The following is a 57,671-nucleotide window of genomic DNA, read 5'->3' as shown; positions in this document are numbered from 1 at the left end:
TCAGGGATCGGGGATCAGGAAATAATTTAGTTCCTAGTTCCTAGTTCCTAGTTCCTGGTCCTCAATCCTTAATACCTAGTTTCGAGTCCCTTTTCCCTTTCTTCAATCCCCAATCCCCAATCCCCTTTTCCCCAATCCCCAATCCCCAATCCCCAATCCCCAATCCCCAATCCCCTTTTCCCCAATCCCCTTTTCCCCAATCCCCAATCCCCTTTTCCCCAATCCCCAATCCCCGATCCCCGATCCCTTATCCCCGATTCCTACTATGCAAATCCGTCGCCGTCCACCAAACCCAAGTGTTGCAGTGTCTAGCTTAAGATATCAGGTTGCTACTCATGATGCTGAACCAATGAATATCTTAGAAAAAATTGTTTGGCAAAAAGAAGAAGAAGTAGACCAAATGCGCGAAAAGCAACCCCTAAAGGAGTTGCAAAAGCAAGCTTTAACTGCACCCCCAACTCGCGATTTTGTGGCAGCACTGCGAAATGGTAAAACTAAACCAGCTTTGATTGCTGAAGTCAAAAAAGCTTCTCCCAGCAAAGGTGTAATCAGAGAAGATTTTGACCCAGTGGCGATCGCTTTGCAATATCAACAAGCTGGTGCTAGTTGCATTTCAGTGTTAACGGATGAAAAGTTTTTTCAAGGTAGCTTTGATAATTTAGCTAAAATTCGCGTTGCTGTCGATTTACCTTTATTATGTAAAGAATTTATTATTTATCCCTATCAAATGTATCTAGCCCGTATTCTTGGAGCAGATGCAGTTTTGCTCATTGCAGCTATCCTCAGCGATCAAGATTTACAATACTTTGTCAAGATTGCCAATGCTCTCAATATGACAGCATTAATTGAAGTCCATACTCTTACAGAACTTGACCGTGTATTGACTCTAGATGGTGTTTCTTTGATAGGAATTAATAACCGCAACCTCGAAGATTTTTCTGTTGATTTACAAACCACTTGTCAAGTTTTATTAGCAAGAGGTAAAGACTTACAGGAACGGAACATTCTTGTTGTAAGTGAGTCAGGATTACATACCCCAGATGATCTAAATGTAGTAGAACAAGCAGGAGCTTCTGCCGTACTCATTGGTGAATCATTAGTCAAACAACCAGATCCAAAATTAGCGATCGCTAATCTGTTCACCAAAGCTTAATTATCTTAGTAAAAACAGGATTCAAGCAAATCTTTGTCGTCTATGTAACAATTCGCTGATTAACACACAGTCTTGGATTTGAAATCAAAAGGTACAATTAAAAATAAACTTCATGGAGCAAATTCCTCTACCTTCACCCATCCATTATGAACTCATACTGCAACTACTAGAAAGACAAACAATGTTAGCAGTGAGTAATAATCCAGAACTGCGAAATCAAGTGAATCAGCTAATCATTACTCTCCGCAAAGCTGCTGTTCAACAAAAACATTTAGAAGAAATTTGTCAGTGTTCATCTATGAATGTTGATCACCGTTGGTCACTTAATCATCTGAATACTGAGCAAATATCTTCACCCGATTGACTCGAAAATTTCTTGGCGTCTTAGTGTCTTGGTGTTGAAAAAATTATCTTTTTACCACCAAGACGCTAAGAAGACAAGGGTGAATATTAACTTCAGAAGCATCTAAGTTTGGCATCACAGAAGAATAAGAATGATCAAACCCAGCAAATTTTGTATGCTCAAATGCGTCCGGACGACCAATCGAATCAGCACCAATTTGTTGGGGTTTGAGGTAATCAGAGAATTGATTAGGACTACTATGAGCTTGGTCAGTCAAAATTTGACGTAAGTCGCTTCCATATTGATTGGGAGCAAAATCAGTAGTGATATCTTCTTTATTTTGTGTATTGTTATCCATCAAGCGATCGCCTACAACACCAGCAGCCAACTTATCTTCTCCTGGATCACCGATGAGGCTATCATTAGTATTTACTTGAAGTGTTGGTTCAGAAGATGTAGAAAACTCGGAAGATGGAGGGTTTGGTATCTTGCTAATAGGATTAAGATCACCACTACCAAATTCCTGACTCCAATAATTGTTATGGAAACCAGTGCCGATTTCAGTATATTTGGGATTGAGAATATTTTCCCGGTGTCCAGGACTGTTCATCCAATCTTGAACCACCTGTTCAGGAGTTGTTTGACCTGCGCCTATGTTCTCTCCCATGGTTTTCGCTTCATAACCAATATCCTCAGCTCGCTCCCATGGTAAAGAACCATCTGCTCCTGTATGACTTAAAACACGACGTTCTGACATCTGTTTAGCATATTCGTCAGCAACATAGTTGAGTTCAGCATTCTCTTTCAAAGCAGGAAGATTATTCTTCGCTCGTTCTTGGTTAGTTAGTTCAACAACCTGTTGTTCAAATGTCGTGTTGTTTGAAGCCATTTATGACTGTCCTCGGTGTTTTCAAAATAGATTTTTTGTATTGACCCCACTTATGATGCGACTTGGTGTCTTGGTGTCTTTGTGGTGAAAAATAAATCTGTATTTAACCACTAAGACACAAAGACACAAAGAAAACTATGCTTTGAAGGAGATCCCTACGAACTGAGAACAAAGTTACTGGGTTTTAAGCTTGATGCATCAACGTTTGGCAACATGATGAAATTCTCGAAACCGCCGGATTGTTGATTTCCATCCATGTCTAGGCGAACGGCTGTATCAGCACCAACTTGTTTGAATTCCAGGTAGTCAGAAAATTGATTTGGGCTTGTGTAAGCTGAATCAGACATAATTTGACGCAAGTCGATCGCATCTTGATTAGTGTCAAAATCGGTAATGGTATTACCTTGATTTTGCAAATCTTCATAGATAAAGCGATCGCCTCCAGCATCACCAAGAAGGATATCGATACCATCACCATTGTCAAGGCGATCGTGCCTATATCCTTTGACTTCTGCCTTACTCTTAATAAAGTCTTGTTCTGCCTCCCATTTCGGAGAAGTAGATTGATTGACGTGTTCTAAGGCACCCCAAGCACCCCATTTAGTCGGTGTGGTGATGTCATTGTAAATCACTAATTCACTACCGTTAGTTAGCTGATCCCAACCTTGGAGATATTCTCTATACAACTCACCCATGCGTGGATCACGGTTAGCCTTGATGAATAAATCCGTGATCGCATCATTATTTTCTGATCCGCTAAGACCTGTAAGATGCTGTCCGCCTTCATAGCCAACTAAATCAAGACCATATTTCTTAGCCTGTTCTGACTGTTGGCTGATGTTGTCTAGTTGTTTAGGTAGTTCTGTGTTGTGCAAGTAGTCAAAGACTTTGTTCAAACCTCCATCTGATTCTTTTGTCCAGCCTTCTACTTCTGCTTCTGCGGTTGTCCAATCTTGTTTACCAGGAGTCACAAATATTCCCAGGTAAGGGGCAATGGCGATCGCATCCACTGTAGAATTTGGATCATACGCCTTCACCTTCTGCATCAGTTGATCAGTCAACTGTAAATTACCATTCTGAGCGCCGAGTACCGTGACTACTCGATTGCTATCTTGACCAAAAGCTTTATCCCAGATATCACCCATCTCTTCTGTACGGCGACTGTGCCAGTCTGTCCAGTCACCACCCAGCTTTTTCCCTTGGTCTTGCGCCCATTGATGTTGACCAAAAACCCCATTCCACACTTCGTTGGAATATTCTACATAAGCCTTCAGGTTTGGGTTGAGTTTTTCTTTGACAACTTTGGCAAAGTTGGCAATGTACTCATCCGATGCTTGGTGAGGCATATTGAACCAAGGATTAGCCCCGGTTCGATTAGCCAAATCAACCATCACTTCTACAGGCACACCCTTATTAGAGTAAATGTAATTAGAAGTATCAACTGTCGGTCGATTTTTCCAATCACTCTGTTGAGAGTTGTTAGTACCCATCCAATCCATAAACCGGAGGGTAGAAAAATTGTCAATTTTATTGACAAAGGTAGGATTAAATACCTGAGTCTTGTAGTTTTTTTCCTCGGTTTCCGGTACAAGATGAATGTTGCGAAGATAATTTCCCGTACCTTTAGGATCTGTTTGGGTAAGCCATATAGACATACCCTTGCTAGAAGGTGTGAGATCAATCACATCACGACCAGGTTTAGAAGCAGCTGTATCTAGTTTGGCATCTGCCCCATACTCTAACTTGCCTTCACCGTCGTACAAAACAACGTATTTACCACTAGGGTAGTTTTCTTTGACTCCTGGCGTGGGAGAGATCAGATTGACCAGAGTTTGAACGCTATCATAATTACTCTCTCCTGATTTTGGTAAGGATTTTAACCAGCCATTTTCATCTAGATTCAGTTGAATTCCTTGTGGCTTTTCACCTGTTTTGAAATTTTGAGGCATCCAGTTACTAGCCGTTTTGAAGTGATCCAAGAATGGTAATTGGCTAGACCAGTAAGAAACTCCACTTAGATTTGTGCCGAGATTATTCGCCATGACTATCCTTTAATGAACGCCAAATGGTAGATTCCCTGGAATATGTAGTGACTGGGTTTAGGGGTATGAGGGTGTCAGGGTGTAGGGGGAGAAGCTTACTACCTAAACCTCCTTGTACAGCAGATTGCCAACCTAGTTATTTCCCCTACACCCCTACACCCTTACACCCAGCCAAGCGTAAAGGTTTTAGCTTAGTGAACGTGTCATTACTAAGACTGGAACTCATAAGCACCAATATCAGTACCTTGACCTTGACCACGTTGTTTAGCGTCGTAATCCAGCTTTGCGTAATCACCAATTTCTGCGGAACCAGTATCAATTGCTGGCGAATTTGATGTGAGTTGGAAATTCTTGCCATTTAAATCAGCAAATCCAATCGAATCAGCCTGAGTGTTGTTCTCAGCTTTCAAATTATTCACTCCATTGCCGGTTTCATAGCCTTTTGCAAACTTATTCGTGAATAAGTTGTGGTCTAAGGTCACATTGTCAGCATCTTCAACGAACCCATTACGATAACTACTATTAGCGAAGATATTGTTGCGAACTAGAATGTCACGAGGTCGATAACCGCCATAGTTATCAGAGCCATCTATCAAGAAACCTTGAACATTGCCATCAACTGTATTGTTGACGATTTGAACATCACTAACATTACTGCTGACACCAATTCCTTGACCACTATTTACCCCGTCTTTACCATTGCCAAAAACAATGTTGTTGTAGACACGGATACCAGACACATCCCCTTGATTGGGAACTTCATCTGTAATCACAAGTCCACCAGCAGTGTTATTGGCAACAACATTGTTGTAAACATCAATGTTGAACATATCAGCACGGTTGCCTTCAATATAGAGACCAGGACCACCACTGTAACCATCAGGTGTTCCGCTAACTAAGGCTTGATCAGTAACAGTATTGTTGTGAACAGAACCATTGCGGGAACCAGTTTTGATATCAATACCTTCGCGGTTGCCTTCTTTAACAGTGTTATTAGCCACCTCGAAACCATCAACGCCCCAGATACTTAATGATTCCTGTGTTCCAGTGTTGAGGTCAAAACCATCGTTGATATTGCCTTCTTTAGAAGCGTTACCCTTCCAAATCCAACTAGCTCGTTCAACAGTGTTGTTGAGTACCTTGATATTTTTACTAGTTACCTCGGCTTCCCCACCGTTATAGTAGGTATCAGGCATGACGATGATACCGGAGGCACCAGTTTCGTAGGTGTGGTTGTTCTGCACAGTCATGTTATAGGCATCACGCAAAGCAATTCCCGCCCAGGATGTGTTCTCAATCCGGAAGCCATCAATTACCCAGTTACCTTTTCCAGCTGACTGAATCACTCCTTCCCGGAAAAAGCCATTATTGGGGTCGGGGTCACGCAGAGTCACATCACCATTAGCTTTAAGCGTGATGTCACCCAACTGACCATCACCAGATTTCCCAAGGGTGATAAGTTCTGTGTAGGTTCCGGGTTGAACTAGAATCGTGTCACCTGCCTTGACAGGAGAAGTCTCATTCACCGCATGGTTTACAGTTTTCCAAGGTTTTTCAACTGTGCCTGGATTATCATCACTGCCATCGGGTGCAACGTAGTAGATATTTTGAGAACCATTGGATTGACTTGAGTCTTTAGTCGCTGCTAGAACAGTCGGTTCTTGGGTAGATTTGCTAAAGTCAATACTCGTACCTAGAACATCTGAAGTTTTAGTTTCTGATTGAGTATCAGAACTAGGCTGTATTAAAGATTGATCAGCAGAATTGCTGAAATCCTTGCTCCCATTGTCTTTGATTCCAGTTAGAACGTCTCTATTGTCACCACTGAGTGTTTGATTGCCATTGTTGCTTAGGAATTGTCTGTCTTCTGTCTGAGAAAATAGGCTGTTTCCTTTGCCAGCATCTAACCAGTTATCTTTCGTGCCTAAGCCTTGATCCTGCCAAACACTGACTCCTGAGTTGGGTAAGGATTTTACCCAGCCATTTTCATCTAGATTGAGTTGAATTCCTTGCGGCTTTTCCCCTGTTTGGGAATTTTGAGGTATCAAGTCACTAGCCGTTTTGAAGTGATCCAAAAATGGTAATTGGCTAGACGAGTCATAAACCCCACTTAGGTTTGTGCCTTGAGTATTCCCCATGATAATCCTTTAATTCACGCCAAATTAACGCCAAATGGTAGATTCCCTGATATACCTACGGGAAAAAGATCAACAGAGTTGAAATAAGAATTATTTGCAACTACTGTTGCTTTTAGTACGCAGAAGCTAGTAACTCATTTGTTTTGTGATTAGTCATTTGTATTTACGCACGTGTATTTAGAACAAGTGACTAATGCAATTTTTGAAGCAATTCTTGAAGCAGAAAAGATATATACGCCTAAAATCAGTTTCCGTGCAGGATAGTTGAACTCACGAGATTGTTGCGACTACGACAAAAAGTGGTGACTACGAAACCGTTCACTCATTCACACTCATTCAGAATAAAAGCTACAGTAGCTTTTTTCACGCTTTTGTTGTGACAGTTGAAAGACTGTCACAAGGTACTAACAATAAACTTTATACAGGTATTTTTAATATACTTCTATATATTGAAATTTGACATAATTGAGTCATTTTTAGTAGATTGCTATATTTTGCTTTTGATATATTCGTTAATCTGTGCAGCGAAAATGGCTTTGTCAAGTATTTTTGTTGACCCAAAAAAATTTTTTGAGAAAGTTTTTACTGTAAAAAAAATCATAAGTCTTTGTCAAAAAAGTCGCAAAACAGTATATGATGTAATGTTTTGGTGAAGTGAAGCAATAGTGTGGATAAAAAATTGACAAAGTCTTATAAAAAAAATTCCTGATGCAACTTAAAACCTGATGTATATCCAATAGAGACAGGGTCTATCTATTTGTAGATTGACTTTTGTGTCCTCTCACCTCAGTGAGATGTTTAAATAAATTTTCAAACATTAGATAAACCGATCGCACAAGCTAGGAATTATGACGATACAAACCTTGCAAGTGGGTAACGAAGTACTTCAGGCAGATCAGTTAATGTCTTTGCTACATCGTTATCAATTGTTGCCGCAGGTATTACGCGCCAAAGTTATAGATGAGGCGATCGCTTGTTTCAGTTGCACAGAATTAGAGAAGCAAGCAGCAATTAACAGCTTTTATCAGCGTTACCAACTCACCTCATCAAAGTTAAAACAAGCATGGTTGCAAAAGCACCAGCTAACAGAAGCAGCTATGCAAGAATTGGCTATTCGCCCGGTGTTGATCAAAAAATTTCAGCTTGCAATGTGGGGCAATAAATTAGAGTCTTACTTTATGCAACGCAAAGGAAATTTAGATCAAGTCGTATATTCTCTAATTCGTACCCAAGACGAAGGACTAGCCCAGGAATTGTATTTTCGGATTTGTGAAGGAGAACAACCTTTTGCTAGCGCCGCCGAGAAATATTCCCAAGGTCCAGAAGCACAAACAGCAGGGATATTAGGGCCAGTTCCGTTGTCTCAACCCCATCCAGTCATTCAACAAATCTTATCTGTGAGTAAACCTGGCCAACTTTGGAAACCACGGGCCATAGCCGAGTGGTTTGTCATCATTCGCCTAGAAAAATTACTACCTGCACAATTAGATGACGCTATGCAGCAGCAGTTATTGGATGAACTATTTGAAAACTGGATACAAAAACAAGTGCAAACGCGTCTACAATCCTCCAACCAGAATGTAGACGTTGTGGCAGCATAAACTACTGACACTATCTCAGTTTTAGGGGCAACCCAGATAGCCGACTTTGTGGAAATTTGGGACAGTAAGTGAGGTTGTGAGCAAAGGAGACAAGAAAAATTACACTTTTTCTCCCCCAACCCCACCGACGTCTAAAAGTTGGTGGATAAGCCACAAGGTTTTGTGGGAGTTTCTAGGAGAAATTCAGATGAAGCCAGCTATTACCCAAACCGACATCATAAAATTCTTAGCCGACACCCCCCCTTTCACTAAACTACCACTTGCCACCTTAGAAACAATTGCAGCGAAATGCCAACTGTTGCAATATCGCACTGGACAGTGGATTTTGGTTAAAGAAAGAATGCCAGCGCAAGTAATCGTAATTTATCAAGGACAAGCGCGGCTATTGGGCTACGACCAGCGTAGGGCTGCTCAAATTAGTTTGACAGTCGTAGAGCCAGGAGAGTTCCTGGGTTGGCTAGGATTAATACGTGGGGTAAGTTGCGAAGCAGCGATCGCCTCTAGCGAAGTCATAGCCATTACTCTAGACGCACCAATATTTCTAGAGTTAATGGCTACACAACCAGAGTTTAAACAAGCAGTGCGATCGCGTCCTCAGATCATAGAAGTGTTTGAACTCCTGAGTTTAGAACTCCAACGACAAGCAGATGCAACCACCGATTTAAAAGACTTAGTGCGTCAGGTTTGGCAACAAACAACGGTGGTGAATGCACCACCAGGTAAACTAAATTTGCAGGAATTGAATGATGACTACCTTTGGTTAATCAGCGCTGGGATGTTCGACGGAATAAGCATTGGTAGTCGGTTACAGTTAGATCACAACCAGCAAAAAATTTGGCACAGTGAAACCGAAATCCGCTTAATCGGTATTCCCTGGAAATCTCATACAGAGAAATCTCGCAATCACAATACTTCCACTCTAGCAATCTCCCCTGCCCCAGAATACCCACCTAATCCTGCTGTCGAATATATAGCGCCACCAGACACCATATTCGTATCAGGACAAGGTACTGTCGATGCTCCCTTGGCATGTTTCCAAATGCTACATCGCATTTTAGGGGGTTCTTTTCGCCGTGACTTAATTCGCAAAGTCTTAACAAATCAACTTAAATCTCATAAGCAAATATCACTGCAAGTAGCAGGCGCTGTTGTCGAAATGATGGGTTTGCAAGCCCAGTTAGTCAAAGTCCCTGTTAACGTTATCAACCGTTTAAGTGCGCCAGCAGTAATTTACTGGCAAGAAAACTTGGCCTTACTCTACAAAATCACAGAACATGAAATTGTGGTCGCTGCCCCAGAAAAAGGCATTTCTCACTATTCAGTAGCGGAATTTGGTAAAATCTGGGGGCAATCAGGACAAGTCCTGGCGATCGAAAAACCAGAAGAAGAACGTCCAGAAAAATTTAGTCTGCGTTGGTTTTTGCCTTATATCTACAAATATCGCTTGGTATTGATTGAGGTTCTGGTTGCTTCGTTTTTTGTGCAAGTATTTGGTTTGGCAAACCCGATTATTACCCAAATCATCATTGATAATGTATTGATGCAAAAAAGCCTCGATACTCTCGATATTTTGGGGATTTTCTTGCTGGTAATCGCAGTATTTGAGGCAATCTTAACGAGTCTGCGTACTTATTTATTTGCTGATACTACCAACCGCATTGATATCCGCCTGGGTTCAGAAGTTATTGAACATCTGTTGCGATTACCCTTGAGTTACTTTGAGCGTCGTCGCGTCGGAGAATTGGCAGGACGAATTAATGAATTAGAAAATATTCGTTCTTTTTTGACAGGAACAGCATTAACCGTAGTCCTAGATGCGGTGTTTTCTGTGATTTATATCGCCGTCATGCTGTTTTATAGTTGGGTGCTGACACTGGTTGCTTTGGCTTGTGTGCCATTGTTTGCCATGCTTACAACTTTTGTGGTTCCCATTGTGCAGCGACAATTACGGAAAAAAGCCGAACGCTATGCTGATACTCAATCTTATTTAGTTGAGGTACTCACCGGGATTCAAACAGTCAAAGCTCAGAATATAGAATTAAAATCTCGGTGGCAATGGCGCGATCGCTATACCCGCTACATCAGCGCTGGATTCAAAACTGTACAAACTTCCAGCACCGCCAACTCCATCAGTGGATTTTTAAATCAATTCTCTAGTTTTGTGTTGTTGTGGGCAGGCGCTCATTTAGTGATTTCTAATCAACTCACCCTTGGTCAATTAATTGCCTTTCGGATCATTGCTGGTTATGTTACCAGTCCTCTGTTACGTCTGATTCAACTTTCACAGAACTTTCAAGAAGTAGCATTGTCTATTGAACGTCTTGCTGATGTCTTAGACACTCCCCCAGAAGTATTACCAAGCGATCGCCAAAATATCCAATTACCAGAAATTGAAGGCGCAGTCAAATACACAGGCGTTTCCTTTGGTTTCAATCCTGACGATGCTTTGCAACTGCTTAATATCAATCTTGATATTGCCCCTGGTACTTTTGTCGGCATTGTTGGACAAAGTGGTTCCGGCAAAAGTACAATGACAAAATTATTACCCAGACTCTACGAACCTTTAACAGGGCAAATCCAAATAGATGGTTATGACATTAGAAAAGTAGAGTTAAATTCCCTGCGTCGTCAAATTGGAATGGTATTACAGGATACCCTGTTGTTTGAAGGGACAATTCAAGATAATATTGCCCTAATTCGCCCAGAAGCAACTACCGAAGAAATTATTGCTGCTGCCAAAGCTGCTGCTGCTCACGATTTCATCATGGCACTACCCAACGGCTACAACACGATTGTGGGGGAACGGGGTTCTGCACTTTCCGGTGGACAACGGCAAAGAATCGCGATCGCCCGTACAGTTTTGCAAAATCCGCGACTACTGATTTTAGATGAAGCCACCAGCGCCTTAGATTACCAATCAGAACAACAAGTCTGTCACAACCTCATGGAAGTCTTTAGTGGGCGCACTGTCTTCTTCATCACCCACCGTCTCAACACCGTTAAAAACGCCGATGTCATCATCATCATGGATCGGGGTGCGATCGCTGAACAAGGAACCCATGACGAACTCATGGCTATGAAAGGACGATATTACTGTCTCTATCAACAACAAGGACAAGAAGAATAGTCAATTGTCAATTGTCATTTGTCATTGGTCATTGGTCATGGGTCATTAGTTATTTTGTTTGTCCCCCTTCCCTTGTCTCCCTTGTCCTCCTTGTCTCCCTTGTCCTCCTTGTCTCCCCACTTTCTACACCTCCTTTACACAGAAAAAACCATGCTTGATCCATCTTTGTTGCTGCTAGCTTGTACAAACTGTTCAGAAGCGTCACTTAATACTCCTGAAACAACTAGTAATCATTGCGAGCAAACTCTTGAAGAGCAGACAACAACTCAATCAAACTCTGATTTGAGTAATTGCATTAGTGAACTCGAAGGTACTGAGGTGGCTTTTTCATCACCAAATCAGTCGATTAACCAATCGAACTTGAAATTTGGTAGTCAAGGCACAGCTGTTTTCCAACTGCAAACTCAGCTGCAAAAATTAGGATATTATCATGGCGCAATTGATGGTAAATTCGGTGTACTTACTCAAGCAGCAGTTATCAAATTTCAGCAAGAGAAACTATTAAACGCTACTGAGGGTGTTGCTGATACTGACACTTGGAAGGCGCTACAAACACCCCAACCCAAGGTGACGAATACTAAAACTAGCTCTGAAGATGATTTTATTGATCAGAGCGATCGCCACAACATAACTCAAAATCCAAATCCAAACACAACTCAAAACACAATTCAAAACCCAACTCAAAACCAAAATTACCATGTAAATTACTTAGAAGCTGCCCCACGTCAAGGATCTATCTTCTTGCCTCTGGGTGGTTTCATGTTTTTGCTCACAGCTGGGGGATTAGTATTTATTTGGAAGCGTGTGCCAAAATCTCAGCGTGAATGGCAGTTGCTTTTGCAAGGAAGTTCAGCAATTTTCACTTCGGCAATTACCATACCTCGTGAGAAACCCCGCCAGACGCCTAGTGAGATCAACGACTTTGATCAGCCCGTCATTTTAAAACAATCGCGTGTTTGGTCACATGCTATTATTTGGAGCATCGTTGGTGTAACTAGTTTTGCTTTTGTCTGGGCTTGTACAGCTAGAATCGACGAATCGGTTCCCGTACAGGGCAAACTGGAACCCAAAGGTTTAGTCAAAGAAATTCAAGCGCCAGTGGGGGGAGTAATCAACAAAATTCATGTCCAGGAAGGACAAAGAGTTGAAAAAGGCGATCTTTTGGTGAGTTTTGATCCCACAGTTGTTCAAGCAAAATTACGTTCTCTGCAAGAAGTTCGAGCTAGCCTAGTGCGAGAAAACATTTTTTATCGTACCCAGATGCGAACATCGACGGCGAATTCTACAAAAAGAGAATTCCAGATTTCACCGGAGTTAGCATCACTCACAGAAAACCGTGTGGCTTTGGTGCGGGAAAATGAACTTTACCGTGCAGAATTGCTTGGCGCTACAGCAATACGTAACCTGAATCCAGAGTTACGAGAACGTTTTATTAATAGACAAACAGAAAGAGACTCTCGAATTGCCACAGCGAGGCTGGATGTAGAACAATTAGCTAAACAGTTAAATCAAGTGCAAGTTCAATTAGCTAGTGCTAGGGGTAGCCTAGCAACAAATTTAGAAATAGCCAATAATTTAGACGCTTTGGTGAAAAAAGGAGCCTTTGCTCGCTTACCTTATCTAGAAAAGCGGCAAACAGCAGACACTAGTAGAGCCGAAGTTAACCGCCTTGTGCAAGAAGAACAACGTCTGCGGCTGGCGATCGCCCAATCACAAAAGAAATTAGAAAATGCGATCGCTTTATCTAAAGAAGATTTACTCAGCAAAATTGCCGATAATGACAAGCGCATTGCTGAAATTGATAGTCAACTCACCAAAGTGATGGTCGAAAACAAAAAACGCATCCAAGAACTTAACGGTGAAATGAGCGAAATTCTTTCGACTTTAAAATATCAAGAAATCCGAGCCACAACTAGTGGAATTGTTTTTGACCTCAAGCCTCGTAGCTCTGGTTATGTCTACAACACCAGCGAATCTATTCTCAAAATCGTGCCGCCAGAAAATCTTGTTGCCCAAGTTTTTATCACCAACAATGATATTGGTTTTGTTAAAGATGGAATGCCTGTTGATGTGCGAATTGATTCTTTCCCATACACAGAATATAGTGATATTCGAGGTGAGGTAGTTCGGATTGGTTCTGATGCTTTACCTCCTGATCAAAACACTCCATACTCCCGCTTCCCAGCTGAAATTCGCTTATCCAAACAATCCATCGACGTTAACGGTAAAGAAGTACCTCTCCAATCAGGGATGTCTTTGAATGCCAATATTAATGTCCGTAAACGGACTGTAATGAGTATTTTCACAGAAAAATTCTTAGGTAAGATAGAAAGCTTGAAATATACTCGTTAGTTTGTAGTGAGGACTTTAGTCCTCGTTGAGCGCTCAAGCGCTCACTACAAACTTCTACCTTCTGCCTCCAGCATAAGTGTCTTCTTCAAACGGTTGTCAAAATATTTTCTCTGATATTACTGATCAAATCACTGAGGTTATCTGTATTGAGGCGATAACTCAAAGGATGAGCAATTAACCGCGCTGTACTTTCATACAACACCTCAATTTCGACTAAACCATTTTCGCGCAATGTCCGCCCTGAAGAAACTATATCAACGATCGCTTCAGACATGCCTGTGATCGGCCCTAGTTCTACAGAACCATATAGCGGCACAATTTCCACAGGTAAATCTAGACTATGGAAGTATTCACGCGCACAGTTGACATATTTAGATGCAACTCTACCATGAGCAGGTAAATCAAGTGGCGATCGGTAAGGGCTTGATTGCTTTACCGCTACCGACATGCGACAATACCCAAACCCTAAATCAACTAAATGTGCCACTTGCGGTTTTTTCTCTCGCAGGACATCGTAACCTACAATACCCAATTGTGCCTGACCGTATTCTACGTAAACAGGTACATCTTGACCTCTGACTAATAGTCCTTTGGCTTTCCCGTTTGGATCAGTAATTTGTAATTGTCGGTTCCCGGAGTCTAAAAAAGCACTAAAATCTAGCCCTACAGTTTGTAGCAGTTGGATGCTATTTTTAAGAAGTTCACCTTTTGGCAGTGCAACAGTAAGCATAAATGGCGTTAGCAGTCAGCATGATAATAATACAGGAAAGCTGATGGTTAAAGATTAATGGCTGGCCATGCGAATTTTAGTAGTTGATGATGAAATTGAATTGACTGATCCCTTGAGTCGGGTATTAAGTCGTGAGGGATACAGTGTCGATGCTGCTTATGATGGTACAAGTGGTAGTCAACTGGCGCAAACAAGCAATTATGACTTACTGATTTTAGATTGGATGCTGCCTGGAAAAACAGGATTGGAGATATGTCAAGAATTACGCCGTCGAGGCCTTACTACCCCTGTATTATTTCTCACCGCTAAAGATACTCTTGATGACCGGGTTGAAGGTTTAGATGCGGGTGCAGACGATTATTTAGTTAAACCTTTTGAATTGCGAGAGTTACTTGCAAGAGTCCGTGCTTTATTACGACGTTCTGCTTCCCAAACGCCTGAGACTCCTACAGGTCGCTTGTCAGTAGCTGGTCTAGAACTTGATCCAGAAAATCAAGTCGCCTATCGCCAGGGACGAGTAATAGAACTCTCACAAAAAGAAAGTCAGTTACTGCAATATTTTATGGAAAATACTGGCAAGCTACTGACCCACACCCAGATCATGCAATCTTTGTGGCAAGATCACGAACAACCCAGTAGTAATGTGATTGCTGCATTAATACGTCTGTTACGGCGCAAAATTGAGTTACCGGAGGAAACGCAATTAATTCATAGTGTTTACGGTAAAGGATATCGTTTTGGGATATCTAGTGATTAGTAAATAGTTATCAGTTAGCTAGAGACGCGATTATACTCTTACCTTGAAGCCGCTCTTACGAGCGTCTACGCGTCTGTACAGTTATCAAATTTAGCTATTTTTGAAATGTGAATAAGTTACCAAAGGCGCCGATTGTTTTAAAGTTATATCCGGGAACTTTGGTAGTGTAGATACTAAAAATAACAAAGTTCTGACGCTCGGTTGATCTGGCGATCAAATCTTTAATGTTGCTACCTTGAAAAGCTAGTCCTGTTGCTAATCCTGATTTACATGTGTTGCTGGTCAGTTTGTTTATATCTTCCCACAATTTACCTTGTGGTAACTGTGGCCCTTTACAAATAGCGTCTTGAATTTCATTAGTGAGCCGAGCTGCGGCATAGTTAACATAAGTGTTGTGATCAGGGTTAGTAAAAGACATTACACCAGCAACACCAGCAATAGCTAGAAGTATGTATGTGCGTTTCCCTATACCTAAACGATTTTGCAATGATGCTTTCATAAGCTTTTTGTCAAAACAATGCAACTGACTGGTTTGATGTAAATACAGCAGCAGTCACATCTATTTCTGAAATATTGAGCAATTGCTAAGTTAATTCCCTATTCCCTATTCTCCGTTTGCGAGTGCATCTTCTTTAAGAAAATCCGTCACACCCATCTTCAAAACAATGTTGGTGTTTCTGGATGAAATAATCTAAGCAATAAGTTCAGTTTTTTCGTTTTGGCTTTGTTGATTAGACTTTTGCTGAAAAATATGGAATTGCATACTCAGCATACAGTAAACACTACACACTATTTCCCACCAACGTTCTATTTGCTCATAATTAGTGATGCGGAAATCTGACCAACCTATGTAATTTTTACTGTGTTTACAGCCATACTCTAACCAAGTTATTAACCCATAAGGATTCTCCACTGCGGAAGTAATAGATTTTGGTAAATTACTCATTAAAAACAAAGTATAATTTTCGCTTGACTGTTCTTTGTTGTTTGTAATTTGCCAATAGCGAAGTTCTCGACGATTCCCAAAGATAATTTCACGGATGTAGCTTTGTTCTATTTTACCATTACTGAAAATTCGATGAAATTTTTTCCAACTTGTGTATCTAGGTTTTTGAGTGGGTGCCAACCAAAAACCGTGATTACTTCTAATTGCTGTGACAAAATTCAGCTGAAACTGATTGAAAATATGAATTAAGGCGTCATACTCTCCATAGGTAGTATCTGCTAGTACCAAGTCAAATTTGAACCTTCTTTCTTGTAATTCTTCAATGATCTCAGCAATTAATTGAGGCTTTGTTTTAAACGTCTCGCCTGGTTTTAACCTTTTTGGTGGCTTGAAGATTTTAAATATGAGAGGAAAAATTAAACCATCTATAAAAGCATAGGCATTGATGGAAACAATTCCATTTTCAACGGTGCCTAAGTTACCAATATATTGTCTGTCCACATAATCTGTAGTTTTACCTTTCTTTTTATCTCCAGAATCATCAATAATTAGAGTGAAACTCCTGCCCTGCAAAACCTGACGAATAAGAGACAATCTTTGATTTCTTAGTTCTTGTAATTGCCAAGGTGATTCGGTGACAAAATGTAGTAAAGCTTGGTTATTTAACCCCAAATGTTTAGCGATCGCAGGTAAACTTTTGCGATTTATATCAGAAATTAAACCTAAATGCAACCACTTGAAGAACTCGAAACTTCTCACTTCGGGGAAAAGATGTTTGTAGCTTGCACAATAGTTATCAATAAAAGTGATGGTAGTAACTGCTTCCCTGGGCTGCGCCATATTTTGACTCCAGAAAAATAAATATATGCTTATGCAGTAATTTTTTGGTAGCGTCACATAATATAACTAAAGATTACTTACAGTTTTATGAAGCTTTCTTGAAGTAAATAGTTTTTACTTATTCTATTTTTCATAGATATTGATATTATTTGATTGAACATAATAAAAATTTATATTTCTCTCAAAATTTTTACCCACAAATCATACAACACTGAGCTTTGTACGTAAATACACTGATTATAAATTTATCTTTTAATTAAGATGATTCTTGATTAATAAAAAATATACTAATCAAGAATAAATCAATGAAAATACCATTGTTTTAGCTCTGATTTTAGTAACAACCATTTAAGTATATCGCAAAAATCAAGTTAATTAGCGTATAACAACAGCACACGCAACAAGATTTTTTGTTGATTAACGTAATAAAATACAAAATACTTGTTGTCGAGTGCTAGCGATGAATAACTATAATACATAAAAATTCGAGATTGCCGCACTATACAAAATTATTCTTTTGTGCATCATAAATCGATCGTTTCAGAATTTTCTCACCCATTCAACAGCGTTGAAAAATTAAACTGCAATGTCTGAAGTGTCACGTTATACTTATTTTTCTATCAAGGATAAGTATAAATTTTTTTACTGTTTTTTATACTCCTAAAATTTTACGTTCTTTTCTCAAGCAAGTAATTTAATTAAACCACGTCTACTTTGAGAACTGTAGTTTTGTAGGTTGGGTGGAACGGAGTGTAACCCAACCTACATAATGTCCTTTTTGAAAAACTCCTCTTTTCAAGATGGACGAGGTTTAACAATAGCCAAAAACTGTTGAAAGCAATTAACTTAATACAGCCGGCAAATAACAGGTTATTAAAATACTAAATTTCTCATAGTTTTTTATTAGGGAAAGCGCTAGAGTTAGTTTTAACAGTACTGAAAACCGTAGCCATAAACAGGTAAACAGAACAACTAAGTAAAAGAAGTGTTTATGTGAGTATCATCGGTTTAGTGGGTATGCCGATGTCGTTAAGTAAGCGCCCTCCAGAATTATCGAAGATACCGTATGGGGTGTGGATCTGAAATTATTTGAATCAAGAAGTACAAATAATAGATCGAGAAACAGTGTCATAATCCGGTAAAATAACAAGTCTGCAATCAAACAGGATGCTTGCTGACTGGAGACGCGCTTATGGCTCGGATGTATTACGACGCAGATGCAAATTTAGACCTTTTAGCCGGAAAAACTATCGCTATTATCGGTTATGGTTCCCAAGGTCATGCCCATGCCCTCAATCTTAAGGATAGTGGCATGAACGTGATTGTCGGATTATATCCGGGCAGCAGGTCAGCGGCAAAAGCCGAAACTGCTGGGTTAACTGTCAAGAATGTGGCAGATGCAGCCAAAGCTGCTGACTTGTTGATGATTTTATTACCTGATGAAGTTCAAAGAACTGTTTACAAAAACGAAATTGAACCGAATTTAGAACCAGGAAATGTCTTAGCTTTTGCTCACGGGTTCAATATTCACTTTGGTCAAGTTGTACCACCTGCTGAGGTAGACGTGATCATGGTAGCACCCAAAGGCCCAGGACATTTGGTACGGCGGACTTACGAACAAGGACAAGGAGTACCTTGTTTATTTGCTGTCTATCAAAATGCTTCTGGACAGGCACGCGATCGCGCGATGGCCTATGCTAAAGGTATTGGTGGTACACGCGCGGGTATTCTGGAAACTACCTTCCGCGAAGAAACTGAAACTGACTTGTTCGGTGAACAAGCAGTCTTGTGTGGTGGTTTGAGTGCCTTAATTAAAGCCGGATTTGAAACCCTAGTAGAAGCAGGTTATCAACCAGAGTTAGCTTATTTTGAATGTCTCCACGAAGTTAAGTTAATTGTTGACTTGATTGTGGAAGGCGGGCTAGCAAAAATGCGCGATAGCATTTCTAATACCGCAGAATATGGTGATTATACCCGTGGGCCAAGGGTTGTCAACGAACAAACCAAGGCCGAAATGCAAAAAATTCTCCAAGAAATTCAAACTGGACAATTTGCACGGGAATTTGTCCTAGAAAACCAAGCCGGTAAACCTGGGTTTACTGCGATGCGTCGTAAAGAAGCCGAACATCAAGTTGAGGAAATTGGCAAAGATTTACGCGCGATGTTTAGTTGGATGAAGAAGGATTAAATAAGCACATTAAAAGGGAAGCGGGACAAGGGAGACAACTTCTCAGTTATCAGTTAACAGTTATCAAATTAAACTGTTAACTGTTAACTGTTAACTGATTTATGCCCGATCCCCGATCCCTGACTGTAAAACTAACGGAGCCATAATCGTTATTAGTATCCCTACCAGCCAAGAAAGGGATAATATTTTTTGCTGACTTCCGATAATTACTTTGATTTGCCGTAGTGGTAAACTGCGGGCAGAGATATTTCGCCTCAATGTTTGAGTATGATGGCAATGAAAAGCAATTTTGTCTGCTAATCATTGGTATGGCAAGCACGACCCCAACATTCATGCTAAGTAGTCAAAGTAATATAAAAGCAATGCAACAGGAGTATTGTTGATGGCTGGACCCATTGTCCCACCCAAGCAACATCGCAAACGGCTCGTTAGCTGGTTACTCAAAGAAGATCGCAGCGAGAAAGGGGAGCATTTTCAGCATCCTTGGTGGCAGGTGATGTGTCTGACGGGGGTCGATTATTTTTCCACACTTGGTTATCAGCCTGGTATCGCTGCCTTAGCGGCAGGAGTTTTATCTCCTCTGGCTACCTTCATTCTAATTTTGCTGACACTGTTTGGTGCATTACCCATATATCGCCGGGTTGCTGCGACAAGTCCTCATGGAGAGGGATCGATCGCCATGCTCGAAAATCTCCTTCCCTGGTGGCAAGGCAAGTTATTTGTCTTATGTTTGCTTGGCTTTGCAGGCACTGATTTTATCATCACGATCACTCTTTCCGCAGCCGATGCCACAGCCCACATTATTGAAAATCCTCTCATACCAGAGTTTCTACACGGGCAATCAGTCAGTATTACACTTATCTTAATTGCATTGCTGGGTGGTGTATTTTTAAGAGGCTTTAAAGAAGCGATCGGTCTTGCTGTTTTTTTAGTCGCTACATATTTGTTGCTGAACTTAATCACAATCGGTGTTGGTGCATACCAGGTTTTACAACAGCCAATCGTAATTTCTAATTGGCAAACTGGCTTGTTCACCAGTTATTCAAATCCTTTCAGGATGATCGGTGCAGCCGCACTGCTGTTTCCGAAGTTAGCATTGGGATTATCTGGTTTTGAGACTGGTGTAGCGGTTATGCCGTTGGTGAAGGGGAATCAGCATGAAACAGAAGAAAACCCCAGAGGCCGCATTCGTAATACCTACAAACTGCTGACAAATGCGGCGGTAATTATGAGCTTCTTCTTGATTACCAGTAGTTTGGTGACAATTCTACTTATTCCTAGTGCAGAATTTCAAACAGGGGGAAAAGCTAGCGGACGCGCCCTTGCATATTTGGCTCATCTCTATCTGGGCAATGGCTTTGGAACTATTTATGATTTAAGTACAATTTCTATCTTATGGTTTGCTGGTGCATCGGCAATGGCAGGGCTATTGAATATTGTCCCTCGCTACCTACCGCGCTATGGCATGGCACCAGATTGGACACGGATGATCCGACCTTTGGTGTTGGTGTATACAGCGATCGCTTTTGTGGTAACAATTATCTTTAAAGCCAATGTCGAAGCTCAAGGTGGAGCCTATGCAACAGGAGTATTGGTATTAATGACTTCTGCTGCTTTTGCTGTAACTTTAGCTGCTCGAAGTCGGCGAGCAACACGAGGAATATTGTCCTTTGGTGCGATTACACTACTGTTTGTTTATACCACCATTGTTAATATCATTGAAAGACCCGAAGGTATCCAAATTGCTGCCTTTTTTATCGGTGTCATTATTATTACCTCGCTAATTTCACGAGTCTGGCGCTCCACAGAACTGCGAGTCGAGCAAATTGAAATGGACGAAACAGCTCGTCGCTTTATTGCTGAAGAAGAAGAGCATCAAGAAAAGATACGGCTGATTGCAAATCGATTGAGTGAAGGAGATGAACAAGAATACTTTTTAAAAGAGAAGGAAGTACGCGAGGACAACCATATTCCTCAGACAGATTCTGTTTTGTTCCTAGAAATTCAAGTATCCGACGCTTCAGTATTTACTGAGATCATTCAGGTTAAAGGAGTACAGGTCGGTAACTATCGCATTTTGAGAGCTAGGGGTGCTGCTGTGCCAAATACAATTGCAGCTATTCTTTTATATATCCGAGATCAAACTGGGAAACTACCGCACGCCTATTTTGGTTGGATAGAAGGTAATCCGATTCAATACTTATTACGTTTTATCCTTTTTGGTGAAGGGGATATAGCTGTTGTTACCCGTGAAGTGATTCGTAAAGCCGAAAAAGATCCGGAACGCCGTCCCGGTATTCATGTGGGGGGATAGAGTCGGAGGCAAGGAGGACAAGGAGGACTTATCAATTAAAAATTAAAAATTAAAAATTAAAAATTGGTAAGAGGAACAAGGAAGAATTTATTCCAATGCCCAATGCCCAATGCCCGATCCCTTATCCCCGATCCCCGATCCCCTATCCCTTATCTTGCAACTGACAGAGTAATAAACCAAACATCTGGTTTTCGTCAGTCCATACTTTTTGGGGTACTAAACCTTTGGTTTTTAGTTCTTGTTGGATGCGGTTGAGATCGAATTTACGAGAAATTTCGGTGTGGATGGTTTCACCTGGTTCAAAATGAACATTGAGTTTGAGAGTGCGTAATTCGACAGTTTGCGATCGCTTACTTTTGAGATGCATCTCAATTTGATGTTCCAGTTCGTTATAAAATGCCCAATGTGCAAATTGGCTGGTATCAAAATTACCCTCATACCGCCAATTGAGATGTTCTAACATATTTAAGTTAAATGCTGCTGTTACTCCTTGATTGTCGTTATAAGCAGCTTCCAAAATATGTTTTGGTTTTTGTAAGTCTACCCCCAATAAAAAATACTCTCCCACTTGCAGCGCAGCTTTGACTTGAGATAAAAACACATCACACTCTTGTGGATTCAAATTACCCAAAGTGCTACCAATAAAACAAATCATCCGATTGGGTAATTGCTTAGGCTCAATTTCAGCAAGGGCTAATTCGTAGGTTCCTGCCAGTGCATAAACTTGTAATGAGGGATAATCTGCTAGTAGCGACAGCGCACTACTTTCGAGCATACCTGCGCTGACATCTATTGGTAGATAATGCAGAGGTAATCCTTGTTTTTGGTAAGCATCTAGTAATATCCTAGTCTTTGTAGAACTGCCACTACCCAGTTCTACTATTTCACAAGCACCTGTGATTGCTGCAATTTCACTAGCATAGCTTTGTAAAATTTTTGTCTCTGTACGTGTGAGATAATACTCTGGTAATTCACAGATTTGCTCAAATAGCTCCGAACCCCGATCATCATAGAAGTAACGCGGTGGTAGAGTTTTTGGTCTTTGAGTTAGTCCCTTGACTACATCACTTCCAGCATTAGTAGAAATGATCAAAGTTGGTTCGAGCAAACGCTTTATTTGTAAGCGGTCTTCAATGCTATTTTGAAAACTAGGATTACTACTGGCAGGTTTGAACACTGTCATTGCTCCTCTATTGCTTGGTTTGATCGGACACTTTCAGTTGCGATCGCAAAACCTTTGTTAGTGAAACACGAAGAGATACCCAATAACATCACGCCTCAGCTAGATTGACTGAGCTGATGATTGTTGATAAATAGTTGGTTGGAATAAATACCAAACAACAACCAACTATCAACTATTTCAACTATTTCATCGAACACAACGAAAGCCTGCTAAAATTTGGCGCACATCGGGATGATACCAGTTGCGGAAACTACATCGTAGCGCCCAAGGACGAGTAGCCCAGCTACCGCCTTTTAAAACTCGATGTTGATTGTCAAAATAAACTTGGGAGTATCCGATGTATGGGTAATACTGAAAGCCTTCATAGCCATCAAACCAGGTAGCTGTCCATTCCCAAACATTGCCTAAAGTATCATACAAACCATAGGGGCTTTGTCCAGCAGAATAGGCATTGACTGGTGTTGTTTTGCCCATTTTACAATCGTGATTGCAAGATTCAGATGTTGGTTGTGTATCTCCCCAAGCATAGGCGCGCTGGTGATTAGTTTTTGCATCCCAGCTAGCTGCTTTTTCCCATTCGGCTTCTGTGGGTAAGCGCTTCCCGACAAACTCCGCGTAGGCTGCTGCTTCGTAATAACTAACACCACAAACTGGGTGATTTTCCCAAGCTAAATCTTCACGCCAGTACAGAGGTTGCGTGACTTTTGCTGTTTGCAACCATTCCCAGCCAGCTTTTGACCACCATTGAGGATTTTCATAACCCCCATGTGCCATAAATAGCCGATATTGTCCACAAGTCACAGGGTAACGCTCAATTTCATATGTATCTAGATATACCCTATGGGCAGGACGTTCGTTATCCATCGCATCTGGTGAATTGTTACCCATCTCAAATTCGCCTGCGGGGATTTGGATCATTGCTTCTGGCTTTGTTAAGTCAAGTGTCCGAACTCCAGAGTCTACAGTTATTAACTTTTCACACTTGACACTTGACATTTGACGCTTAATTAATTCCAGTACGAAACAAATTATTTCACTGTGTTGGCTTTCGTGCTGAAGCAAAAAGCGCCAAAGAGGTTCTTCTGTTTCTAAATCCGCTACTTCTAAGTAATCAAAAACTTTTGCTCTAACTGTGTCTAAGTAGTAATATATTTCCTCTAAGTTGGGTAATTTGACGCGATCGCATTTAGGTAAACCGTCAGCTGCAAACAGCTTGCGATATTGGGGAAACATACAAGGTAAGCCAGCACTGCGCTCTAGTAACCACAAAGATTCAGTGTAAGCAATATGTCCTAAATGCCAACCTACAGGACTAAAATCAGGATGAGCCTGACGGCGAAAGGTAACTTCATCAATACTCTCAAACAAAGTCAGAGTTTTGGCACGACACTGAGTAAAAGCCTGATAAATTGTTTGTTTGAAACTAGATTTGCTCAATTCTGATATCACAGTCTTCTCCCACACTGATAATGCTATTTTCTGGGCAAGATGTCCAGTTACCTGCAAACAAAGGTTCTGAAGCTAGAATGACTGCATTCGGAAAATCCGGCTCATTGGCTGTCCAGTAGAGAGAGGGAGCAGGTGATTTTGTGTTAAAGCGAGAAGCAACAAGACGATTTCCATCACTGATAATGACATTGGCTGAAGCGTGGGTTTGATGAGTTTGCGCCATCTCTGAGAGTTTGAGCAATGTTGCGTTGAGAGTCTGCTCCAGACTTTTACCTGGGTTAGCTTGCCATAAAGACAGCAACAAAGCAAAGATGTGTTCAGAATCAGTAGTTCCACCAACCCATTGATAAATTTCATCATTTAGCTGCTGGCGAATTGGTAGATACAATGTTCGCCGGAAGTTTTCGATGCGACCATTGTGAATAAATAACAGACGTTGATACTGAAATGGCTGACAGTTACTTAAATCAAGTGCTTGTCCTGCGGTAGCACTGCGAACATAGGAAAGAATACACCCTGACTCCACATAACGGCTGAGACTTGGTAGATTTATATCATTCCAAATCGGCAGCGTATTTTTGTAGGTAAAAGGCTCAGTATTTCTTTGAACATGATACCAACCCACACCGAAGCCATCGGCGTTAACTACTCCAGACAGCATTTCGCGGGGTTGATAGCTCTGGACTACCAGTGAGTGTTCTGGTTCGTACAACAGAGGTTCAAGAGAAACAGGTGAACCAAGGTAGGCTAATAAACGACACATTGTTAAGGAATAAACTCCCAATAACAGTAGAGATTAAGCTTGTTGCCTGAGAATTCCCTGAAAATTATATAAATTTCTCTGGTGTAGCGATCGCTCTATTTTCCTTTTCCAACGAGCGTTACCTACAGGCGATCGCGAGCATCTAAAATCTAAAATCCAAAATCGATTAACTTCCCAATAAAAGCTTAATTGTCAGAAAAAAGTATAATAATTTACTATGATGATAGTTTTTCTTTTAGGTTATTCAGTAGTCTTATTAATATTTGAATAGCTTTAAATAGATATAGCATTCCTAAATCATCTGTGAGAAACAAGATTCCCGACTTATTTGAGGATACAGCTTGCGAATCAGGGGTAACACCCCTAATCAACGATTTTTCGTTATCCCACCAAATGTAGAGACGTAGCAATGCTACGTCTCTACAAGCCAATTTATGGGTGAACGAGGGGTCTGACCCCCTATTCGCCAGCTGTATCATTTGAGAAGTCGGGAATCTAAACTTTGCAATTCTCACAAACCATATAGGATTGCTAGAAAGTATTATATTGTGTTGGAGCGATCGCATTTCTGGGAATTTAAATATTTAAAACTACATGAAGTTTTGTGTTTTGCTTCAATATTTATATTTTTTTGAACTTCCTTTATTGTCTTCCTTGTCTCCCTTGTCTCCCTTGTCCCCGTCTACTACTTCAAATTCCAAGCAGCAAAAGCTAAAGCACACCAACCAGCGATAAATGCTGCTCCTCCTAATGGTGTGATTGCTCCTAAATACTTAATACCTGTTAAACTCAGGGCATATAAACTGCCGGAAAAAATTGCAATCCCAATCACAAACAACCACGCACTTGCTATTAAGCTAGGTGGGGGAGATTTGAGATTAAGTAATAATATTGCTACAGCTAACAACGCTAAAGCATGATACATTTGGTAGCGAGCGCCTGTTTCAAAAATTAAAAGCGATCGCTCACTAAGTCTTTCTCGCAAAGCATGAGAAGCAAAAGCCCCCGCAGCTACAGATAAACCTCCTAAAATAGCTGCCAAACTTAAAAATATTTGTGTCATAGAGTTTCCCAATCAATTCTCTAAAGGTCAAAATGATAGGAAATTCCCCCCTCTTCGCTAATCTTATAGTTAGCATTAAAAACTTTGGCTTGTTCATCAAGATATTGTCTTGCGACTGGTGCAGGTAGATGAGATTGCATTGCAAATTTTAAAAGAGTTATCTGTCCATTATTTTCTTGTAACATCTGATAAAAAGTTGATTGCAAATGTTCACTAACCTGTTGTTCTAGAGCCTTTTTATCTCGACGACTTTGACGAAACAATCCTATTGCTAACCATCCACCTAAAGCAAGCGTAGGAACACCAAATATTAAACCTTGTTTTGCAGTCACATCAAGTACAGCTAAAGCCTCTCTATTAGGAATATCAATTGCTTGATCATCATAAGCTGGAGATATAGGTTTGAGCATATTATATTTATCTATTGCTGCTGATACTGATAAAGTTAAAAACATAAATCCCAGAGTTAGCAGCCAGCCCGCAGCCAATTTTTCACCAGTTTTCATAATTCCTCTTGAGTGAGATAACAGCCATTGTTAATAATAATTGGTGGTTGGTGGTTAGAATTTCTAAACAACTAATAACCAACTACTTAAATATGAAAGTGGTAATAAACGCCACCTTGAGGATTAACATCAAACGTGGCATTAAATTCTTTTGCTTTTGCATCCAAATAGTGTTTTGCTTCGTCACCACTGATCTGGGCTTCCTTAGCAAAAGACAATACGGAAATTGTACCGCTCTTTTCTTCAAGCAGACGATAAAAGATAGATTGGAGGCGATCGCTTAATAACTTTTGGTGTTGTTTACGCAAATTCCATACGAGCCACCCCCCATATGCTACAGCTGGGAAACCCTAAACCTCAAGGGAATGCAACGTATTTGGGGGCGAAAAATCTCAGATTTGGCTTTTGGTGAGTTTCTACAAATCCTAGAATGGGTTGCCAAAAAGAAAAATAAACTAGTTGTTTTCATCGACCAATGGTTTCCCAGCAGCAAGACTTGTTCTAGTTGTGGGCATATTCTAGAAAAAATTGATTTGTCGATTAGAGAATGGCGTTGTCCTTCCTGTCAATCAATTAATGCAAGGGATGAAAACGCCAGTCGTAATATTTGTGCAGTCGGGGCATCGACTGTTGGGTTAGGCAATGTAAGTCGGGCTACGCCTGATATTGCTGTTTGAGCCTAGAATCCCCCGAACAAGCGCGAAGCGGATTCGGGGGAGTATGTCAATTACGGTTTGCTTCCAGTAAGCGGGAGAAATAAAACCGAGTGCGTGTCATTGACTCTCGTTGCACCACAAAACCATTTTTCTCAAGGATCTTGACAACGTCAGCTTCGCGGTGTAAGTATGCACGAGTCGCTTTACTTGGCCCCGGAAAGAAACTCCCTATTTTCTTTAGGATTGTCAAAGCACAGGTTTTGGGAGCAAAACTAAGAATAACCCGCGACTGTGCTAAAGAACAAAGATGAGAAATCATCGCATCTGCTTTTTCTTGGGGATAGTGGATCAGAACATCCAAGCAAATCACCGTATGGTAGCTACCGCTGAGAGTTTCTAGATCCTGAACTGCAAAAGTCAGATTCTCCGGATTTGCCAAGGTTTGAGAAGCTCTTTGTTTACCTTCTTCTACCATTTTCTCAGAAATATCGCTGGCATATATTTTTGCGCCTGCTTCTGCTAAGGGAATGCTGAGACTACCCACACCGCACCCAGCATCACAGATAGATAATCCTGCGAGATTGTCATCTGCTTTTAGCCAGCCGAGTACCTTATCTACGGTTTGTTGATGTCCATTGCGGATATCTAGCTGGACTTTATTGACTTCGCCATCGCCATATATACGTCTCCAGCGATCAAAGCCTGTGGAATTGAAATATTCTTTAACAATGGTTTTATCGTCGGCTGCGTTCATGAAATTCAATTATCGAAGAGTACCCAATGGTTTAAAGTATCATCTATCAGTTATCTGTTAAGTAAGACAGCGCAAATAACAAAAGTTTTGTAGTCAGGACTTTAGTCCTCAAGAAAGGACTAAAGTCCTGACTACGAACTGACTTCAATAATTTTACGTTACTTAACATAGTTTGATTGATTTTTTGGTGTTCCCTAATTGCTGAGTAATCTTTTCCAAGTTAGTTTTTTAGTTGCTTCATCAAATTGCCAACGTAATAATTGTGTAGCAGAAGCACCAACTATACTTGCTGATAAACTGATCGCTTTTCTGGGTGCATCCGTAGCAAGTGCGATCGCCACTTCTACATCACAGATTCCCCACTCCACCAAGTTTTGCACTCCCAGAAGCAACGGTAAAGTTGTCCCTGATAAAGTCCCATCTGGTAGTCGTGCTGTACCATCTTTGACTTCTATTTGTCGAGTATCCCAAGGATAAATACCATCAGGTAAGCCTAAAGGTGACAAAGCATCGCTGACTAGAAAAAGTCCTTTCTCATAATGACTGGCACGCAGTAATATATCTAACATTGTCGGTGCAACATGTTGCCCATCAGCAATAAAACCACACATCACTTTAGGATGAGTAATTGCTGCACCTAATAATCCTGGTTCACGATGGTGTAGTGGTGGCATAGCATTAAAAGCATGAGTCACCATCGTTGCACCCAGTTTAAAAGCTTTTTGTGCTTCTGCTGCTGTCGCTTGTGAATGTCCTAAACTGACGGTGATGCCATTTGAACGTAAGTAAGGAATTACTTCACCCGTTGCATCTAACTCTGGCGCCAGAGTCATAATTTTGACAATATTAGCATAATCACCTAACACCCGTTTGACTTCATCTATCGTCAAAGACAACAAATACTCAGCTGGGTGGGCGCCGCGTTTGTGAAAATTTAAAAATGGCCCCTCTAGATGGACTCCTAAAATTGGGGATACAGGGAAAGTTGCCATAAACTCAGCAATAACCGCTAGCGATCGCTGAATATTTTCTACTGAAGTAGTCACCAAAGTTGGTAAAAAACCATCTACCCCTTCATTACACAAATATTCGCATATTTTTGGCAATAAATCAGAATTTTCTGGTTTTAACTGAGGAAATGCTAAACCTAACGCCCCGTTAATTTGTAAATCAACACCACCAAGCGAAATCCAATCACCTGCAATATCCAACACTTGCAAATCAGGTGGTAGAACTCTTTTAAAGACTGTACCCATTGGTAAGATTTGTTCAATTATGCCTTGGCAATTCACAACAATCATCTGCAAATCTTTGTAACCAGGCACTCGTGCGTTAATAATGTCTATAGGAAAGGGATCAGGGATTAGGGATTGGGGATCGGGCATCGGAATTTACAATTATTTCTGAGTTCGATTTTAGGATGAATCACAAATTACGTAGATAAATGAGATGATAATCTCTACCAAAGGAACCAGAGACTAAAGGTTAAAGGTTAGAGAAGACAAAATTCAAAACAAAAATCCCTAACTTTTAGCCGCTCCCCAATCCCCGCTCCCCAATCCCCAATCCCCAATCCCCAATACCATGACTCAACCTCTTGTCGGTATTATTATGGGCAGCGATTCCGATTTACCTACCATGCAAGGTGCGATCGCTGTTTGTGAAGATTTTGGTGTTGCTGTTGAAGTTGCGATCGTCAGCGCTCATCGTACTCCACAACGGATGGTGCAATATGCCCAGTCTGCTCATGAACGGGGTATTAAGGTAATTATTGCTGGTGCGGGTGGTGCTGCTCACCTCCCTGGTATGGTTGCATCTTTAACCCCGCTACCTGTGATCGGTGTTCCTGTACCTAGCCGTCATTTACAAGGAGTCGATTCTTTGTATTCTATTGTACAAATGCCTGCGGGAATTCCTGTGGCAACAGTAGCAATTGGTAATGCTACAAATGCCGGACTTTTAGCAATACAAATTCTTGCTACCCAACAGCCGGAACTACAAGCAAAAGTACAGAATTATCGTCAAAATTTATGTGATTCGGTAATAACAAAACAAGCTAAACTTGAGCAAATTGGATACCAGCAGTATTTAAAACAGATGTAATTATTTTTAATAACTAAGTTTTAATTTATACGTAGCTTCAAAAAAGCAAAATTAATTTAGTAATCAATTTAGTCTAAAGAATTACAAAAATAATTTGCATCTCACTTGAAAGAAAAGATGTATTTTAAATAACGTCAATTAATTTAAAAAGAATATTCATTTCCATAAAAACTTTAAGATTTTTTAATAGTTATGCAACTTTCTTGCCTAGATTGATACAGCCAAATAATGCAAGTTCTAAGACCGAAATTACATATTTAGCGATGGAACAAGAAAGAAAGATAAATTGTATTTAATGTTACAGATTTTTATAAACTTAAGTTTAAAAATACACTATCAAACGAAATAATTTATTTCGTAATATTCACAAAAATGCTGCGCAGTCTTTATTTTATACAACCTGTAGCTCTATTGCGTAGATACACTTATTGCATCTTTTTCTACACTATATAAGTGTAAATGCCGATAAAAATTTGACAAAAATCATAAGCATCAAAAGACCCTCTTGATTTTATTTGTGTTAATTGTTGAGGCAATGATTTAAATTTTTTTAAACTTTGGTGAGCTAAACTTTACGGTAATTTGATTGAATTTAACAAAAATTTTTTCATTGCTACTGTCATTTTAAATGAGACTTTTTGACAAAATTATGCTTACATCAACAAAACCTATTTTCTTTGTTCAAAGAAAATAAATAGACAATGTAAAGATACTTGACTCTTAATCAAACTACATAATAATAATCTCTTAAGAATGTTTGTAGTATCACCAAAGTTTAGTTGCTACTTCTTGAATATAAATTCGGTTATTTGATTCTCAAATTTATCAAAAACAGCTTGGTAAAGCATTGAGAATCTGCGAGTTTTAAGAGAAACTTGTGTAATAACCAAATAATAAAAAGCACTTGTTTAGCTTTGGGAGAGCGCTCTTTCTGCTTAACGTAATTTTGTCAGTTAACGACGGTTTAGAGCATGATGTTGAAGAACAAAAAAAGATCGACAGCAAAATATAGGCGACAGTCAGCAAACTGGAACGTCAACAAAACGCAATCAAACTCAATTTTCAGTCAATTTTTATGGGTAATCAAGCGCTTGTCTCCCAGTTGGCAAGCTTGTATTCCCTTAGCTTGTTTAATTGTGTTGGCTTGGGGTTATGTAGCAGTTGCTCAAGAAACTCCTGCTGCTGCTGGCCCAACCACAGCCGAATTAAAGGTTGCAATCGACACTTTGTGGGTAGCGATCGCAGCTTTTTTAGTGTTTTTCATGAACGCTGGTTTCTGTATGTTAGAAACTGGTTTTTGCCGTCAGAAAAACGCTGTTAATGTTCTCGCCAAAAATCTCATTGTATTTGCTCTTGCCACCGTTGCTTTTTGGGCAATTGGTTTTGGCTTAATGTTTGGCGATGGGAATGACTTTATTGGCTTGAGTGGATTTTTCTTGCAAGGGGCCGATAACAGTCCTGCAACAGGAGACGCCTACAAAGGAGTATTTAGCGCTCTCAGTTGGACTGGTGTTCCTCTAGCTGCTAAATTTTTATTCCAGCTAGTCTTTGCTGGAACAGCAGCAACAATTGTGTCTGGTGCTGTAGCCGAACGCATTAAGTTTATTGACTTTCTCATTTTCAGCCTTTTACTTGTCGGTGTTTCCTACGCGATCACCGGACACTGGATTTGGGGCGGTGGCTGGTTAGCAGACAGAGGTTTCTTCGATTTTGCCGGTTCTACAGTGGTTCACTCCGCTGGTGGTTGGGCTGCTTTGATGGGAGCCGCATTACTTGGGCCTCGTCTTGGTAAATATCAAGATGGACAGACTGTAGCCATTCCTGGTCACAACATGAGTATAGCCACCTTGGGCTGCTTGATTTTGTGGTTGGGCTGGTTTGGATTTAACCCCGGTTCCGTAATGGCTGCTGATCCTGGTGCGATCACCCACATCGCTTTGACTACTAACATGGCAGGTGCTGTCGGTGGTATAGCTGCTACAATCACAGCTTGGCTGTACCTGGGTAAGCCAGACTTATCCATGATCATTAACGGTATTTTGGCTGGTTTGGTAGGGGTTACTGCATCTTGTGCTTATATCACCATTGGCAGTTCTTTCTTCATTGGCTTAATTGCAGGAGTCCTCGTAGTTTTCGCTGTCACCTTTTTTGACAAAATCAAAATCGATGACCCTGTGGGAGCTGTATCAGTACACCTAGTCTGTGGTATTTGGGGAACTCTAGCAGTTGGTCTATTTGCTGTTGGTCCTGGTGTTTATTCCTGGTACGGTGAGAATCTTGGCCCAGCTAAAGGTCTATTCGCAGGTGGTGGTTTAGGTCAGTTCTTTACCCAGCTACTTGGTGTTCTTTCCGTAGGTGGTATGACCGTTCTTCTCAGTACAATCTTCTTCTTAGTACTTAAGGCCACTTTAGGTATCAGAGTATCTCGTGAAGAAGAGATAGAAGGTTTAGACATCGGCGAACACGGAATGGAAGCCTACAGCGGGTTTGTGAAAGAGGCAGATGCTGGCAGATTTGGTGAGCCAAGTAGCCACAGAGGAATCTCGACATCAGGAGATTTACCGACTACCTTGTGATTGTAAATTGGTTTATTTGTTGTTAATTGATACCAACCCTCTAGTCACTTTGTTTTTGCTCAAGGGGTTGGTTTTTTATTGAAACATGAGTAGAGACGTTGCAGTGCAACGTCTCTACAGGGTTTAAATTATGGCGAAAAATCCTATCCCTTGCAGTATTGCTTCCTAACCCTATGTAAAAATGCTTAAGTCACTTTTTTATTTTGTATTAACTGGATTATTTGAACTAGGTGGTGGTTATTTAGTATGGTTGTGGTTGCGAGAAGATAAGTCAATTTGGTTGGGGATTTTAGGCGGTATAGCTTTAGCGATTTATGGAGCGATCGCAACTCTCCAACCAGCTAATTTTGGTAGAGTTTATGCTGCTTATGGTGGTGTGTTTATTATTATGGCAATGCTTTGGGGTTGGAAAATTGATCAAGTCACCCCTGATTATTACGACCTGATTGGAGCGGGTTTAGCATTGGTGAGTGTTGTGATCATCATGTATGCACCCAGATAGTCAAAATAGGGCGTTGCTGAATTTGGTCATGAATTATGTTTGTATACATATTTGTCTTTGATACGAAATCCTTGTAGAGACGTAGCATTGCTACGTCTCTACATACCCGTGAATTATAAATTCATATCTTGATTCAGCAACGCCAAATTCCTAATAGTTTAGTCAGGTTTACTGCTGATCCAAACGCAACACTGCCATAAAAGCTTCTTGTGGGACATCAACTGTACCTACAGCTTTCATCCGCTTTTTACCTTTGGCTTGCTTCTGCAACAACTTTTTCTTCCGACTAATGTCACCACCGTAGCACTTGGCAAGTACATCTTTTCGTAAAGCGGGAATGTGTTCGCTGGCGATCACTTTACTACCAATAGAGGCTTGAATTGGTACTTTGAATTGGTGACGAGGGATGAGTTCTTTTAACTTCTCAGCCATCGATCGCCCAACACCATAAGCTTTATCACGGTGGACAATCATCGCCAAAGAATCAACCGGCTCGCCGTTGATCATGATATCCAACTTCACCAAAGGATTTTCGCGGTAGCCGATCAAGTGATATTCCATACTCGCATAACCACGCGATCGCGATTTCATCTGATCAAAAAAGTCAGTGACGACTTCTGCTAAAGGTAATTCGTAAGTCAGCGTCGTACGTCCTTGGGTGAGATACTTCATATCTTTAAACACACCACGTCGGTTTTGTGATAATTCCATCAGAGTACCAACATAAATCTCTGGTGTAATCATTTCTACCTTGACGTAGGGTTCTTCTATTTTTTCCCGTTCGTTGGGAGAGGGTAAGTGGCTGGGGTTATCGATGTAGAGTACTTCACCTTTATTAGTGGTAACACAGTAAACTACGGAGGGGGCAGTAATAATTAAGTCTAGGTTGTATTCTCGTTCTAGGCGTTCTTGCACAATTTCCATGTGCAGCAATCCCAGAAAACCACAACGGAAACCAAAACCCATGGCGCTGGAAGTTTCTGGTTCATAGTGGAGGGCTGCGTCATTAAGTTTTAGCTTCTCTAACGCTTCTCGCAAATCCTCAAACTGATCTGCATCAATGGGAAACATGCCACAGAACACCATCGGGTTTGCTTCTTTGTACCCAGATAAAGCATCAGTAGCCTTGGCATTAGTGAGAGTAATCGTATCACCAACACGGGCATCAGCCACAGCTTTAATCGCAGCTGCCAAGTAACCTACCTCTCCGGCGTGTAAGTCAGTAACTTGCTTTTGGGTGGGAGAAAGTACACCTAACTCGTCAATTTCGTATTCCTTACCAGACGCCATTAAGTAGATGCGATCGCCTTTCTTCAAATTTCCATCCATCACCCGGAAATATACAATCACACCCCGGTAGCTATCATAGTAGCTATCAAAAATCAAGGCCCTTAGAGATTCATTTACTGTATTTCGTGGCGGTGGAACACGCTCTACAATCGCTTCCAAAATTTCATCAATACCAATTCCCTCTTTCGCAGAAGCCAGAATCGCACCGCTACAATCCAAGCCAATAATTTCTTCGATTTCCCCAATTACCCTGTCTGGTTCTGCTCCCGGTAAGTCAATTTTATTCAACACCGGGATAATTTCTAGGTTATGTTCTAGTGCCAAATAAACATTCGCCAAGGTTTGTGCTTCTACACCTTGGGAAGCATCTACTACCAACAATGCGCCTTCGCAAGCTGCTAGACTTCGAGATACTTCATAAGAAAAATCCACATGACCAGGAGTATCGATTAAATTCAATACGTACTGCTCACCATCTTTGGCCGTGTAGTTCATCCGGGCTGCTTGCAGCTTGATGGTAATGCCGCGCTCCCGTTCCAGATCCATATTGTCGAGGAACTGTTCTTTCATGAGTCGGTTGTCCACCGTGCCAGTGACTTGCAGCAAGCGGTCAGCAAGAGTAGATTTGCCGTGGTCAATGTGAGCAATAATACAAAAATTCCGAATACGAGCTGCGGGAACGTCAGTCATAATACTTTTTTGCTTTAGCAGCAACCAAGGTTAAACAGCAATATACTTAACGTATTTTAATGGTTTCTTCGCTCAGACGGTGCAATTGAAGGAAAAGGTTAAGAGGGAATAGGGGACAAGGGAGACATATCAATTAAAAATTAAAAATTAAAAATTGAGAAGGGAAAAAGGGAAAAAAGGTGAGAATAACCAATGCCCCATGCCCAATGCCCAATGACAAAATATAAAGGTCTATCTATAGCATCTGGTATTGATCAGTTGGGAGCGTACAATAAACATCTAGAACTGCAAAATGCAGACAACAAAAGCTAGATTGCAGATCATAATTGCCCGGAGCCGAAACAAGCTTTTTACAAAGCCTTTGACAAACGAATTGAGAGTATATCAACATGAATATGAAAGATAAAATTACCGATGCGGAAGAATCTCCAACCGATAAGGTAGAAATAGCAGTTCGACTAGACTCTGAGTTGGTGGAGCAAATTCGCCATTTAACCAACGACCCCAGTAAAGTAATTGAAGTGGCGATTCGTCAGTGGTTGCGAGGTGAAGTTCCTAGAGACGATGAACTTACGCGCAATCCTCGGCGGATGCCTGTACCACCACGAGGTGAATGGAATGATTAGTAAAATAAGGCAATCCCAATGAAGGCATGAAAATATGACTCCTCCTACACCCCTACACCCATTTTCAAGCTAAAAGGCTAGAAAGTTTAATTTATGAGCTTTTTAACCTTTTTAATTAGATAATTATTTATACCTAACGACATTAGGTAATGAAAATAGCTGTTTAGTGAGGATTAAAAGGTGTAGATTTTCTTAAATTGTCTGTTCTCAGCCAAAAAATTACTAATCAAAAGTGCTAAAGCTGTAAAAAATTATGCCAAGCTATAAGCAGCTTCAGCAAAAGAAATTTTTGGGTTGCCATTTGTCTATCCAACTCGAGTCATGAGTATTGCTGCTAATTCCCAACAGCCGAATTCTGTGTCTGAGCATCTGGAAGCGATTACCAGTAACACTAATGGCTCATCAACTAATTCAAGAGCAGAGTTAGTGTACACGCAAGATGGCACAGGGCGGTATCTTTCCTTTGATTGGCAACATTGCCAAAGGTTCGGTATTGATCCTCAGCAAATAGTTGCTGATGCCAAAGTCGATGTGGTTTTTGCTCCAGTAGATAAGGTTGCTTACTTAGAACGGTTGCAGCGCATACTCACAACTTTGGTGCCAGAAAAGTGTCAATGCTGGTTTCGCTATCAGGAGCATTCTCTAGAGTTAGAGTTAATCCTTAGTCCAATTTTGCCAACATTGGGTAATCCCGCGATCGCTGTTTTGGTTATGGGACGGCTACTACAAGCCACAGTCAGCGAAACAGAAATTGACGTGAAAACACAAAGCGCCACAGAACTGGAATTAGTATTACGTTCGCGGCAAAATCAACAATTAGTCACCCAAATTACCAGAAATATTCGCCGCACTCTCAACTTAGATGTGATTTGGCAACAAACCGTTGACAGTTTAGGTGAGCTGCTACAACTAAAGCGTTCGATCATCTGTCCATACCAACCATCAAATAACAAGCTCAGGGTCATAGCAGAGTATCACCAACCAGCATTAAACTCTGTATTGGGCTTAGAAGTGGATATTGCTTGTGAGCCAGCATTTGCGAGAGCTTTGACAACTTTAGAACCAATTTTAGAACAGAACGCCAAACATCCGCTCTTTGGGCAGGAAACAATGTTGGTAGTAGCAACCTGTTATCAAAATCAGCCGAACGGATTGATTGCTGTAACTCTGTGTGATCAATGTTACGGTATGACAGCCACAGAACTTGAGCTAGCAAAAGAAGTGGCAGATCAGTTAGGTACAGCGATCGCTCACGCAACTTTGTATCAAGAATTAGAAGCCGCAAGCCAACAAGCAGAAGAAGCTTCTCGCCTCAAAAGTGAATTTCTAGCTAACGTTTCCCATGAAATTAGAACGCCACTTAATGGTATAATTGGCTTTTTAAAATTGATTTTGGACGGAATGGCTGATGATCCAGAAGAACAAAAGCAATTTATTTTGGAGGCCCATAAGTCATCACTACACCTGCTTGATGTTATCAGTGACATCTTAGACTTTGCCAAAATCGAAGCAGGCAGAATGGAACTGGAATTAGTACCAGTAAGTCTTGCAGAACTCTTCAGTGACGTAGGTAACTTTATGCGCCTACAAGCAGAACAAAGAAAGTTAAGCTTCCAAATGTATTTGCCAGATACATCAGATGATATTCTTGTTCATGGTGACTATCAACGCCTCAAACAAGTAATGCTGAACTTAGTTGGCAACGCCATTAAATTTACCCAGGAAGGTGGTGTCACTGTCAACGCCGATGTAGTTCGTAAAAAAGTCATATTTCAAGACCAAGAATTCCCCGGTATGGTAAAAGTGCGAGTAGCAGATACTGGTATTGGCGTTTCTCTAGATCAACAAGACAAACTGTTTCAACTATTCTCACAAGTAGATGGTTCCCGCACTCGCCAATATGGTGGTACAGGTCTAGGACTGGTCATCTCTCAAAAACTTGTAGAAGCCATGGGTGGAGAAGTCCATTTTTATAGTTTGGGTGAAGGACTTGGCTCCACAGTAACTTTCAACGTGCCACTTTATCAGCAACCTGTCATGGTTTCCTCAAGTGAAAGTAGTCCACAAGAATAGTCAATTGTCAATTGTTGTCACTCGTAACAATGGACAATTGACTCTGGACACCGCAAAGCGGATTAAACTGAGAAAAGTGAAGTCAATGTGGTGGTATGACAGCTCCAAACAAAGCCCGCGAGTTATTCCAAACTGCTTACGAAAGCCGTTACACTTGGGACACAAATTTTCCTGGTTATAGTGCAAATGTAAAAGTAGTGCAGGGTGCGGAGATTTACACAGGTCAGATTCACATTAACCACGACATGAGTATAGAAGTTACGGGAGTCACTGATCAGCAAGTGGCAGAAGGTATTTACACCCAATTGCAAGATATGGTCACTCACCGCCAACGTACTCCTTTTGAAGAGTCCCACGGCAATAACGAGTTTGTTTTAGGCGAAACAGACAATACCAATGCAGTAGAAATTCTGGTCAAAGGTGAGTCAATGGATTCTACATATAAAATCCGCGACAAGCAAGTTTGTCAAGTCAATCGGGTCATGAGTCGTATGGCTTTTGTAATTGATACTTATAAAAGTTTAGATACAGGTGAAGGCTATATTCCCGCTTGCTATGATGCCACTTTCCGCAACACCCAAACCAACACAGTGGACAGCATTCTCAAGTTTGAAGATACCTATGAGAAAATAGGCAACTACTACATCATAACCAAGCAAGTTGTGCAAGAGTATATAGATGAAAAAAATACTACCAATACTGAGTTTAATTACTCAAATATTGTTCTTGGTTAGTAGTTAGTCATTGGTCATTGGTCATCAGGCATTGGCTATTAGTTATTTCTCCCGTGTCCCCCGTGTCCTCCCCCTCCCTCACCTCTCCGACCCTCCTTGTACTAGGATGTAGTTAACAAATATAGAAAATAAATACTTTCTGTTCAAAAGAGGTCTGAAAAAATGGAACTGACTCCTGACAACGTAGAAACTGTATTGGATGAAATGCGTCCTTATCTAATGTCTGATGGTGGTAACGTAGAACTTGTAGAACTCGACGGTCCCATTGTCAAACTGCGTTTACAAGGCGCTTGTGGTTCTTGCCCAAGTTCCACAATGACCTTGAGAATGGGTATTGAACGTCGTCTCAAAGAAATGATTCCCGAAATTGCAGAAGTAGAACAAGTTATTTAGCAATGGGCAATGGGGAAAGGGGAAATACCCCATGCCCGATCCCCGATCCTCGATCCCCGTTGACCCTTATCCCCAAATAAGCCTATGTCTCATCCTCTGTACATCGCTTTTATCTGGCATCAACACCAGCCGCTGTATAAATCTCGCAGCGGCGTTTCGCTTTCTTTATCCCAGCATTACCGCTTGCCTTGGGTGCGTCTCCACGGTACAAAAGATTATCTGGATTTAGTATTATTATTAGAAAAGTATCCTAAATTACATCAAGCGGTGAATTTAGTACCATCGCTGATTTTGCAATTAGAAGATTATATATCGGGTACAGCTTTTGATCCTTACCTAGAAGCTAGTCTGACACCTACAGAACAACTCACTCAGCAACAGCGAGAATTTATCATCCAACACTTTTTTGACGCCAATCATCATACGATGATTGATCCCCATCCCCGCTACAGTGAGTTGTATAGCCAAAAGCAAGAGAAAGGACAAGCTTGGTGTTTAGCAAATTGGCAAGCACAAGATTATAGTGATTTATTAGCTTGGCACAATCTGGCTTGGATTGATCCTTTGTTTTGGGATGATCCAGAAATTAATGCTTGGTTAAAACAAGGGCGAAATTTTACTTTAAGCGATCGCCAGCGCATTTATTCCAAACAACGAGATATTATAGCTCGCATTATCCCGCAGCACCGGAAAATGCAAGAAACAGGGCAAATTGAAGTATTAACTTCGCCCTACACTCACCCAATTTTACCCTTACTTGCCGATACAGATTCGGGGAGAATAGCTGTATCAAATATGACTTTGCCCCATTCTCGATTTCAGTGGGCAGAAGATATTCCCCGACATTTACAAAAAGCTTGGAATTTATATATAGATAGGTTTGGACAAGAACCCCGTGGTTTATGGCCATCGGAACAATCAGTAAGTCCAGAAGTTTTGCCGTATATTAGCAAACAAGGTTTTCAGTGGATTTGCTCAGATGAAGCGATCTTGGGATGGACGCTGCGGCACTTTTTCCATCGTGATGGGGCGGGAAATGTCCAAGAACCTAATTTATTGTATCGACCATATCGTCTAGAAACTCCTGCGGGTGATTTGGCGATCGTCTTTCGTGACCACAGATTATCAGATTTAATTGGTTTTACCTATGGTTCCATGACACCTAAGCAAGCAGCAGGTGACTTGGTGGGACACCTGCAAGCGATCGCCAGAATGCAAAGAGAACACCAAAGTGAACAACCTTGGTTAGTCACCATTGCATTGGACGGCGAAAATTGCTGGGAATTTTATTCCCAAGATGGTAAACCCTTCTTAGAAGCTTTGTATGCAAACCTAGAACGAGAACCACATCTTAAACTCGTCACTGTCTCAGAATTTCTCGAACAGTATCCACCAACAGCAACTATTCCCGGAAACAAACTACACAGTGGTTCCTGGGTAGATGGTAGTTTTACTACTTGGATCGGCGATCCCGCCAAAAATCGTGCTTGGGACTACTTAACCCACGCACGAGTCACCTTAGCAAATCATCCAGAAGCAACTGAAGAAAACAACCCAGTAGCTTGGGAAGCATTGTACGCAGCAGAAGGTTCTGATTGGTTTTGGTGGTTTGGTGAAGGCCATTCTTCTAACCAAGATGCCATTTTCGATCAATTATTTCGAGAACATCTGTGCAGCATTTACCAAGCTTTAAATGAACCTATACCTGCTTACTTACGTCACCCAGTAGAAGTCCACGCCGCACGCATGGATCATCGCCCAGAAAGCTTTATTCATCCCAACATTGACGGTAAGGGAGATGAACAAGACTGGGATAAAGCTGGGCGTATCGAAATCGGTGGTTCACGGGGAACCATGCACAACAGCAGCGTCGTTCAACGCCTGTGGTATGGAGTGGATCACTTGAATTTTTATCTGAGGCTAGACTTTAAAACAGGGACTCAACCAGGACAAGATTTACCACCAGAATTAAATTTGCTGTGGTTTTATCCTGACAAAACAATGCACAATAGCCCTGTTCCCTTAATGGAAGTTCCCGATGTCGCGCCAATTAATTACCTTTTCCACCATCATTTAGAAATCAATTTGTTGACCCAATCGCTGCAATTTCAGGAAGCAGGAGAACATTATCAATGGTATTCCCGTAGCAGTCGAGGTCAAGTTGCTTTAGACCGTTGTTTAGAGATTTCAGTACCGTGGGCTGATTTGCAAGTTCCACCAGATTATACCCTGCACCTAATTTTAGCGTTTGCAGATGAAGGGCGTTTTTGCAATTATCTACCAGAGAATACTTTGATTTCGATTGAAGTACCTTAATATTTGTTGGGCATTGGGCATTGGGCATTGGGCAACAAATCAAAAGTTCTTTATTTTGACTTTTGACTTTTGACTTTTGACTTTTGACTTGTTTTGTCCCCCTTGTCCCCAATCCCTATCTAATCTCATCTATATCGTCCGCATAAACAAACCAAGTTTGGATGTCATCACCCGATATAGACTTGATTGGGGGATCGCAATGTACCTCTAAATGCATGTGTTCGTGAAATGGCTTACCTAGATATTTCACAAAAGTAATATAGGAGAATGAAATATTGCTACCTGCTGCAATTTCAGCCTTATCTCCATTACCGAGATACTGTGCTTCTTGTAGTGGATCTTGCTTAAAATAAGTATCCTGCTTAATTTTTAAAAAACCTGACATTTTATGTATCTCCGTTAGACTTGAAGTTTGATTAGTGAAACTTTATTTATCTATTTATCAACTTGCTTAATTTAGATTGTTAAATATATCACAATAAGATCATATAATAACAATTGTAATATAAGATAACCTAGTGTTATAGATATTACTCAAGCAGGGTAGATATTGTACCTGATAAAATCATTGCTAAAATTGCAAAGCCACGCAACGCATCCAAAGCATATGAACGTTTTTGACTAGCAATAGCAATATTTTGTACCTGGTGCATATAAAAGAAAAGTAAATTTAAATTTGAGATTTAGATATACTATTGTTTGACTTTTGATTTTTCTGGTTTTTCTTTTATCGATAAAATCTTGATTGATTTTGGATTAAATTTTGTATCAAACTTTTCAATTAAATTTTTCACAGATTCTTGTTGATTAACTGTTAAACGAGGTATTTCATAGTAATTTCTCAAAATATGGCGATTCAAAAGTTTATTATTATACAGATAACCTGATAAATAATATTTAGCTACATATTTTTTGACTCTTTGATTATAAGCACCATAAGGATAGGCAAAATGCAAAGCTACTTTTTTTTCTGGATCTAAATCATGAGTGCATTTTCTCAGTTCATTTTGAGATTGCAATAATTCCTTAATCAATATTTTATCTCTCAGTTTTGTTAAGTCTTGATGATTTAAGCCATGAGATTGAATATCGTAGAAACCTTGTCGTAAGCCTTCTCTTAATTCTTCACATCCTAAATTAGGAGAATTAATACTATTTTTATTCGCTAAAGTTCCTGGATTGATAAATAAAACGACTTTTACTTTCTTCTTATATTTTTTTTCTAGTCTTTTTAAGATAGGCAGCAAATTTGTATATACAGTTTTATATCCATCGTCAAAAGAAAGTATGATGGGCTTTCTTTTTTTTAAAATCTGAGAAATGCTTGGATTTTTGCTTGACACAATATTATATAAATCTTGTGAGCTTAAAAACCAGTAATCATTAATGATTAAGTATTCTAAAAATATTTCTAAGTTTTTTCGTGGATAATGCATTCTATCTTGGTCAATTTGAGTAACAGAGTTTTGATTACTAATTACTCCATGAAATCCTAAGATAGGAATGACAGTAGCAGTATCATGAGAAATAAGAATAATTATTAAAATTATAAATATTATAGATAAGGTAAGAGGAAGATTCTTATTTTTGGCATGATTAAACACTTGATGATTTTTGCTATTACTCATATTGTCTATTATTTTTAGATATCCGTATTACATTACTAGTACCAAGGTTAAATTTCTCTGAAAAGTGAGATTAAATCTCATAATTAATACCACTACATGGAGATTAAAAATTAAAAATTAATTTTGATGAGCTTTTGGCTGCTTTCATTTGTTGATTTCTGTGTCTACTTCTTTCCGCACTACCGTCTCAAATCCTATCCATGATTGCTAATTTGACCAATTATTTTTCTCAGGGTATAAGCTCCTCCCTCTGACCACCAGCCTCCATTCCTCCAAATTGGGGGTTAGGGACTGTTTAGTCAATCCAAAATCCAAAATACTTTGATGAAGCATTAGAGATTTGCAAACAAAGATTTTCTATAACATTTGTCATAAAGTGATCAATTAACCTTATCTTTTTGTAACTAAACAAATTAATATAGTGTATTGACTTCCATACTGAACCCAAATGCTGTTTATTATATACCAGCAAAAAAATAGAGATTTATACTACCAGTGTTAAAGTTAGATTTAATATGTAATAAATAACACAATAATGACATGAAAATCTATTCTCTAATTCTCGCTCCCTGTTTTAAAGACAGCTTACTGAGAAAATAAGGACTGAAGTCCTTACTACGAACTTTCTTATACATCAATTTCAAGTTGATAGCATTCTACCCGAATTATTTTTCTCTCAATACGGTTAGCATTAGAGCGTAATTGTATACATATTAAGTGTGTTTTGGATCAAAGTTAATAGTATGTCCCTATTACAATCTCCTCTGACAAGCAATAATAAACAATCACGTACCGTTGGACGGGGTATCCAATCTATATTTTTGATTGTGTTTACCTTGTTGTTGACAAAAGGTATTCTGGCGCGGTTAGTGTATTTGCAAATTGTTCAAGGCCCTTCTCATCGAGAACGAGCCGAGTCTAATCGGGTTCGGCTTTTACACAAACAACCAGAAAGAGGTAATATTTTTGACCGTAATGGCAAGCTTTTAGCTACTACTCGCTATCCTCATTCTGTGTATTTGTGGCCGATGGCTCACAAGAAAAATGATTCTTGGTCAAAAGTAGGCTCGCGTTTATCTGAGATTCTTAACATTCCGCTCAATGAAATAGAAAAGAAACTCGAAGAAGCAGAGAAAGAGCCTGATTACTCCGGACTAGTGCGGATTAAACGCAATTTAAGTTTAGATGAAATTACTGCCTTAAAAGAGTACGAAAGCGAACTAGATAAAGTAGAAATACATACGGATGCAGTTCGTTACTATCCACATGGTAAAGAATTTGCTCATGTACTGGGTTATACTCGTGAGTTAACTCGTAAACAATTAGAGCAAAAGAGAGACGAAGGCTACCGTCTCAGAGATGTAATTGGTCAAATGGGAGTTGAAAAAGCTTACGAAGACTTGCTTCGGGGTGAATGGGGCGGTCAGCAATTGGAAGTAGATGGTAGTGGTCGTCCATTGCGGATTATAGGACAGAAACAGGTAAAAGCTGGTGAGGATCTACGTTTGACCCTAGATGCGGATTTGCAAATAGCAGCAGAAAAGGCTTTAGGCGATCGCAATGGTACTATCATCGCCATGAATCCCCACAACGGCGCGATCTTAGCAATGGTGTCTCATCCCACCTTTGACCCCAATATTTTCTCCAAACCAAAAGCTTCTCAAAAAGAATTACAACAAATCTTGTTAGGTGCAGACCATCCCTTACTCAATCGTGCTTTGAGAGCCTATCCTCCAGCAAGTACATTTAAAATTGTCACCACCACTGCGGGGTTAGAGTCCGGTGAATTTTCTCCAGGTACGGTGCTACCAACCTATGGTTCTCTCAACTTTGGCGGTACTCGCTTTAATGAGTGGAATCATGCGGGATTTGGAACAGTGGGATTTGCACGAGCGATCGCCATGAGTAGCGATACCTTTTTCTACCAAGTTGGTGCGCGAGTGGGTGGCCCGACTTTAATTGAATGGACACGTAAATATGGTTTTGGCAAAAAAACCGGGTTTGAATTCGCCTCAGAAGAATCAAAAGGTTTCGTTCCCGATGAAACTTGGAAACAGAAAACCTGGAAAATGCCTTGGACTGTAGGCGATTCTGTAAATATGTCAATTGGTCAAGGAGCGCTACTCGCCACACCTCTGCAAGTCGGTGTGATGTTTGCTGTACCTGCTAATGGTGGTTACAGAGTTCAACCGCATTTACTCGAAGACAACAAACAAGCAAAAACTTGGCGTAAACCAGTTAATATGAAACCCTCCACAGTCAAAGTTCTTCGAGATGGACTGCGGAAAGTCGTCAGTGAAGGTACGGGTAAAGCCCTAAATGTGCCAACTCTTCCTCCTGTCGCTGGGAAAACAGGAACTGCTGAAGCTTGGTTACGTCATGGTGTTAAAGCCAATCATGCATGGTTTGGTGGTTATGCTCCTGCTGATAAACCAGAAATTTTGGTTGTCACATTTGCAGAACATTCCGGTGGTGGCGGTGGTAGTGTGGCCGGACCAATGGCGTTACAAGTGATGGAAAATTATTTTCACAAGAAATATCCAGGCAAATACAATAAGTCTGATGCCAATAAATTAGCAAATAATTAAAACATCGGACACCAATGTAGACGTCCCCAAGGGCGTCTACCGTAAACTGCTAGAATTAGCGTACAATATCTGATGCAGGAGGTAAACTATGGCGAGATTACAACTAGAAGACGGCAAAGTATATACTGACCTGAAAGATATTTCTCGCGAATTAGCGTCCCTCAACATTCAACTCGATTATTGGTCTGTAGGGGAAGATCCCCAATTACACAAACTGCTCGCAAAAGATAGTCTCAGTGAAGACGAAAAAGAACAAGTATTAGTAGCTTTAGATCAATATTTTAACGAGTTGCAACAAACAGCAGGCTATCAATCCCGTGACTTAATTGTTCTTCATCCAGACACCCCCAACTTGGATGGACTGCTAGCAAAATTTGACAAGATTCATACTCATGCAGATGATGAAGTACGCTACATCGTCGCGGGAGAAGGTATTTTTGGCTTTGTGCGTCCCGATGGTAGCCAGGTAGAACTAACTGTACAACCACAAGAGTATATCAATGTGCCTGCTGGGACAGAACACTGGTTTTATCTTACACCAGATCGACGAGTGAAAGCTGTACGTTATTTCACCAACACAGAAGGCTGGATTCCTGAGTATACAGGTACACCAATTCATAGACGTCAGGCTGTTGCTTAGAAAATGAAACGTATCGTTTTTTGCGACTTTGACGGTACTATCACGGTATCAGAAACCTTTGTAGCAGTGCTGAAGCATTTTTCACCTCAGCTTTCTGCCCAATTGATACCAGAAATGTACGCACAGCGACTGACATTACGCGAGGGAGTCAAGCAGATTTTGGAGTCAATTCCATCTTCTCGCTACCCCGAAATTTTGGAATTTACTCGTAAACAACCAATTCGTTCGGGGTTTACAGAATTACTAGATTTTTTGGATACACAGGAAGTACCCTTGGTCGTAATTTCTGGTGGACTGCGGGGTATGGTGGAAGTTGTTTTGGATGAACTATTACCACGAATTCATGCCATCCATGCTGTTGATATTGATACAGCTACTGAGTACTTGCAGGTAAATTCTGAGTTTGAAGGTGGGACAGAATTAGTTGCGAAAGTGCAAGTGATGGAAAAGTATCCAGCAGATGAGAAAATAGCTATTGGTGATTCGATTACTGATTTAAATATGGCTTTGGCAACACCGATAGTTTTTGCTCGCGATCGCCTAGCCTATTATTTAGAAGAAAATCAAAAACCCTACATTCTCTGGCAAGACTTTTTTGAAGTGCGCGATAAGTTAGCACAATTTTGGAATTCTGTCTAGGATAATGAACAGCCCAACCCTAAATGATACCCGTCTGGAGTTAATTAATACCGCCCGTCACTTTTATCAACAGGGTTGGATGCTGGGAACAGCAGGTAATCTCTCAGCACGTTTGTCTGATGGTAGCTTCTGGATTACTGCTAGCGGCAAATCCAAAGGAGAATTAGTCATCGATGACTTTGTACGAATTTATCCAGATGGGAAAGTAGAACAACCCACAAAAAACTCTAAACCGAGTGCTGAGACTGCTATTCACCAAGTTATTTATGATCTTTTCCCGGAAGCCAAAAGTTGCTATCATGTCCACTCGGTAGAAGCCAACCTGGTTTCTCGATTTGTAAAGACAGATGCTTTACCTTTACCACCGCTAGAAATGCTCAAAGGACTAGGGGTATGGGAAGAAAACCCTGATTGTGTTATGCCTATATTTGCTAATCATTTACAGGTACAGCAGATTGCGGATGAAATCAAAGCAAGATTTAGCAAGATAACCCCACAATTACCAGCCTTACTTATCCGTGATCACGGTGTCACAGTCTGGGGTTCTTCTTCAGTAGAAACTCGTAACTATCTTGAGTTGGTAGAATACATTTTCCGTTATCTGGTTGCAGCACGACGGGTTTTTGGTGAAGAGTAGAGTTGAGTCATACCGAAAACAGCAAATGATCGCCATTTAAGTTCGTAATGATGCAAAGCAGTTAGCCATTGACTTGACAAAGCACAAAAAACTAGAGTGAATGTGATATCGGCAGTCTCAAATCAGGTATAACCCAGCGCGTGAAGCTATTCATTTACCATACTCCAGAATCTACCCCAGTGGATAAAGTGCCAGAATGTGCGATCGCAGTTGACGTACTGCGAGCCACTTCCACAATTGCAACAGCTTTGGCTGCTGGTGGTGAAGCAGTCCAAGCGTTCAGCGATTTAGATCAACTTATACAAGTCAGTGAATCTTGGCCAGTCGAAAAACGGCTACGAGCCGGAGAACGTGGCGGAGCCAAAGTTCCTGACTTCGATTTAGGTAATTCTCCTCTCGATTGTACCCCAGAGAGGGTAAAAGGAAGGCGCTTGTTTATCAGTACTACCAATGGTACCAGGACTTTACAACGAGTCCAAGACGCTAAAACTGTGATTGCAGCAGCATTTATCAACCGTGGTGCAGTAGTGAAATTTGTTTTGGAAAAGCAACCAGAAACAGTGTGGATTGTCGGTTCTGGTTGGGAAGGTAGTTTTTCTCTAGAAGATACAGCCTGTGCAGGTGCGATCGCTCATGATCTCTTGCAAAAAACTAATTTCTCTGCTGATGAAATTGCAGGTAATGATGAAGTTATCAATGCGATCGCCCTTTATTCTCAGTGGCAAGATAATTTATTAGGATTATTTCATCATGCTAGTCATGGCAAACGTTTATTACGTCTGGAGTGTCATGAAGACTTAAAATATTGTTCTCAATCTGATACTTTAGATGTCTTGCCTATACAGAAAGAACCAGGCGTTTTAAAAAAATACTAAATTTTCAGTGAACAGTTATCAGTTATCAACAGGTAACTGATAACTGAATCTAATTTGAATTAAGATTTTGGTTTTAGCAAGGGATACACACCAACAGCCAGACTGATAAATCCAATCACAATCCACCATGTGTCATTTTGCTCGACCTGCAAAGATGGTAGTTCGCTGTTTCTAACAAAATTATTGATTTGGGATGCGATCGCTCGCTGCTGATTTTCATTAGCGTAACTTGTAAAGGAAGAAAATGACACTTCGCTGTTACTAGTATTGATCACGACTTTAGATGATTCGTCGTTCTTGGGGCTATAAAATTTAGCACCTCGTAATTTATTCACAGGTAATTCTTTTTCTTCTGACCATAAAAAACCGGAACGTACTAACTTACATGACCCCTGCTTTTCAGTACGAGTACAAGTAAGTTTATTTGATTGTGCAAAGGAAATTAAAATAATCCCTAGTATGATAAAGCCGAGCCTCAGTTTCAATTTTCCCTCCCAACTTACATTTAAGTCAGTGATACCTACACTCAAAGAACACTGTAGTTTATCGGTGATAAACTAAAAATTTCATAACAAGTTTCTAGAGAAAAATTACTAATTTTTCTCCTAAGAAATATTGTTCAGTGGCCAATAATAACCACTGATAAAGTTTGTAATGAGATAGCTTATGAGCTATATTCTATGTTTTTGAAACTTAGTTGTCAGCCCGAAATTATACAATTTTGGTGATGAATTGTAGATGATTCTTGTTTATCCTTTTCTGGAGAAATAATACAAGGGGTAGTAGACAGAAACTATAAGCTGTAAAGAAAATAAAGTTTCATTCTACATTGTCGATTTTACAATAAATACTTAATCGTTATGCAAATAGTCAGTATTTTTCCTGAGAATAGAGAATAATATGTCAATTTTTTAATTATTATTTATTTTTATTCACGTTTTTTTTGCAACGAAAAAACATTATTTAAAATATATTTTAAATTACAAATAGCTAGTAATTCTCATTGTCCCTATTTACTTAACTTATGGATGCTGAACCTGCTAGATAAGCTGTTGTCCAAGCACTTTGGAAATTAAAGCCACCAGTTACACCATCGATATCTAAAATTTCTCCTGCAAAGTAAAGACCAGGAACCAATTTACTTTCCATAGTCTTAAAGTTGATTTCTTTAAGATTTACACCACCACAAGTTACGAATTCTTCTTTAAACACTCCTTTACCGTTTATGGAGTATTGTCCTTGGGTAAGTTCTTGCACTAATTTATTTAAAGTTTTGTTTGATAATTCTGCCCAACGATCTTCCACAGAAATACCTACACAAGAAACAATGTATTGCCACAGGCGATGGGGTAAGTCAACATCGCGATGAGATGCAATCAGACGCTTCGGTGAATTGTTCTTAACTATCAACAATTGTTGACGCACTTGTTCTTGTTTGAGATGGGGTAGCCAATTAATAACTAAAGTGGCTTGGTAATTACTAGAGTGCAACATTCTTGCACCCCAAGCAGATAATTTCAACACAGCTGGGCCACTTACACCCCAATGGGTAATCAGCAATGGCCCTGTTTGTTCTAGATGTGGGTATTCCGGTACAATGAGCCGCAATTTCACAGGATTGACACTCACACCAGCCAACTCTGTAAGCTTTTGATTTTTGATATTAAAAGTAAATAAAGATGGGACTGGTGACTCGATAGTATGTCCCAATTGTTGAGCTATTTTATAGCCTATGGGATTACTACCTGTAGCTAACAGCAAGCGATCGCACTGTAATTTCTCCCCTGACTTCAAAGTAATCTCGAAGTGAGAGATGAGCTTCTCTGACACAGGGACACGGGGAGGTGGGGACAGGTCGAATAGTTTTGATAGATTCACCGCGTCACCGCGTCTTTCCCTCTCTGTGTCTTCTTTTAATTTCACTGATGTCACCGCAGTCCCTATACGCAGTTCTACTCCCACCGCTTTGGCTGCACCCATCAAACAATTGACGATGGTTTCTGAACTATCTGTAGTGGGAAACATTCTGCCATCAGCCTCGGTTTTTAACTCTACACCATGAGCCTGAAACCAGATGATAGTGTCTTTAGGTTGAAAGCGCGTAAAAGCACCCAATAGCGCTTTGCTACCTCTGGGGTAATTTTTAACCAACTCTCGCGGTTCAAAGCAAGCATGAGTGACATTGCAGCGTCCGCCACCAGAAATACGAACCTTAGCCAATGGTTGATGGCTAGCTTCAAGTAAAATTACATGGGCGCGAGGATTAGCTTTGGCTGCTGCGATCGCAGCAAAAAAACCAGCCGCCCCACCACCTATAATGATTATTTGCAATTTTGTCATTTGTTATTGGGTATCGGGGATCAGGGATCGGGGAAGGTGGGGCCCCCTCTGGGGATAAGGGGTAACGGGGATCGGGAATTGGCAAGAGACTTGTTAAATAATTCTCCCTTGTTCCCGATCCCCGATACCCAATCCTCACTCATCTAGTTCAAATTTATCTTTTTCTGATCCACATACAGGACATACCCAGTCTTCAGGTATATCTGCAAAAGCTGTGCCTGGTGGTATACCACCATCTATATCGCCTTCTTCTGGGTCATATACGTAACCACAGACTGTGCATACATACTTTTCCATTGTTATGTCTGTCTTATTAATGACATTTTTCATATTGTCTTTATATTACTTTTATTCACTTGAGTCTATGGAATATTGGAGATTTGGCTTAATCTTTAACAATCCTACGACTTCTTGTTGTGGGATTGTCAAAATATTTAAGAGATTATTGTTCTCATTGTAAATAAGTTTAAAAAATACAATTATATTTATTTTTTAAGTAATTTACGAATATTTATCTGTGAGGTTGTAAGCCTACTTGCTCTTATAATCAGGGTTCTAATTTACTTACAGTATTCTGTATTTGACTTGAAAATTACGCAAATATACCATTTGTTATACCAAGTATTTAATCTTATTCTGAATACTTAAGAGAGAAAAGAGTACACAACAGTGACCGAAAGGCCAAAGTTTTCTAACCTCATTCGTGAGTTGAGAAAAAGGCTAGGACTTTCACAGGAGCAACTAGCTCGTCAGCTGGGCGTTTCGTTTCAGACGGTTAACCGTTGGGAAAATGGTCGTGCTATTCCCTCACCAATGGGGATGAAGTTGATTGAGCAGCTTCTGATGAAAATGCCTACTCAAGATCAAGAATTATGGGAGCAATATCTTTCAGAACAAGAGCCGAACAGATGAGAGTTTGAGGAAAAATCATGCTAGGAAATGAGCGGGAAAAAATACGTCATCTGTTAGTTCTGCAAGACTTGCAAGGACAGCGAACAATTCCTTTACAAGAGGCTACATATTCTTTGGGACGAGATATCAGAAATGCGATCGTGCTTCGTTCTCGATCTGTCTCCAGACAGCACGCCATTTTATTACGAGTAACTCTACCAGACACAGAACAATACGCCTTTCGGATTATTGATGGTAGTTTTAAGGGAAAAAAAAGTACAAATGGACTATTTGTCAATGGTATGAAATGCTTCTCTCATGACCTCAAACATGGAGACTTGATTGAATTTGGCAATAATCAGGTCAAAGCCAAATACTATGCGATCTCGAACTTATCAGAGCAAGCTTTTTCGGAATCTTGCGTTGCTGAGGATATATCTGGCTTTTTATCAGAACAAGCTAATCCTGTTAATCCCTTTGAAACTCTCAGTGTCCCCACAGATAGTGTTGAAGGTGCTAGTGAAGTTGCTTTGGCTCGGTTGGCGTCTTTCCCGGAATTGATTCCCAATCCCATTATTGAGATCGATTTAGAAGGAAAAGTGACTTATCTTAATCCTGCTGCGGCGTTGAAATTTCCTAATATCAGACAATTAGGTATACAGCACACAATTTTGGCAGGATTGGCGATCGCTGTTCAAAATCGCCAAGGGAATTCTTTTACTCGCGAAGTAGAAGTTGGTGAAGAAGTGTTTGAACAATCAATTCACTATATTCCAGAAAGCGATTTAATTAGAACTTTTATTGTTAGGGATATTACGGAGCAAAAGCAAGCTGAAATTGAATTACACCATCGCGATCGCCTGCTCCAAGCAGTAGCAGAAGCTACCAATTCTTTACTGACAGAAATGAACTATGAGAAAGCCATTGACAAAGCCTTGGCGGTGCTGGGTGAAGCTGCTCAGGTAAATCGCGTTTATTTGTTTGAGAACCATCTCCACCCTGTTACAACTGAAATGGAGATGACGCTCCGATTTGAATGGAGAAGCGATTCTGTTCAGTCCGAAGGCACTAGACAAAATCAACCCAATCAATTTTCCGGCTTCAACCACTGGTATAATGACCTCTCTCTAGGAAAGTCAATTGCGAGTTTGACTAGAGAATTAAGTGTTACTGACCAAGCAATTCTCCAAGATGAGGGTATTTTATCTCTGTTGCTTGTGCCTTTGCGTCTAGATGAACATTTTTGGGGTGTCCTGGGTTTAGCAGACTGTTCAAAGGAACGTCACTGGTCAAGACACGAAGAATCGACTCTCTTAACAATGGCTGCTAGTATCAGTGGTGCTAGAAGGCGACAACAGGTAGAGGAAATGATTCGTCACCAAGCTCTCCACGATTTGCTCACAGGATTACCAAATCGCCTATTGTTTAAAGAGCAGCTGTCCAGGACTTTACCGAATGCGGCTCGCAGAAAAGAAAGTTTAGCTGTAATGTTTCTGGATTTGGATCGATTCAAAACGATTAATGATACTCTGGGACATACACTCGGCGATCAATTATTACAATGTGTTGCCCAAAGATTACAGCAATCCCTCAGAGCTGGTGACATTGTTGCTCGCTGGGGAGGCGATGAATTCATCATTTTATTACCCGATGTTAATTATGTGGACGAGGTCGCCCAAGTAGCCGAAAGAATCCTCCAAGAATTAGAAACAGCTTTTAATATAGAAGACAACGAACTTTATATCAGTGCTAGCCTTGGTATTGCCCTGTTTGACGACCATAGTCCTGATGTTGAAACTTTGATTCAGCACGCGGATGTAGCCTTGTATCATGCTAAAGACGAGGGTAGAAATAACTTCCAATTTTATACAACTTCTATAAGTTCTAAAACTCCTGAAATACTCACTTTAGAAAAGAGCTTACGCCATGCTCTAGAACGAGAAGAATTTGTCGTTTATTACCAGCCTCGCGTAAATATTGACACCGGAAAAATTACTGGTATGGAAGCGCTGCTGCGTTGGGAACATCCAGAGATGGGACTAGTTGCTCCCGGTACATTTATTCCCTTAGCAGAGGAAAGCGGATTAATTATCCCAATCGGAGAATGGGTTTTGCGAACAGCTTGTAGGCAAAATAAAGCTTGGCAAGATGAAGGATTACCTAATTTGACCATGGCTGTCAATCTTTCTCTCAAACAGTTCCGCCAACCGAAGTTGGTGGAGACAGTGGCTCAGATTTTAGATGAGACGGGGTTAGAACCGCATTTCTTAGAATTGGAAATTACAGAAACAACTGCTATTGAGGATCTCGAATTCACTAGAACGGTGTTGCAACAATTAGAGGAGATGAAAGTGTATCTTTCTATTGATGATTTTGGCACGGGTCATTCTTCTCTGTCACGTCTACAGTTGTTACCACTCCACAATTTAAAAATTGACGGTTCTTTCATCCGTGATTTGACCAAAGATGTGAAAGTGGCTCATATTATCAAGGCTATAGTTAATTTGGGACGGAGTCTGGGGTTAAAGCTGACCGCCGAAGGAGTAGAAAAGCAAGAGGAACTGGAGTTCTTAAAATCTATTAACTGTGAGGATGTACAAGGTTTTCTATTTTACCGTCCGCTTACTGCTCAAAAAGCAACGGAAATTCTTTGGGATGAAGGAATAAAAAATTAATGGTGGGCCAATATTGCTGGGATAAGACAAATCGATTGACATTTAAACCCACCAGAGACGTTGCAATGCAACGTCTCTACAACTACCGCAGATTTGCCAGCGATGCATTTAACCACCCGTCAAAGTTCCGTGTTTGTATCGCAGAGGGATTGACAACAGGTTGTAACTGATACTTGCTTGCAGGTGGAGAAGCCAAACTGACAGGGTAAATGCGGAGTTCATCTTGATGAAAGACCGCAACTTGGATTATGTCTGTGGGTTGGTAATCTTTCAGGCGATCGCTTAGTTGATTGGCTGTTACTTTTATCCCATCAATTGCTAACAATTCATCTCCAGGATCAATTCCAGCTAATTGTGCAGGAGAACCGACTTCGACAAATTTAATGATGTCTCGTCCATGTTCGTTACCCACTCTCATACCCAGGTAAGGTTCTGTTTCTGTTTGTGCTACCAAGTGTAAGCCAAAAGGCTCTAAGTACTGATTGAAAGGTAATTCTTCAGTACCATCTATGTAGCGTTTAAAGAAATCAGATAAATCGATTCCTGCGACAGATGCAATTACTTCCTGCAACTGTTCTGAAGTATAGCCAATTTCGCCTTTGCCAAATTTTTGCCACATTTGCATCATCACATCATCAAGCGATCGCTTGTTGTGATGCCGATAACGAATCAGCAAATCCAGCAATAACGAGATCATTTCTCCTTTTAAATAATAGGATATCTGGGAATTACCACTGTTGGCATCCTGACGATACAATTTAATCCAAGCATCAAAACTAGATTCCGAAAGGGGTTGTACTTTCCGCCCAGGAGTTGTCAGATACCTAGTAATTTCTTTACCCCAGTTATTCAAAAATGATTTGACATCGTAAATACCAGCCCGTAAGGGAATTAACAAGTCGTAGAAACTAGTTGTTCCCTCACAGAACCACAAACAAGGGGTATAGTTTTCTTGATCGTAATCAAAAACTTCCAGTTCCTTGGGACGAATGCGCTTGACATTCCACAAATGGAAAAATTCGTGGGCTACCAATTGCATGAAACGATCATATTTTTCGCGATCGCGAAATCCAAAACGCTGGTAAATCAACGAGCAACTGTTTTTATGCTCTAAACCCCCGTAAGCTTGGGCAAATAAATGTACCAGAAACACATATCTTTCATAGGGTAAACCGCCAAACATTTGTGCTTCGACTTCAATAATTTTCGTGATATCAGCAATCATCTGCTGCGTCTGAAAATTGCCACGTCCCCAGATAGCTAGTTCGTGAGGTTTACCCTGTACCTGAAAGTGATAGACTTGATGAGAACCAATCTCAAAAGGACTATCCACAAGGGTGTCGAAATCCAAAGCACAAAAAGTGTTGACTTGTCCCGGAACAGGGGGTAGCGCTGTAGTTACCTGCCATTCTGACTGTGGTGTCACAATTGTTACAAAAATTGGTTGCTTGTCAAATTCTGGTATCCTAAAAAACAGCGCTGCACCATTAAAATAGCCGTGTGTAGAATCTAAATGATTTGTACGTACGGTAAGTTCGTTGGCAAAAATGCGGTATTTGATAGTAATTTCTGATACATTTTCTGTTTCTATTTGCCAATGATTTTTACTAATTTTTCGCCAAATTAGAGGTTTCTTGTTGGCAAAAGCAGTGAAATCTTGTAGATGTTTAGCATACTCTCGCACTAAGTAAGAACCAGGAGTCCAAACTGGTAATTTTAAATCGAGAGTAGAAAACAGGTAGCCGACAAGGTGTAGAGTCACCTCAAACAGATGATTTTCTGGTTGAGGCATTGCCACCTGATAGTGAATGGTCGGTAATTTTTTTTGAAGCCGCGTATCGGTACGAGGTGCTATTGTTTCATTCATCTGAACTTCAGAGTAAACCTTACGGAATTATGTGTTAAAAGATTAATTTAACTCATAACTCCTAACTCATAGATTACCTCGCTTGGAAACCCATCACCTTGAGGTATTGGGAGGAAAACAGGAAGCTAAACTTTGCTAGCCAGATTGATCATTTGGCGAAAATTGACGAGATAAACCACTTGATTAACAGTGTCAATTTTTATCCAACCTTTTTCGTTTAATTTTTCCATAATTTTGGTAGTTTCTTCAACCCCAATTTCTGTGACATCTGCTAAATCTTTAAAAGGGATGTTAAAAATTTTTCTACCTTCGTCTGATTCTTCACTATAGCTATCGCCCAAGCTGACAAGAGTGTGAACAAGTTTGACTGCTGGTGGAGAGGAGCGCATTTGCAAACGTATGTTTGCATGTCGTAGTCGTCTTACCATTAATTGCAGCATTCGGTGGTGTAGCTGTGGATCTTTAAATAAGATATGAATAAATTTTTCTCTAGAGATACTCAGTAATTTTACGGCTGAAAGAGCAATCACATCGGTTGAACGAGGAGATTCATCCAAAATTGCCATTTCTCCAAAAAAATCGCCCCGACCTAAAATAGCTAAAGCCACGGAATCTTCGCCTATAGTGCGCCGAACTTTTACCCAACCAGAAACTATAAGGTAAACTGCGTTACCCCAAGCATCTTCCATCAAAACAGCTCGTCCCGCGGGGTATTCGTGTTCAACAGCAACCGAAAGTAACCATTCCAGAGTTTGTGGATTGGCTGTATTGATTAAAGGGAAAAGTTCACTAAAAACCTCTGTATGCATGTAATGCAGGAATAATAATTTAACCGTAACTTTTTGGTTAGTTGCTATAGAGTTTAATTACACCACAAAAATTATGCGATCAAAATCAGCGGTTTCACCGAAAAAACCGATTGGTGAGACAATACTTTAAAAATATTTGATGATTAGCGATCGCACCTTGAGAAAACTTTTCTATTTGCCGAATTTTTATACCAACCAATTAAGTAAAAACACTTGATTTGTTTGGAATATTTTGTAATACTTAATAATACATTATTGAATCGCAGAAGCTGGGGGTTAGGGGCTGTGGGGTCAATCCAAAATCGGTTGACCTTAGCCGTACAGATTCTGTTCATAATATTTATGTCAATCTATCTATAGTATGAAATTAATTTAATGGATATGTTTATTACTTTGAAAAGATGCTTATATGGTCATTGAATTATTTCAGTACAAAATTTTATATAAGTTAGATAATTTACAAAAATACTAGCTAGTACTGCTATGCTTAAGTCAAAATTACCGTGTTTGCTAGCTTTTACTTCTTATAAATAGTAGCTTTATTTACATTTTATTGTGCTAGTAAATTGGCGTATTTTTTCTTAACTTAATTAAATATGTATGATGGAAAACGTTATAAGATGTCATTAAAATATAGCAATAAGTAAATTTACTTAATTAAAAAGTTATTTTCTTTTACTTTATTTTATAAAATTTTTCTAATAAATATTAATGCAAGCTATAGCAATTAATATAAGTAGGACAGTGTAAATAATTAAAGGTTTGTAGTAAGGACTTTAGTCCTCAAAAAAAGGCTAGAGCCGCTTACTACGAACATATTTTAAGAACTTTACGCTACTTAACATGCAATACGGTTCAGTTAAGAAGAAATGTAGGTTGGGTTGAGCGCAAGCGAAACCCAACAAAGCCTTGATAATGTTGGGTTACTCTGCGATCAGCCGCGCAGGGCGCGTCTACGTTCCTCAAACGCCAGGTGCTACAACTC

45 protein-coding genes and 1 pseudogene are annotated in these 57,671 nt (G+C 40.3%); 24 read left to right on the top strand and 22 right to left on the bottom strand.

Annotated features, from left to right (window positions below; translation table 11 throughout):
• Positions 1 to 265: 265 nt before the first annotated feature.
• Together trpC and ACE1AT_RS30140 are read left to right on the top strand one after the other, a co-directional pair.
• Positions 266 to 1,153: an indole-3-glycerol phosphate synthase TrpC gene (gene trpC / locus ACE1AT_RS30145; RefSeq protein WP_374874817.1), complete on the top strand. Its 888-nt coding sequence runs from the start codon at positions 266 to 268 to the stop codon at positions 1,151 to 1,153.
• A 112-nt stretch (positions 1,154 to 1,265) separates the two neighbouring features.
• A complete protein-coding gene (locus ACE1AT_RS30140) occupies positions 1,266 to 1,517 on the top strand; it encodes a DUF5340 domain-containing protein (protein ID WP_374874816.1) in 252 nt (83 codons plus the stop codon).
• A gap of 43 nt (positions 1,518 to 1,560) precedes the next feature.
• Here ACE1AT_RS30140 and ACE1AT_RS30135 read toward each other — a convergent pair whose 3' ends face one another.
• From ACE1AT_RS30135 to ACE1AT_RS30125, 3 genes are all read right to left on the bottom strand, one after another.
• Positions 1,561 to 2,385 (bottom strand): CAP domain-containing protein, encoded by an 825-nt coding sequence (locus ACE1AT_RS30135; RefSeq protein ID WP_374874815.1) that lies wholly within the window; start codon positions 2,383 to 2,385, stop codon positions 1,561 to 1,563.
• Between the two features lie 155 nt (positions 2,386 to 2,540).
• The gene (locus ACE1AT_RS30130) at positions 2,541 to 4,427 is read right to left on the bottom strand and encodes a type I secretion C-terminal target domain-containing protein (RefSeq protein ID WP_374874814.1); all 1,887 of its coding nucleotides are present in this window, start codon (positions 4,425 to 4,427) and stop codon (positions 2,541 to 2,543) included.
• A gap of 209 nt (positions 4,428 to 4,636) precedes the next feature.
• Entirely contained in the window at positions 4,637 to 6,565 is a 1,929-nt protein-coding gene (locus ACE1AT_RS30125) for a right-handed parallel beta-helix repeat-containing protein (RefSeq protein ID WP_374874813.1), read from the bottom strand.
• 848 nt (positions 6,566 to 7,413) lie between these two features.
• On the opposite strand from ACE1AT_RS30125, the gene ACE1AT_RS30120 reads away from it, so the two are divergent.
• From ACE1AT_RS30120 to ACE1AT_RS30110, 3 genes are all read left to right on the top strand, one after another.
• Positions 7,414 to 8,166: a peptidylprolyl isomerase gene (locus ACE1AT_RS30120; protein WP_374874812.1), complete on the top strand. Its 753-nt coding sequence runs from the start codon at positions 7,414 to 7,416 to the stop codon at positions 8,164 to 8,166.
• A 187-nt stretch (positions 8,167 to 8,353) separates the two neighbouring features.
• On the top strand, positions 8,354 to 11,293 hold the full coding sequence (locus ACE1AT_RS30115; protein WP_374874811.1) for a peptidase domain-containing ABC transporter: 2,940 nt from the start codon (positions 8,354 to 8,356) through the stop codon (positions 11,291 to 11,293).
• A 150-nt stretch (positions 11,294 to 11,443) separates the two neighbouring features.
• Entirely contained in the window at positions 11,444 to 13,645 is a 2,202-nt protein-coding gene (locus ACE1AT_RS30110; RefSeq protein WP_374874810.1) for an HlyD family efflux transporter periplasmic adaptor subunit, read from the top strand.
• 85 nt (positions 13,646 to 13,730) lie between these two features.
• Here the strand turns inward: ACE1AT_RS30110 and hisG are convergent, their stop codons facing one another.
• Positions 13,731 to 14,375: an ATP phosphoribosyltransferase gene (gene hisG / locus ACE1AT_RS30105; protein ID WP_374874809.1), complete on the bottom strand. Its 645-nt coding sequence runs from the start codon at positions 14,373 to 14,375 to the stop codon at positions 13,731 to 13,733.
• Positions 14,376 to 14,442: 67 nt separating this feature from the next.
• Between hisG and rppA the strand changes: the two genes are divergently transcribed.
• Positions 14,443 to 15,132, top strand: coding sequence for a two-component system response regulator RppA (gene rppA / locus ACE1AT_RS30100; protein WP_374874808.1), 690 nt, complete (start codon positions 14,443 to 14,445; stop codon positions 15,130 to 15,132).
• 94 nt (positions 15,133 to 15,226) lie between these two features.
• Here the strand turns inward: rppA and ACE1AT_RS30095 are convergent, their stop codons facing one another.
• The gene (locus ACE1AT_RS30095) at positions 15,227 to 15,631 is read right to left on the bottom strand and encodes a DUF4359 domain-containing protein (protein ID WP_374874807.1); all 405 of its coding nucleotides are present in this window, start codon (positions 15,629 to 15,631) and stop codon (positions 15,227 to 15,229) included.
• 192 nt (positions 15,632 to 15,823) lie between these two features.
• A complete protein-coding gene (locus ACE1AT_RS30090) occupies positions 15,824 to 16,918 on the bottom strand; it encodes an IS701 family transposase (protein WP_374874806.1) in 1,095 nt (364 codons plus the stop codon).
• Between the two features lie 1,192 nt (positions 16,919 to 18,110).
• Between ACE1AT_RS30090 and ilvC the strand changes: the two genes are divergently transcribed.
• Positions 18,111 to 19,106, top strand: coding sequence for a ketol-acid reductoisomerase (gene ilvC, locus ACE1AT_RS30085; protein WP_374874805.1), 996 nt, complete (start codon positions 18,111 to 18,113; stop codon positions 19,104 to 19,106).
• A gap of 382 nt (positions 19,107 to 19,488) precedes the next feature.
• A complete protein-coding gene (locus ACE1AT_RS30080; RefSeq protein WP_374874804.1) occupies positions 19,489 to 21,420 on the top strand; it encodes an amino acid transporter in 1,932 nt (643 codons plus the stop codon).
• A 142-nt stretch (positions 21,421 to 21,562) separates the two neighbouring features.
• Here the strand turns inward: ACE1AT_RS30080 and egtD are convergent, their stop codons facing one another.
• From egtD to ACE1AT_RS30050, 6 genes are all read right to left on the bottom strand, one after another.
• On the bottom strand, positions 21,563 to 22,603 hold the full coding sequence (egtD, locus tag ACE1AT_RS30075) for an L-histidine N(alpha)-methyltransferase (protein WP_374874803.1): 1,041 nt from the start codon (positions 22,601 to 22,603) through the stop codon (positions 21,563 to 21,565).
• Between the two features lie 186 nt (positions 22,604 to 22,789).
• Positions 22,790 to 24,052: an ergothioneine biosynthesis protein EgtB gene (gene egtB, locus ACE1AT_RS30070; RefSeq protein WP_374874802.1), complete on the bottom strand. Its 1,263-nt coding sequence runs from the start codon at positions 24,050 to 24,052 to the stop codon at positions 22,790 to 22,792.
• Positions 24,027 to 24,815, bottom strand: a complete 789-nt coding sequence (gene egtC, locus ACE1AT_RS30065; RefSeq protein ID WP_374874801.1) for an ergothioneine biosynthesis protein EgtC — start codon at positions 24,813 to 24,815, stop codon at positions 24,027 to 24,029. The genes egtB and egtC overlap by 26 nt, the downstream gene beginning before the upstream one ends.
• 685 nt (positions 24,816 to 25,500) lie before the next feature.
• Entirely contained in the window at positions 25,501 to 25,878 is a 378-nt protein-coding gene (locus ACE1AT_RS30060) for a DUF423 domain-containing protein (RefSeq protein ID WP_374874800.1), read from the bottom strand.
• A gap of 20 nt (positions 25,879 to 25,898) precedes the next feature.
• The gene (locus tag ACE1AT_RS30055) at positions 25,899 to 26,384 is read right to left on the bottom strand and encodes a hypothetical protein (RefSeq protein ID WP_374874799.1); all 486 of its coding nucleotides are present in this window, start codon (positions 26,382 to 26,384) and stop codon (positions 25,899 to 25,901) included.
• Between the two features lie 86 nt (positions 26,385 to 26,470).
• Positions 26,471 to 26,692 carry a hypothetical protein gene (locus ACE1AT_RS30050; RefSeq protein WP_374874798.1) on the bottom strand — a complete coding sequence of 74 codons (222 nt, stop codon included), beginning with the start codon at positions 26,690 to 26,692 and terminating at the stop codon, positions 26,471 to 26,473.
• Positions 26,693 to 26,725: 33 nt separating this feature from the next.
• Here ACE1AT_RS30050 and ACE1AT_RS30045 point away from each other — a divergent pair.
• Positions 26,726 to 27,061, top strand: a pseudogene (locus ACE1AT_RS30045) (RNA-guided endonuclease InsQ/TnpB family protein); the annotation flags it as partial.
• 46 nt (positions 27,062 to 27,107) lie between these two features.
• Here the strand turns inward: ACE1AT_RS30045 and bchM are convergent.
• A complete protein-coding gene (bchM, locus tag ACE1AT_RS30040; protein ID WP_374874797.1) occupies positions 27,108 to 27,794 on the bottom strand; it encodes a magnesium protoporphyrin IX methyltransferase in 687 nt (228 codons plus the stop codon).
• 194 nt (positions 27,795 to 27,988) lie between these two features.
• Positions 27,989 to 29,179 (bottom strand): N-acetylglucosamine-6-phosphate deacetylase, encoded by a 1,191-nt coding sequence (nagA, locus tag ACE1AT_RS30035; RefSeq protein ID WP_374874796.1) that lies wholly within the window; start codon positions 29,177 to 29,179, stop codon positions 27,989 to 27,991.
• Positions 29,180 to 29,378: 199 nt separating this feature from the next.
• Between nagA and purE the strand changes: the two genes are divergently transcribed.
• The 3 genes from purE (at position 29,379) to ACE1AT_RS30020 (ending at position 32,975) form a co-directional block, all read left to right on the top strand.
• Complete coding sequence (purE, locus tag ACE1AT_RS30030) at positions 29,379 to 29,897, top strand: 5-(carboxyamino)imidazole ribonucleotide mutase (protein WP_374874795.1); 519 nt, start codon at positions 29,379 to 29,381, stop codon at positions 29,895 to 29,897.
• Positions 29,898 to 30,871: 974 nt separating this feature from the next.
• A complete protein-coding gene (locus ACE1AT_RS30025; protein WP_374874842.1) occupies positions 30,872 to 32,473 on the top strand; it encodes an ammonium transporter in 1,602 nt (533 codons plus the stop codon).
• A gap of 181 nt (positions 32,474 to 32,654) precedes the next feature.
• Entirely contained in the window at positions 32,655 to 32,975 is a 321-nt protein-coding gene (locus tag ACE1AT_RS30020; RefSeq protein WP_374874794.1) for a YnfA family protein, read from the top strand.
• Positions 32,976 to 33,143: 168 nt separating this feature from the next.
• Here ACE1AT_RS30020 and lepA read toward each other — a convergent pair whose 3' ends face one another.
• Complete coding sequence (gene lepA, locus ACE1AT_RS30015; RefSeq protein WP_374874793.1) at positions 33,144 to 34,955, bottom strand: translation elongation factor 4; 1,812 nt, start codon at positions 34,953 to 34,955, stop codon at positions 33,144 to 33,146.
• Positions 34,956 to 35,344: 389 nt separating this feature from the next.
• On the opposite strand from lepA, the gene ACE1AT_RS30010 reads away from it, so the two are divergent.
• The 5 genes from ACE1AT_RS30010 to ACE1AT_RS29990 all read left to right on the top strand — a co-directional run bounded on the left by ACE1AT_RS30010 (position 35,345) and on the right by ACE1AT_RS29990 (position 41,097).
• Positions 35,345 to 35,581 (top strand): hypothetical protein, encoded by a 237-nt coding sequence (locus ACE1AT_RS30010; RefSeq protein WP_374874792.1) that lies wholly within the window; start codon positions 35,345 to 35,347, stop codon positions 35,579 to 35,581.
• Between the two features lie 321 nt (positions 35,582 to 35,902).
• Entirely contained in the window at positions 35,903 to 37,654 is a 1,752-nt protein-coding gene (locus ACE1AT_RS30005) for an ATP-binding protein (RefSeq protein WP_374874791.1), read from the top strand.
• Positions 37,655 to 37,749: 95 nt separating this feature from the next.
• Positions 37,750 to 38,388 carry a DUF3386 domain-containing protein gene (locus ACE1AT_RS30000; protein ID WP_374874790.1) on the top strand — a complete coding sequence of 213 codons (639 nt, stop codon included), beginning with the start codon at positions 37,750 to 37,752 and terminating at the stop codon, positions 38,386 to 38,388.
• 162 nt (positions 38,389 to 38,550) lie between these two features.
• Entirely contained in the window at positions 38,551 to 38,781 is a 231-nt protein-coding gene (locus ACE1AT_RS29995) for a NifU family protein (RefSeq protein WP_374874789.1), read from the top strand.
• A gap of 84 nt (positions 38,782 to 38,865) precedes the next feature.
• Positions 38,866 to 41,097 (top strand): glycoside hydrolase, encoded by a 2,232-nt coding sequence (locus ACE1AT_RS29990; RefSeq protein WP_374874788.1) that lies wholly within the window; start codon positions 38,866 to 38,868, stop codon positions 41,095 to 41,097.
• Between the two features lie 115 nt (positions 41,098 to 41,212).
• On the opposite strand, the gene ACE1AT_RS29985 is transcribed toward ACE1AT_RS29990, so the two are convergent.
• Both ACE1AT_RS29985 and ACE1AT_RS29980 read right to left on the bottom strand, forming a co-directional pair.
• On the bottom strand, positions 41,213 to 41,482 hold the full coding sequence (locus tag ACE1AT_RS29985) for a hypothetical protein (RefSeq protein WP_374874787.1): 270 nt from the start codon (positions 41,480 to 41,482) through the stop codon (positions 41,213 to 41,215).
• A 307-nt stretch (positions 41,483 to 41,789) separates the two neighbouring features.
• Complete coding sequence (locus ACE1AT_RS29980; RefSeq protein ID WP_374874786.1) at positions 41,790 to 42,725, bottom strand: polysaccharide deacetylase family protein; 936 nt, start codon at positions 42,723 to 42,725, stop codon at positions 41,790 to 41,792.
• A 743-nt stretch (positions 42,726 to 43,468) separates the two neighbouring features.
• Between ACE1AT_RS29980 and mrdA the strand changes: the two genes are divergently transcribed.
• The 5 genes from mrdA to ACE1AT_RS29955 all read left to right on the top strand — a co-directional run bounded on the left by mrdA (position 43,469) and on the right by ACE1AT_RS29955 (position 48,104).
• Positions 43,469 to 45,313, top strand: a complete 1,845-nt coding sequence (gene mrdA, locus ACE1AT_RS29975; protein ID WP_374874785.1) for a penicillin-binding protein 2 — start codon at positions 43,469 to 43,471, stop codon at positions 45,311 to 45,313.
• 88 nt (positions 45,314 to 45,401) lie between these two features.
• The gene (locus ACE1AT_RS29970; RefSeq protein WP_374874784.1) at positions 45,402 to 45,953 is read left to right on the top strand and encodes an acireductone dioxygenase; all 552 of its coding nucleotides are present in this window, start codon (positions 45,402 to 45,404) and stop codon (positions 45,951 to 45,953) included.
• 3 nt (positions 45,954 to 45,956) lie between these two features.
• Positions 45,957 to 46,592, top strand: a complete 636-nt coding sequence (locus ACE1AT_RS29965; RefSeq protein WP_374874783.1) for an HAD-IB family phosphatase — start codon at positions 45,957 to 45,959, stop codon at positions 46,590 to 46,592.
• Between the two features lie 4 nt (positions 46,593 to 46,596).
• Entirely contained in the window at positions 46,597 to 47,229 is a 633-nt protein-coding gene (gene mtnB / locus ACE1AT_RS29960; RefSeq protein WP_374874782.1) for a methylthioribulose 1-phosphate dehydratase, read from the top strand.
• 140 nt (positions 47,230 to 47,369) lie between these two features.
• Positions 47,370 to 48,104, top strand: coding sequence for a 2-phosphosulfolactate phosphatase family protein (locus tag ACE1AT_RS29955; protein WP_374874781.1), 735 nt, complete (start codon positions 47,370 to 47,372; stop codon positions 48,102 to 48,104).
• A 59-nt stretch (positions 48,105 to 48,163) separates the two neighbouring features.
• Here ACE1AT_RS29955 and ACE1AT_RS29950 read toward each other — a convergent pair whose 3' ends face one another.
• The 3 genes from ACE1AT_RS29950 to rd all read right to left on the bottom strand — a co-directional run bounded on the left by ACE1AT_RS29950 (position 48,164) and on the right by rd (position 50,741).
• A complete protein-coding gene (locus ACE1AT_RS29950) occupies positions 48,164 to 48,589 on the bottom strand; it encodes a hypothetical protein (RefSeq protein ID WP_374874780.1) in 426 nt (141 codons plus the stop codon).
• A gap of 532 nt (positions 48,590 to 49,121) precedes the next feature.
• Positions 49,122 to 50,444, bottom strand: coding sequence for an NAD(P)/FAD-dependent oxidoreductase (locus tag ACE1AT_RS29945; protein WP_374874779.1), 1,323 nt, complete (start codon positions 50,442 to 50,444; stop codon positions 49,122 to 49,124).
• 135 nt (positions 50,445 to 50,579) lie between these two features.
• Complete coding sequence (rd, locus tag ACE1AT_RS29940; protein ID WP_374874778.1) at positions 50,580 to 50,741, bottom strand: rubredoxin; 162 nt, start codon at positions 50,739 to 50,741, stop codon at positions 50,580 to 50,582.
• Between the two features lie 372 nt (positions 50,742 to 51,113).
• Between rd and ACE1AT_RS29935 the strand changes: the two genes are divergently transcribed.
• Together ACE1AT_RS29935 and ACE1AT_RS29930 are read left to right on the top strand one after the other, a co-directional pair.
• Complete coding sequence (locus ACE1AT_RS29935; RefSeq protein ID WP_374874777.1) at positions 51,114 to 51,356, top strand: helix-turn-helix domain-containing protein; 243 nt, start codon at positions 51,114 to 51,116, stop codon at positions 51,354 to 51,356.
• A gap of 17 nt (positions 51,357 to 51,373) precedes the next feature.
• On the top strand, positions 51,374 to 54,010 hold the full coding sequence (locus tag ACE1AT_RS29930) for an EAL domain-containing protein (protein WP_374874776.1): 2,637 nt from the start codon (positions 51,374 to 51,376) through the stop codon (positions 54,008 to 54,010).
• A gap of 82 nt (positions 54,011 to 54,092) precedes the next feature.
• On the opposite strand, the gene ACE1AT_RS29925 is transcribed toward ACE1AT_RS29930, so the two are convergent.
• On the bottom strand, positions 54,093 to 55,877 hold the full coding sequence (locus ACE1AT_RS29925; protein ID WP_374874775.1) for a M61 family metallopeptidase: 1,785 nt from the start codon (positions 55,875 to 55,877) through the stop codon (positions 54,093 to 54,095).
• A 125-nt stretch (positions 55,878 to 56,002) separates the two neighbouring features.
• Positions 56,003 to 56,686, bottom strand: coding sequence for a Crp/Fnr family transcriptional regulator (locus ACE1AT_RS29920; RefSeq protein WP_374874774.1), 684 nt, complete (start codon positions 56,684 to 56,686; stop codon positions 56,003 to 56,005).
• Between the last annotated feature and the right edge of the window lie 985 nt (positions 56,687 to 57,671).

It is taken from the genome of Pelatocladus sp. BLCC-F211 (assembly GCF_041928655.1).
Classification (GTDB): domain Bacteria; phylum Cyanobacteriota; class Cyanobacteriia; order Cyanobacteriales; family Nostocaceae; genus Pelatocladus.
Note: the sequence above shows the minus strand (reverse complement) of the source record. Positions and strands in the feature narration are given on the sequence as shown.

Bases quoted from the DNA above. Each gene is read 5' to 3' on its own strand.
- ACE1AT_RS29945 (WP_374874779.1), bottom strand. From the start codon at position 50,444: ATGACAAAATTGCAAATAATCATTATAGGTGGTGGGGCGGCTGGTTTT.
- ACE1AT_RS30120 (WP_374874812.1), top strand. From the start codon at position 7,414: ATGACGATACAAACCTTGCAAGTGGGTAACGAAGTACTTCAGGCAGAT.
- ACE1AT_RS30080 (WP_374874804.1), top strand. From the start codon at position 19,489: ATGGCTGGACCCATTGTCCCACCCAAGCAACATCGCAAACGGCTCGTT.
- ACE1AT_RS29995 (WP_374874789.1), top strand. From the start codon at position 38,551: ATGGAACTGACTCCTGACAACGTAGAAACTGTATTGGATGAAATGCGT.
- ACE1AT_RS29920 (WP_374874774.1), bottom strand. From the start codon at position 56,686: ATGCATACAGAGGTTTTTAGTGAACTTTTCCCTTTAATCAATACAGCC.
- egtC (WP_374874801.1), bottom strand. From the start codon at position 24,815: ATGTGTCGTTTATTAGCCTACCTTGGTTCACCTGTTTCTCTTGAACCT.
- ACE1AT_RS30055 (WP_374874799.1), bottom strand. From the start codon at position 26,384: ATGAAAACTGGTGAAAAATTGGCTGCGGGCTGGCTGCTAACTCTGGGA.
- ACE1AT_RS30115 (WP_374874811.1), top strand. From the start codon at position 8,354: ATGAAGCCAGCTATTACCCAAACCGACATCATAAAATTCTTAGCCGAC.
- ACE1AT_RS29970 (WP_374874784.1), top strand. From the start codon at position 45,402: ATGGCGAGATTACAACTAGAAGACGGCAAAGTATATACTGACCTGAAA.
- ACE1AT_RS30090 (WP_374874806.1), bottom strand. From the start codon at position 16,918: ATGGCGCAGCCCAGGGAAGCAGTTACTACCATCACTTTTATTGATAAC.
- ACE1AT_RS30000 (WP_374874790.1), top strand. From the start codon at position 37,750: ATGACAGCTCCAAACAAAGCCCGCGAGTTATTCCAAACTGCTTACGAA.
- purE (WP_374874795.1), top strand. From the start codon at position 29,379: ATGACTCAACCTCTTGTCGGTATTATTATGGGCAGCGATTCCGATTTA.
- ACE1AT_RS30005 (WP_374874791.1), top strand. From the start codon at position 35,903: ATGAGTATTGCTGCTAATTCCCAACAGCCGAATTCTGTGTCTGAGCAT.
- rppA (WP_374874808.1), top strand. From the start codon at position 14,443: ATGCGAATTTTAGTAGTTGATGATGAAATTGAATTGACTGATCCCTTG.
- ACE1AT_RS30130 (WP_374874814.1), bottom strand. From the start codon at position 4,427: ATGGCGAATAATCTCGGCACAAATCTAAGTGGAGTTTCTTACTGGTCT.
- trpC (WP_374874817.1), top strand. From the start codon at position 266: ATGCAAATCCGTCGCCGTCCACCAAACCCAAGTGTTGCAGTGTCTAGC.
- mrdA (WP_374874785.1), top strand. From the start codon at position 43,469: ATGTCCCTATTACAATCTCCTCTGACAAGCAATAATAAACAATCACGT.
- bchM (WP_374874797.1), bottom strand. From the start codon at position 27,794: ATGAACGCAGCCGACGATAAAACCATTGTTAAAGAATATTTCAATTCC.
- nagA (WP_374874796.1), bottom strand. From the start codon at position 29,179: ATGCCCGATCCCCAATCCCTAATCCCTGATCCCTTTCCTATAGACATT.
- ACE1AT_RS30135 (WP_374874815.1), bottom strand. From the start codon at position 2,385: ATGGCTTCAAACAACACGACATTTGAACAACAGGTTGTTGAACTAACT.
- hisG (WP_374874809.1), bottom strand. From the start codon at position 14,375: ATGCTTACTGTTGCACTGCCAAAAGGTGAACTTCTTAAAAATAGCATC.
- ACE1AT_RS30060 (WP_374874800.1), bottom strand. From the start codon at position 25,878: ATGACACAAATATTTTTAAGTTTGGCAGCTATTTTAGGAGGTTTATCT.
- mtnB (WP_374874782.1), top strand. From the start codon at position 46,597: ATGAACAGCCCAACCCTAAATGATACCCGTCTGGAGTTAATTAATACC.
- ACE1AT_RS30140 (WP_374874816.1), top strand. From the start codon at position 1,266: ATGGAGCAAATTCCTCTACCTTCACCCATCCATTATGAACTCATACTG.
- ACE1AT_RS30025 (WP_374874842.1), top strand. From the start codon at position 30,872: ATGTTGAAGAACAAAAAAAGATCGACAGCAAAATATAGGCGACAGTCA.
- ACE1AT_RS29965 (WP_374874783.1), top strand. From the start codon at position 45,957: ATGAAACGTATCGTTTTTTGCGACTTTGACGGTACTATCACGGTATCA.
- ACE1AT_RS29990 (WP_374874788.1), top strand. From the start codon at position 38,866: ATGTCTCATCCTCTGTACATCGCTTTTATCTGGCATCAACACCAGCCG.
- ACE1AT_RS29985 (WP_374874787.1), bottom strand. From the start codon at position 41,482: ATGTCAGGTTTTTTAAAAATTAAGCAGGATACTTATTTTAAGCAAGAT.
- ACE1AT_RS30095 (WP_374874807.1), bottom strand. From the start codon at position 15,631: ATGAAAGCATCATTGCAAAATCGTTTAGGTATAGGGAAACGCACATAC.
- rd (WP_374874778.1), bottom strand. From the start codon at position 50,741: ATGGAAAAGTATGTATGCACAGTCTGTGGTTACGTATATGACCCAGAA.
- ACE1AT_RS30020 (WP_374874794.1), top strand. From the start codon at position 32,655: ATGCTTAAGTCACTTTTTTATTTTGTATTAACTGGATTATTTGAACTA.
- ACE1AT_RS30110 (WP_374874810.1), top strand. From the start codon at position 11,444: ATGCTTGATCCATCTTTGTTGCTGCTAGCTTGTACAAACTGTTCAGAA.
- ACE1AT_RS29925 (WP_374874775.1), bottom strand. From the start codon at position 55,877: ATGAATGAAACAATAGCACCTCGTACCGATACGCGGCTTCAAAAAAAA.
- lepA (WP_374874793.1), bottom strand. From the start codon at position 34,955: ATGACTGACGTTCCCGCAGCTCGTATTCGGAATTTTTGTATTATTGCT.
- ACE1AT_RS30125 (WP_374874813.1), bottom strand. From the start codon at position 6,565: ATGGGGAATACTCAAGGCACAAACCTAAGTGGGGTTTATGACTCGTCT.
- ACE1AT_RS30010 (WP_374874792.1), top strand. From the start codon at position 35,345: ATGAATATGAAAGATAAAATTACCGATGCGGAAGAATCTCCAACCGAT.
- ACE1AT_RS29980 (WP_374874786.1), bottom strand. From the start codon at position 42,725: ATGAGTAATAGCAAAAATCATCAAGTGTTTAATCATGCCAAAAATAAG.
- ilvC (WP_374874805.1), top strand. From the start codon at position 18,111: ATGGCTCGGATGTATTACGACGCAGATGCAAATTTAGACCTTTTAGCC.
- ACE1AT_RS29930 (WP_374874776.1), top strand. From the start codon at position 51,374: ATGCTAGGAAATGAGCGGGAAAAAATACGTCATCTGTTAGTTCTGCAA.
- egtD (WP_374874803.1), bottom strand. From the start codon at position 22,603: ATGACAGTGTTCAAACCTGCCAGTAGTAATCCTAGTTTTCAAAATAGC.